The 56371-nt window shown below is 71.4% G+C and carries 51 protein-coding genes and 1 pseudogene (1 of these 52 only partly in view); 28 read left to right on the top strand and 24 right to left on the bottom strand.

The window, feature by feature from the left end; genetic code table 11:
• Positions 1-485: the 3' portion of an SDR family oxidoreductase gene (locus IE195_RS02530; RefSeq protein WP_191267711.1), read on the top strand. 331 nt of this gene lie to the left of the window's left edge; 485 of the gene's 816 nt are visible here — the last part of the coding sequence; the start codon falls outside the window, past its left edge; the stop codon is at positions 483-485.
• A gap of 64 nt (positions 486-549) precedes the next feature.
• Here IE195_RS02530 and IE195_RS02525 read toward each other — a convergent pair whose 3' ends face one another.
• The 3 genes from IE195_RS02525 to IE195_RS02515 all read right to left on the bottom strand — a co-directional run bounded on the left by IE195_RS02525 (position 550) and on the right by IE195_RS02515 (position 2550).
• Positions 550-792 carry a hypothetical protein gene (locus IE195_RS02525; RefSeq protein WP_191267710.1) on the bottom strand — a complete coding sequence of 81 codons (243 nt, stop codon included), beginning with the start codon at positions 790-792 and terminating at the stop codon, positions 550-552.
• A 348-nt stretch (positions 793-1140) separates the two neighbouring features.
• On the bottom strand, positions 1141-1728 hold the full coding sequence (gene ybiA, locus IE195_RS02520) for a riboflavin biosynthesis intermediates N-glycosidase (protein WP_191267709.1): 588 nt from the start codon (positions 1726-1728) through the stop codon (positions 1141-1143).
• 42 nt (positions 1729-1770) lie between these two features.
• Positions 1771-2550, bottom strand: a complete 780-nt coding sequence (locus IE195_RS02515) for a dioxygenase family protein (RefSeq protein ID WP_225942573.1) — start codon at positions 2548-2550, stop codon at positions 1771-1773.
• A gap of 83 nt (positions 2551-2633) precedes the next feature.
• Between IE195_RS02515 and IE195_RS02510 the strand changes: the two genes are divergently transcribed.
• The 6 genes from IE195_RS02510 (at position 2634) to fxsT (ending at position 12345) form a co-directional block, all read left to right on the top strand.
• A complete protein-coding gene (locus IE195_RS02510) occupies positions 2634-3140 on the top strand; it encodes a MarR family winged helix-turn-helix transcriptional regulator (protein WP_191267708.1) in 507 nt (168 codons plus the stop codon).
• A gap of 190 nt (positions 3141-3330) precedes the next feature.
• Entirely contained in the window at positions 3331-3774 is a 444-nt protein-coding gene (locus tag IE195_RS02505; protein WP_191267707.1) for a DoxX family protein, read from the top strand.
• A 261-nt stretch (positions 3775-4035) separates the two neighbouring features.
• Positions 4036-5013: a S1 family peptidase gene (locus tag IE195_RS02500; protein ID WP_229826051.1), complete on the top strand. Its 978-nt coding sequence runs from the start codon at positions 4036-4038 to the stop codon at positions 5011-5013.
• Positions 5010-6641: a VMAP-C domain-containing protein gene (locus tag IE195_RS02495; RefSeq protein ID WP_191267705.1), complete on the top strand. Its 1632-nt coding sequence runs from the start codon at positions 5010-5012 to the stop codon at positions 6639-6641. The genes IE195_RS02500 and IE195_RS02495 overlap by 4 nt, the downstream gene beginning before the upstream one ends.
• Positions 6638-7750 carry an AAA family ATPase gene (locus IE195_RS26430; RefSeq protein WP_191267704.1) on the top strand — a complete coding sequence of 371 codons (1113 nt, stop codon included), beginning with the start codon at positions 6638-6640 and terminating at the stop codon, positions 7748-7750. The genes IE195_RS02495 and IE195_RS26430 overlap by 4 nt, the downstream gene beginning before the upstream one ends.
• A complete protein-coding gene (fxsT, locus tag IE195_RS02485) occupies positions 7747-12345 on the top strand; it encodes an FxSxx-COOH system tetratricopeptide repeat protein (RefSeq protein WP_225942572.1) in 4599 nt (1532 codons plus the stop codon). Before IE195_RS26430 ends, fxsT begins: the two co-directional genes overlap by 4 nt.
• Before the next feature lie 3 nt (positions 12346-12348).
• Here fxsT and IE195_RS02480 read toward each other — a convergent pair whose 3' ends face one another.
• The gene (locus tag IE195_RS02480; protein ID WP_191267703.1) at positions 12349-12585 is read right to left on the bottom strand and encodes a DUF397 domain-containing protein; all 237 of its coding nucleotides are present in this window, start codon (positions 12583-12585) and stop codon (positions 12349-12351) included.
• 243 nt (positions 12586-12828) lie between these two features.
• On the opposite strand from IE195_RS02480, the gene IE195_RS02475 reads away from it, so the two are divergent.
• The 3 genes from IE195_RS02475 (at position 12829) to IE195_RS02465 (ending at position 15410) form a co-directional block, all read left to right on the top strand.
• The gene (locus IE195_RS02475) at positions 12829-13149 is read left to right on the top strand and encodes a CU044_2847 family protein (protein ID WP_229826050.1); all 321 of its coding nucleotides are present in this window, start codon (positions 12829-12831) and stop codon (positions 13147-13149) included.
• Between the two features lie 131 nt (positions 13150-13280).
• Positions 13281-13949: a response regulator transcription factor gene (locus IE195_RS02470; protein WP_191267702.1), complete on the top strand. Its 669-nt coding sequence runs from the start codon at positions 13281-13283 to the stop codon at positions 13947-13949.
• Between the two features lie 3 nt (positions 13950-13952).
• A complete protein-coding gene (locus IE195_RS02465) occupies positions 13953-15410 on the top strand; it encodes a sensor histidine kinase (RefSeq protein WP_191267701.1) in 1458 nt (485 codons plus the stop codon).
• A 3-nt stretch (positions 15411-15413) separates the two neighbouring features.
• Here IE195_RS02465 and IE195_RS02460 read toward each other — a convergent pair whose 3' ends face one another.
• The gene (locus tag IE195_RS02460; RefSeq protein ID WP_191267700.1) at positions 15414-16412 is read right to left on the bottom strand and encodes a TAXI family TRAP transporter solute-binding subunit; all 999 of its coding nucleotides are present in this window, start codon (positions 16410-16412) and stop codon (positions 15414-15416) included.
• A gap of 257 nt (positions 16413-16669) precedes the next feature.
• Here IE195_RS02460 and IE195_RS02455 point away from each other — a divergent pair, with 257 nt between their 5' ends.
• The 4 genes from IE195_RS02455 to atzF all read left to right on the top strand — a co-directional run bounded on the left by IE195_RS02455 (position 16670) and on the right by atzF (position 24641).
• A complete protein-coding gene (locus IE195_RS02455; protein WP_191267699.1) occupies positions 16670-18232 on the top strand; it encodes an SLC13 family permease in 1563 nt (520 codons plus the stop codon).
• A 252-nt stretch (positions 18233-18484) separates the two neighbouring features.
• On the top strand, positions 18485-19213 hold the full coding sequence (locus IE195_RS02450) for a GntR family transcriptional regulator (protein ID WP_191267698.1): 729 nt from the start codon (positions 18485-18487) through the stop codon (positions 19211-19213).
• A 65-nt stretch (positions 19214-19278) separates the two neighbouring features.
• The gene (gene uca, locus IE195_RS02445; protein WP_191267697.1) at positions 19279-22938 is read left to right on the top strand and encodes an urea carboxylase; all 3660 of its coding nucleotides are present in this window, start codon (positions 19279-19281) and stop codon (positions 22936-22938) included.
• On the top strand, positions 22938-24641 hold the full coding sequence (gene atzF, locus IE195_RS02440) for an allophanate hydrolase (RefSeq protein WP_191267693.1): 1704 nt from the start codon (positions 22938-22940) through the stop codon (positions 24639-24641). The genes uca and atzF overlap by 1 nt, the downstream gene beginning before the upstream one ends.
• A 152-nt stretch (positions 24642-24793) precedes the next feature.
• On the opposite strand, the gene IE195_RS02435 is transcribed toward atzF, so the two are convergent.
• The 9 genes from IE195_RS02435 to IE195_RS02395 all read right to left on the bottom strand — a co-directional run bounded on the left by IE195_RS02435 (position 24794) and on the right by IE195_RS02395 (position 33045).
• Positions 24794-26320 carry a DEAD/DEAH box helicase gene (locus tag IE195_RS02435; RefSeq protein ID WP_191267683.1) on the bottom strand — a complete coding sequence of 509 codons (1527 nt, stop codon included), beginning with the start codon at positions 26318-26320 and terminating at the stop codon, positions 24794-24796.
• A 253-nt stretch (positions 26321-26573) separates the two neighbouring features.
• The gene (locus IE195_RS02430) at positions 26574-26777 is read right to left on the bottom strand and encodes a cold-shock protein (RefSeq protein ID WP_191267677.1); all 204 of its coding nucleotides are present in this window, start codon (positions 26775-26777) and stop codon (positions 26574-26576) included.
• A gap of 310 nt (positions 26778-27087) precedes the next feature.
• Positions 27088-27426, bottom strand: coding sequence for a monovalent cation/H(+) antiporter subunit G (gene mnhG, locus IE195_RS02425; protein WP_191267672.1), 339 nt, complete (start codon positions 27424-27426; stop codon positions 27088-27090).
• Positions 27423-27680 carry an MrpF/PhaF family protein gene (locus IE195_RS02420; protein WP_191267663.1) on the bottom strand — a complete coding sequence of 86 codons (258 nt, stop codon included), beginning with the start codon at positions 27678-27680 and terminating at the stop codon, positions 27423-27425. Before IE195_RS02420 ends, mnhG begins: the two co-directional genes overlap by 4 nt.
• The gene (locus IE195_RS02415) at positions 27680-28057 is read right to left on the bottom strand and encodes a Na+/H+ antiporter subunit E (RefSeq protein WP_191267661.1); all 378 of its coding nucleotides are present in this window, start codon (positions 28055-28057) and stop codon (positions 27680-27682) included. Before IE195_RS02415 ends, IE195_RS02420 begins: the two co-directional genes overlap by 1 nt.
• Complete coding sequence (locus IE195_RS02410; RefSeq protein ID WP_191267659.1) at positions 28054-29574, bottom strand: monovalent cation/H+ antiporter subunit D family protein; 1521 nt, start codon at positions 29572-29574, stop codon at positions 28054-28056. The genes IE195_RS02415 and IE195_RS02410 overlap by 4 nt, the downstream gene beginning before the upstream one ends.
• Positions 29571-29879, bottom strand: a complete 309-nt coding sequence (locus IE195_RS02405) for a sodium:proton antiporter (protein WP_191267657.1) — start codon at positions 29877-29879, stop codon at positions 29571-29573. Before IE195_RS02405 ends, IE195_RS02410 begins: the two co-directional genes overlap by 4 nt.
• Positions 29876-32749 (bottom strand): DUF4040 family protein, encoded by a 2874-nt coding sequence (locus IE195_RS02400; RefSeq protein WP_191267653.1) that lies wholly within the window; start codon positions 32747-32749, stop codon positions 29876-29878. The genes IE195_RS02405 and IE195_RS02400 overlap by 4 nt, the downstream gene beginning before the upstream one ends.
• Before the next feature lie 125 nt (positions 32750-32874).
• On the bottom strand, positions 32875-33045 hold the full coding sequence (locus tag IE195_RS02395; RefSeq protein ID WP_191267645.1) for a hypothetical protein: 171 nt from the start codon (positions 33043-33045) through the stop codon (positions 32875-32877).
• Positions 33046-33420: 375 nt separating this feature from the next.
• On the opposite strand from IE195_RS02395, the gene IE195_RS02390 reads away from it, so the two are divergent.
• Entirely contained in the window at positions 33421-34299 is an 879-nt protein-coding gene (locus tag IE195_RS02390; protein ID WP_191267642.1) for an alpha/beta fold hydrolase, read from the top strand.
• 178 nt (positions 34300-34477) lie between these two features.
• Here IE195_RS02390 and IE195_RS02385 read toward each other — a convergent pair whose 3' ends face one another.
• Both IE195_RS02385 and IE195_RS02380 read right to left on the bottom strand, forming a co-directional pair.
• The gene (locus IE195_RS02385; protein WP_191267638.1) at positions 34478-34747 is read right to left on the bottom strand and encodes a DUF397 domain-containing protein; all 270 of its coding nucleotides are present in this window, start codon (positions 34745-34747) and stop codon (positions 34478-34480) included.
• A 201-nt stretch (positions 34748-34948) separates the two neighbouring features.
• Complete coding sequence (locus IE195_RS02380) at positions 34949-35848, bottom strand: aminoglycoside phosphotransferase family protein (RefSeq protein ID WP_191267633.1); 900 nt, start codon at positions 35846-35848, stop codon at positions 34949-34951.
• 232 nt (positions 35849-36080) lie between these two features.
• Here IE195_RS02380 and IE195_RS02375 point away from each other — a divergent pair, with 232 nt between their 5' ends.
• From IE195_RS02375 to IE195_RS02355, 5 genes are all read left to right on the top strand, one after another.
• The gene (locus tag IE195_RS02375) at positions 36081-37034 is read left to right on the top strand and encodes a siderophore ABC transporter substrate-binding protein (protein ID WP_191267628.1); all 954 of its coding nucleotides are present in this window, start codon (positions 36081-36083) and stop codon (positions 37032-37034) included.
• Between the two features lie 3 nt (positions 37035-37037).
• Positions 37038-38057, top strand: coding sequence for an ABC transporter permease (locus IE195_RS02370; protein WP_191267618.1), 1020 nt, complete (start codon positions 37038-37040; stop codon positions 38055-38057).
• Positions 38047-39072 (top strand): iron chelate uptake ABC transporter family permease subunit, encoded by a 1026-nt coding sequence (locus tag IE195_RS02365; protein ID WP_191267610.1) that lies wholly within the window; start codon positions 38047-38049, stop codon positions 39070-39072. The genes IE195_RS02370 and IE195_RS02365 overlap by 11 nt, the downstream gene beginning before the upstream one ends.
• Positions 39069-39827, top strand: a complete 759-nt coding sequence (locus IE195_RS02360; protein WP_191267608.1) for an iron ABC transporter ATP-binding protein — start codon at positions 39069-39071, stop codon at positions 39825-39827. Before IE195_RS02365 ends, IE195_RS02360 begins: the two co-directional genes overlap by 4 nt.
• Before the next feature lie 334 nt (positions 39828-40161).
• Positions 40162-41112, top strand: a complete 951-nt coding sequence (locus IE195_RS02355) for a fatty acid desaturase family protein (RefSeq protein ID WP_225943660.1) — start codon at positions 40162-40164, stop codon at positions 41110-41112.
• Positions 41113-41157: 45 nt separating this feature from the next.
• Here the strand turns inward: IE195_RS02355 and IE195_RS02350 are convergent, their stop codons facing one another.
• Positions 41158-41406 carry a DUF2795 domain-containing protein gene (locus IE195_RS02350; RefSeq protein ID WP_191267595.1) on the bottom strand — a complete coding sequence of 83 codons (249 nt, stop codon included), beginning with the start codon at positions 41404-41406 and terminating at the stop codon, positions 41158-41160.
• A gap of 195 nt (positions 41407-41601) precedes the next feature.
• Here IE195_RS02350 and IE195_RS02345 point away from each other — a divergent pair, with 195 nt between their 5' ends.
• The 5 genes from IE195_RS02345 (at position 41602) to IE195_RS02325 (ending at position 44384) form a co-directional block, all read left to right on the top strand.
• Positions 41602-41901: a hypothetical protein gene (locus IE195_RS02345; RefSeq protein WP_191267593.1), complete on the top strand. Its 300-nt coding sequence runs from the start codon at positions 41602-41604 to the stop codon at positions 41899-41901.
• A gap of 164 nt (positions 41902-42065) precedes the next feature.
• On the top strand, positions 42066-42368 hold the full coding sequence (locus IE195_RS02340; protein ID WP_225942570.1) for an ArsR/SmtB family transcription factor: 303 nt from the start codon (positions 42066-42068) through the stop codon (positions 42366-42368).
• 6 nt (positions 42369-42374) lie between these two features.
• Positions 42375-42905: an SRPBCC family protein gene (locus tag IE195_RS02335; protein WP_191267589.1), complete on the top strand. Its 531-nt coding sequence runs from the start codon at positions 42375-42377 to the stop codon at positions 42903-42905.
• Positions 42906-43066: 161 nt separating this feature from the next.
• Entirely contained in the window at positions 43067-43411 is a 345-nt protein-coding gene (locus tag IE195_RS02330; RefSeq protein ID WP_191267587.1) for a PadR family transcriptional regulator, read from the top strand.
• Positions 43404-44384 (top strand): permease prefix domain 1-containing protein, encoded by a 981-nt coding sequence (locus IE195_RS02325; RefSeq protein ID WP_191267585.1) that lies wholly within the window; start codon positions 43404-43406, stop codon positions 44382-44384. Before IE195_RS02330 ends, IE195_RS02325 begins: the two co-directional genes overlap by 8 nt.
• Before the next feature lie 77 nt (positions 44385-44461).
• Here the strand turns inward: IE195_RS02325 and IE195_RS02320 are convergent, their stop codons facing one another.
• The 4 genes from IE195_RS02320 to IE195_RS02305 form a co-directional block, all read right to left on the bottom strand.
• Positions 44462-45667 carry a glycerate kinase gene (locus IE195_RS02320; RefSeq protein ID WP_225942569.1) on the bottom strand — a complete coding sequence of 402 codons (1206 nt, stop codon included), beginning with the start codon at positions 45665-45667 and terminating at the stop codon, positions 44462-44464.
• 64 nt (positions 45668-45731) lie between these two features.
• Positions 45732-46835 (bottom strand): CdaR family transcriptional regulator, encoded by a 1104-nt coding sequence (locus IE195_RS02315; protein ID WP_191267581.1) that lies wholly within the window; start codon positions 46833-46835, stop codon positions 45732-45734.
• A 69-nt stretch (positions 46836-46904) separates the two neighbouring features.
• Positions 46905-47372 carry a hypothetical protein gene (locus IE195_RS02310; protein WP_191267577.1) on the bottom strand — a complete coding sequence of 156 codons (468 nt, stop codon included), beginning with the start codon at positions 47370-47372 and terminating at the stop codon, positions 46905-46907.
• Between the two features lie 98 nt (positions 47373-47470).
• Positions 47471-48886: an MFS transporter gene (locus tag IE195_RS02305; protein ID WP_191267573.1), complete on the bottom strand. Its 1416-nt coding sequence runs from the start codon at positions 48884-48886 to the stop codon at positions 47471-47473.
• Between the two features lie 70 nt (positions 48887-48956).
• On the opposite strand from IE195_RS02305, the gene IE195_RS02300 reads away from it, so the two are divergent.
• Both IE195_RS02300 and IE195_RS02295 read left to right on the top strand, forming a co-directional pair.
• Entirely contained in the window at positions 48957-49955 is a 999-nt protein-coding gene (locus IE195_RS02300; RefSeq protein WP_191267567.1) for a GlxA family transcriptional regulator, read from the top strand.
• A gap of 81 nt (positions 49956-50036) precedes the next feature.
• Positions 50037-51230 (top strand): AlbA family DNA-binding domain-containing protein, encoded by a 1194-nt coding sequence (locus tag IE195_RS02295; RefSeq protein WP_191267562.1) that lies wholly within the window; start codon positions 50037-50039, stop codon positions 51228-51230.
• A 58-nt stretch (positions 51231-51288) separates the two neighbouring features.
• Here the strand turns inward: IE195_RS02295 and IE195_RS02290 are convergent, their stop codons facing one another.
• A complete protein-coding gene (locus tag IE195_RS02290; protein ID WP_191267558.1) occupies positions 51289-52116 on the bottom strand; it encodes a class I SAM-dependent methyltransferase in 828 nt (275 codons plus the stop codon).
• Between the two features lie 135 nt (positions 52117-52251).
• Between IE195_RS02290 and IE195_RS02285 the strand changes: the two genes are divergently transcribed.
• The gene (locus IE195_RS02285; RefSeq protein ID WP_191267552.1) at positions 52252-53253 is read left to right on the top strand and encodes a DUF389 domain-containing protein; all 1002 of its coding nucleotides are present in this window, start codon (positions 52252-52254) and stop codon (positions 53251-53253) included.
• An 84-nt stretch (positions 53254-53337) separates the two neighbouring features.
• On the opposite strand, the pseudogene IE195_RS02280 reads toward IE195_RS02285, so the two are convergent.
• A pseudogene (locus IE195_RS02280) lies at positions 53338-55225 on the bottom strand (alkyl/aryl-sulfatase).
• Between the two features lie 196 nt (positions 55226-55421).
• A complete protein-coding gene (locus tag IE195_RS02275) occupies positions 55422-55712 on the bottom strand; it encodes a LapA family protein (RefSeq protein ID WP_225942568.1) in 291 nt (96 codons plus the stop codon).
• Positions 55713-56371: the final 659 nt, after the last annotated feature.

Below are 56371 nucleotides of genomic sequence, written 5' to 3'. Positions count from 1 at the left end.
CCCTGGGGTCGGGTTCGGGCCCGAGTACCGCCGATCCCGGGGAGTTGCGCGCACTCCTGGACGTGAACACGGTGTCCGTGGTGGCGGTGAGCAACACGTTCCTGCCGCTGTTGCGCCGGTCCCCGGCGGGGCGGGTGGTGAACGTGTCCAGCGAGGTCGGTTCGATCACCGCCATGACCGATCCGGACGGACCCTTCTTCGGGATGTCCGGATCGCCCGCCTACCCGGTGTCCAAGACGGCGGTCAACATGCTCACCGCCCTGTACGCCAAGGAGCTCGCGCACACGCCGGTGAAGGTCAACGCCGCCAACCCGGGGTTCTGCGCCACCGACCTGAACGGGCACAGCGGAGGTCGCACCGCCGAGCAGGGCGCCCGGGTGAGCCTGCACCTGGCGACCCTGCCCGACGACGGGCCCAGCGGTGTCCTGTGGGGCCATCTGGCCTCCGAGGACGATCCGGAGAGCTACGGTGTCCTGCCCTGGTGACCGGGCGGCACCGGGCGCGGCCCTCCGGTCGGCGCGGGGCCGCTGTGCTCCGCGCCGACCGCCCTCACCAGGCGCGGACCCCGCGGACCGGGGCGGGCAGCCGCTCCTGGAGCCAGGTCCAGGTGCCGTCGTTCTCGGTGAAGCGGCGCTGGACGCGTTCGACGTCGTCGATCGGGTTGCTGAACACCTCGCGCCAGTCGCCCGCCGCGCGCTCCTCCAGGTAGAGGCTGCGCGCGTCGGTTCGCATGCGCACCGCCTGGAGGGTGTGGGAGGAGCCGTCGTTCAACTGGATGCGGTAGTAGGCCATGGGAGTCCCCTGAGTGTCGTCCTGGAAAGCGAGGACGGTGGAGTCCGGAACACGCGCGTTCGACGAAGCTGGAAGGTCTGTCTCCCGGGCGCGGCAGGACCTCGGGGTCGGGCCGCGGGTTCGGTGGCGTGGAGTGCCTGAGGCCGAGTGCGGGAAACAGGCGCGGGTGCCGGGGCACCGTGCTGTCCGCGTGTTGGGACTCTACTCCCGCCGGTGTCGACACGGAGGGTGAACGGAAGAATCCGAAGTGAAATCGGGGAGAACGGCTGTGTACGCGGGGCCGGGCGGAACCCGACCGGGGTGTGCTCCGTTCGGGTCCCGTTCCGTCCGAGGTCGCCGGGGCGGCCCCTATGCGGTCTCCGCCGGCTCCGCGTCCTGTGCGGCGAGCCGGGCCCTGGCCTCCATCAGGGCGAAGCCGAGCAGGTTGCGCCCGCGCCAGAAGCGGGGGTGCTCGGCGTTCTCGTTCTCCCTGCCCATTCCGATCCCCCACACCCGGTCGCGGGGGCTGGCCTCCACCAGCACCCGCCGACCGGTGCCGAGCAGGAAGACGCGCAGGTCCTCGTTCTGGTCGAACTTGGCGACGTTGCCGCGGACGACGATCTCGAAACGCTCCCGCTCCCAGACCTGCTGGTCGAATCCGCGGACCTCGCGGCCGATCACCTTGGCGTCCCGGGGGTGGCCCGCCGCCACGATCCGTTCGACGGCCCCGGTGTCGCCGAACAGCCGTGCCTTCCCGGCCATCATGAAGTGTTCGGCGGTGGGGTAGGTGGTTCCGTCGACGGTGAAGTCGGCCGGCCACCACTGGGACAAACAGCTTGCCGACACCCCTTCGGGCGGTGGCTGGTGCCCCCAGAAGTGCAGGTACTTGATCCGCCCGTCGATCCGGAGCAGATCCTCCACGGTCCTCGCGTCGGCAGGGTTGCGTGTGCCTGTCATGCACGGGAGTTTTACAGACCCCGGGGACACTCCGGTAGCCCCTCAGTCGAACTGGAAGGACCGTTTGGCCAGGCCGTGCCAGAATCCGTCCACCGTGGAGGTGGAGCTCCGGTGGCCGTCCAGGCCCGCGCCGAGGGCGACGAACAGCGGGGCGAAGTGGTCGCTGCGCGGGTGGGCCAGTGCGGCCGCCGGCGCCTTGTGCGCGAAGTCCAGCAGCGTGTCGACGTCGTGGTCGAGTACGGTCCGGTGGGTCCAGTCGTCGAACTCGACCGACCAGGAGGGTGCCTCGCCGTGGGCCTGCCGGGACATCTCCCGCAGGTTGTGGGTGGTGAACCCGCTGCCCATGATGAGGACGCCCTCCTCGCGCAGCGGGGCGAGCCGTTGGCCGAGTTCGAGGAGCCTGGCCGGGTCGAGGGTCGGCATGGACACCTGGAGCACCGGGACGTCGGCCTCCGGGTACATCTCCCGGAGGGGGACGTAGGCGCCGTGGTCGAGTCCCCGGACGGGGTCCTGACGGATGCTCCCGCCTGGACCAGTAGCGAGCTCGCGGACGCGTTCGGCGAGTGCGGGAGCTCCCGGGGCGGGGTAGGCCACGTCGTAGTAGCGTTGCGGGAAACCCCAGAAGTCGTAGGTCAGCGGGGTGTCGTCCGCAGTGGCGCCGACGGTGAGCGGTGCGTCCTCCCAGTGCGCGGAGACGACCAGGATCGCCGTCGGGCGGTCGAGGTCACCAGACCAGTCGGCGAGCTGGCGGGTCCACACGGGGTCGTCGGCCAGTGGTGGGGCTCCGTGGCTCAGGTACAGCGTGGGCATGCGTGTCGCCATGGCGGCCTCCGGGGCGGGGATTCGGTTCCGTGTGCGGCAACAACACAATTGAACGCTCAAGTATTTCTGGGGGCACAGGTCCGATGGGCGAGACGCGCTGGCTCGACGACGGCGAGCAGCAGACTTGGCGTGCCTTCCTGACCGCCGTCAATCTGCTCGACGGCGCACTGGACCGCCAGCTCAGGCACGACTCCGGGCTGCCGCACGCGTACTACCAGATCCTGGCGATGCTCTCCGAGGCCCCGGGTCGGGAGCTGACGATGACCCGGCTGGCCCGACTGCTGCGCTCCTCCCCGAGTCGCCTCTCGCACGCGGCCGCACGGCTGGAGGGCGAGGGGATGATCCGTCGGTTCAAGAGGCCGGACGACCGGCGCACCACGATCGTCGAGATCACGCCCGAGGGGATGAAGGCCCTGGAATCCGCGGCCCCCGGCCACGTGCACGAGGTGCGGAGGGTCCTGTTCGACACGCTCAGCTCCGAGCAGGTGGGTCAGCTGCGGGAGATCTCCGAGTCGATGCTGTCCGCGCTCGACCCCCAGGGCGAGGAGCCCAGGTACCCCGACCCGGACGGGGCCCGGTACCAGGACTGAACCGTGTTCTGTTCTCCGTCCTGACCAGGGCGGCCACGTGACGTTCCCAACTCGTCCCCGCCCACGCTATGTGTTCGGGCGGATGCGTACTAGTATCTCTTTTCCAGGAAAAGGTTGTGGTCTCAAGTGTTGTAGTCGCGCGTTGGGGCCCACCGGTTCCGGGATACCCGCTCACAGAACAGGAACCACCATGACCGCAACGCTCAGATCCAGGCTCGGCGACGCCGCGGCCCTGCTGGCCAGGGTCGTCCTCGGGGTCGTCTTCATCGCCCACGGGCTGCCCAAGATGACGGACCCCGGCGGCACCGCCCAGGGCTTCGAGGCGATGGGCGTCCCCCTCCCGCAGTTCACCGCCCTCCTCGGTGCGGCCATCGAGGTAGGGGCCGGTGCGGCCCTCCTCGTCGGTTTCGCCCTGCCCGCCGCGGGCCTGCTCCTCGCCCTCATGATGGCCTCCGCGTACTTCTTCGCCCACGTCGGCGACCCCCTGGTCGGCGGCTTCGAGCTGCCCCTGGTGCTGGGTGCGGCGGCGCTGGCCCTCGGTTTCTCCGGCGGTCGCTACTCGGTCGACAGCCTGCTGCCCTGGGGTCGTGCCCGCGGCCGCACCGAGGCCGCGGAGTCCGTGCCCTCCGCCTGAGCAGACCCCCGATTCACCGGAACGGCCGTCCGCCGACGATGGTGGGCGGCCGTTCGCTTTGCCCCAGGCACAACTTCATTGACTCTTTTAACAAATTCGACAAAAAGCAACATACGGATCTTTCTGTCGATTTCTTCGCTGCCTGGTCATTTGAGAAGCGATCGGTAGAATCGATGCCGGAGAAAGTCGTGTTGACAGGGTAGGGGTGCATTGCCTGGGTCGACCCCCCGTTTTCGAACCCACATGCCGAACGGGAGAACTGTGTCCAACCGGACCCGCGAATCCGACTGGCAGTTCCGTGTCATCGATGACGACGGCACGAGAATGTGCGGGGCCGCCGTTCTCGTTTCCGCCGACCACCTGCTCACCTGCGCTCACGTGGTTCAGACGGCTCTGGCGCGTACCGGCCGCGAGGCAGGTCCGGGCTCGGTGGTCCACCTGGACGCCCCCCGCGGCGACGCCCGGTGGAGAGCAACCGCCACCGTGGTCCCTGACGGATGGTGGGAGGACACGAGCCCGTGGGACGCGGCGGTGCTCCGCCTGGACCATGCCGTGACGGTCCCCCCTGCCGTCCCGGCGCCGGACGGGGACGCCCGTACCCCGGGGCGGCCGGTGCGTTTCGTCGGAGGTCCGCGTGCCGAGGCCGGTTACTGGATCACGGGAAGGCTCATCGGCACCGGCGGCACACACAACGAGTACGTGCAGATCGACACCGACTCGGCCGCGGGGATCACCGTGTCCAAGGGGTACAGCGGTAGTGGTGTGCGGGACCTGAACAGCGGTGACCTTCTGGGCATCGTCACCGAGAAGGGCTCGTCGGGCCGGGCCGGCTGGATGATCCCCCTGGACATCGTCCCCCCGGTGCCGGGGATGCCCCGGTCCGCGCGCAGGAGCACCGCCCCCCGGGCCGGAACCGGCGGCGGAGCCGCCCGGGGCCGCCGGGAGGCCGGCGTCGGTGCCCTGACGACCCTGGCCCGGGAGGTCTCCCGTCTGCGGACCCTGCTGATCCCGGACCACAGGACGGAGTTCTACCTCGCTCTGCCCTCCCCGCTGCCGGGCCGTCTCCGGGCTGACCAGGACCCCTTCGTCTTCTCCTCGAACCTGGTCACCCTCGCCCACCGGGACTACGCCTGCCTCCGCGAGGTCCTCACCCGGCTGGACGACCGGGAGCAGGGCAGCGAGGGCATGCGGCGGGTGTGGGAGGCGGCGGGACCTCTCCTCGGGACAGAGGAGACGTGAGCAACCGGGCGGAGATGCTCCTGGTCACCGCTCTCCAGAACACCCTGACCTTCAAGGAGAGCGGGCTCAGGGGGGCCCTGGCGAGGTATCTGGACGCGTGGCCGGGGCTGGGCACGGACCACGGTTCCACCGAGTACGTGCTCCAGGTCTCCCAGTTCGCGCTCGCCGAGCAGCGCGTGGCCGAGCTGATGCGCATCGTGTACTTCCTGGACCAGGGCTCGGTGTCGGCGCGAAGAGCCTGGGGCAGAGTCGAGCCGCTCATCGTCCGGGAGGAGGAGGACAGGCTCCTGTCCGGGATCGGATCCGCGCGCAGGGAGGAGGCCCGGAGGATCCTCGGCAGACTCCGCGACTGTTTCGCCCGCGGCAGGGAGGGCGCCGAGCCGACGGAACGCGAACGGGAGGCCTACCTGGAAGCGATGGGACCCCGGGCCCTCAACATGTCGGTACCCGAACCGACCTGCCTCTGGGAGTGCTTCACCGACCTGGCCGAGGCCCCCCGGTACGACGGAGCCGCGCCGCTGAGCCTGTTCGCCGAACGGTTGGAGGACGAGGGAGACCACCGGGACCGTACGGGTGTGGGGGCTCTGCGCCAGTGGATCGCGCTGCGGTCGCTCGGTGAGGGAACCGCCCCGGCCGACCCCGGGGACGGGTCGACGGAGGACGCGGACGCCGGGGAGGCGGGGGAGGACGACAGCCCTCCCGCCCGGCTCCTGGTGTGGTTCACCCTCACCGGGCCGGAGGAGCCGGAGGAGGACGGACGGGGCAGGTACGAACGGCCGGACCCCGGGGACGAGCCGCGCTTCTGGGTGAAGTCCTGGAACGTACTCAGCCCCGAGCCCGGTAGGCCTCCGCAGATCGGTCCGGCGAACATCCTCAACACCCGGGTCGTCCCCGGGAAGTTCCCCGAAACGGTGTTCCAACTGCTCCACAGGCTCAAGGGGCACCCCTGGTGCCACCACCACGACCGCATCAGGGTCGAGTTGATCGCCCCCTTCGACGTGCTCATGGGGCTGGAGGCCAGGCACTGGGAACCACCGTCGTCCCTCCTCTCCCAACGGATACGTTTGGGGATCGACGCGGAGATCATTTACCGGGTTGAGGAATTCCTCCTGCTCGGGGATGTGGAACACGATTTCGCGCGGAGGAGTATGCGGCGCCGTTGGGGGCGTATCGACCGGGAACGGGAGGCCCGCATGGTCGACCGGCAGTGTGACGAAATTCCGGAATCGGTAAGGTTCGTTGAATATGCCACCAACGAACGCGTGATCTTGTTCGCCACGGGGCACCATGAACCGGAGGACGTCTACCGGGACATCCACAGCGCGATGATGGTGGGGGTGCCCGTCATCCTCTGGCGGACCCGGCAGCGTTCATCCCGAGAGACTTTTCGTGCGGTTCTGGCTGGAAAGGAGGAGAAAGTGCGGTTGGAGGCGGTCGCATCCCTGCCCGCGCTCCTGCGTGAGTCCGGCCGGGGCACGGTCGAACCCCTGGGCGGACGCATCACCGACAGCCTTGACGTGGGCATGATCTTCCACGACCTCCTTCCCCACCCCCTGGAACCCAGCCCCCTCTCCCTCGGTGACGGACCCCTCCTCCACACCCCCCAGGCCCGGAGGCCGACCGTATGAGTGCTCCTACCGACCGCGACCCCTCAGCACCGCCTCCACCGCCGGAGTGGTGGCTCTTCCGCGGCACCGGAACCCCCCGCCCCCAACTGGACCTCGGAGCACGGCTGCGGGCCGTGCCCCCATGGCGTGTCTACGGCGGCGGCCCGCACCTGCCCCCGCCGCCCGGCGACGAGAGGGGCGACCGGCTGCTGGGCACCGGGCACCGCACCGACGACGGTTCCAGGCCGGCGGATCCCGCCCGGCTGGACCTCCTGGACAAGGTGAACGCCGCCCTGTACCTGCGCAGGCCGCTCCTGCTGTCAGGGCCCCCCGGGGTCGGCAAGTCCAGCCTGGCGCACCAGATCGCCCGGGAACTGGGCCTGGGCCGGGTGCTCGTCTGGAGCGTGAACAGCACCGCCACCGTGCGCACCGCCTGCTATGTCTACGATCCGATCAGCCGGATCCACGACATCAACCTGGACATGGGCAGGGCCGACCCCGAGGCCCCCGGCGCGGACGGACCCAGGAGCGGCGCACAGCACATCGGCCGCTATCTCACCCTGGGGCCGGTCGGTACCGCCTTCCTCCCCCAGGAACTGCCGCGCGTCCTCCTGGTCGACGACTTCGACCTGGGTGACTTCGACCTGGCCGGGGACCTGCTCGACCTCTTCGAGAACGGAGAGTTCCCCATCCCCGAGCTGGAGCGCCTGTCCGGCGTGGCCGAGACGATCGAGGTCGGCACACACGATCCGGGTCGGACCGCGCCCGTCACCCGGGGCAGGGTCGTCTGCTCGGCCTTCCCCATCGTGATTCTGACCTGCAATTCCGAGCGCGAGCTGCCCCAGGCCTTCATGCGGCGGTGTATACCGGCCCAGGTGGGGCTGCCCTCGGAGGAGGAACTGCTCCGGATGGTGGCCAGGCACTTCCGGGGGGACCCGCCGCCGGTCGCCCGTCAGCTGGTGGAGGAGTTCCTGCAACGCAGCGCCACCGGCCGGCTTTCGGTCGACCAGCTGCTGAACGCGGTCCAGCTCGTGGCCACCACGTCGCCGGGCGTGAAGAGCCTGGACAGTAAGCAGATGGACCATCTCAAGAAGGTGGTCTGGCACTACCTCACGGAACCGGCGGGATGAGTGGGGCCGGAAGTGACGAGGGCGTCGGGGGGGAAGCGGATCCGCCCCGGACGTCCCCCTCGACCGCGCCCCTGGGCCTGCCCCCGAGGGAGCTGGCCGAAGCCCTCTTCCTGGCCGCGGTACGCGCCCGGTACACGAACGACTCCACCGCTGACCGGGCGAGCGGGGAAGGGGACCCCGGCTCGCCGCTCGGAGAGGAACCGCCCTCCCGTCCGGCGGAAACCGAGGCGCCTCAGGAGCCCCGGCCGGTCGACGAACCGGAGACACCCGGATTCGGGGAGGACCCGCCGGAGCCGCCCGCCCCGGACACGGCTCCCTCCCGGAACGCGGAGGAAGCCGCCGACCCCACGGGAGCCGCACCCGCTCCGCCCACCCGGATCGAGTCCGTCCCCTCGGGGCCGCGCGGCCGGAGCGGCCTCTGGGCCGCTCTGCCCTCCCTGGACCGGGGGGCGGGGGAGGGGGCCGTCGGGCCGGCCCTCCCGGGGCAGGAGATGGTGGCCGCCATGGGGCCGTTCCACCGGCGTGATCCCCGTGGTCCGCGGGAGGAGTTGGACGCGGAGAGGACCGCGAGCGACTACGCGAGGTCCGTGCTGGGTGCGACGGCATCGCCCGGGGCGGTGCGGATGCCGCTGCTGCCGGTTCTCCGGGCCCGGCCCCGCCGTTCGGTCGGCCTCACGGTCCTCCTCGACGCCGGGGCCTCGATGCACTACTTCCAGGACGAGGTCGTCCGGTCGCTGCTCGGACTGTTGCGCGGCAGTGGTGTCTTCCGGCACGTACGCGAGCTGAGTTTCGATTCCGGGCTCGCCGGGGCCCCCGTGTTGCGGGACACCCGGGGGTACGCGCGGGACCCCTGGAGAGACGGGGATCCGGGCCCGCACGTGGTGATGGTCCTGACGGACGGGATCGGCCACGCCTGGCGCGACCACGGATTCCGCGGCTGGCTGAACGGCCGGGCGAGGCGGGCGGCGGTCTCGATCGTCCACCTGCTCGATCCCCACCTGTGGCGGCGCAGCGGTGTCCAGGCGGTACCCGCGGAGCTCACGGCACCCCTGAGCGTCGCCCCGGCGTGCCCCAACAGCCATTACCGTGCGACCAGGCGGAGACTGGGCGCTCGTCCGGGGGCCGCCCCGGCCGCCGCCTCGCGAGACCGCTCCCTGGGTACCAGCGTGCCGGTCCTGTCGTTGTCCGCGGAGCAGCTGCACGCGTGGGCTCTCTTCGTGATGGGTCGGGGCAGCGGCACCCTGCGGTCGCACGTCCTACCGGTGCCGGGCAAGGTGCCCGAGGGGCCGGCGGCGCCGGACGAGACGTCGGCGCCGGAGGGGGAGCGCGAGGAGTCGGCGCGGGCCCTCGTGCGAAGGTTCGCGCAGCAGGCGGCACCGAGTACGTTCCGGTTCGCGGTGGCCCTGGCGGCGGTCCCGATGGACCTCCGTTCGATCCGAATGCTCGGGCGGCACGTGTTGCGCCGGGCGCCCCGCTCCGAACTGAGCGAGATCTTCTTCGGCGGAGCCGACCTGGTCGAGCTCTCCGAGGGGTTGTGGAACGCTCCCGGTGACGGGCCTCCGGTGTGGGACTTTCGCCCCGGGGTACGCGGGGAACTCCTGGCGCTGGGCGGCCGGGTCTCGGAGATCAGGTCCCTGCTGCTGTCGGCTTCCGGGGAACTCTGGAACGCGGACCCCTTCTTCCCCGTGCTGGGGGCGATGCTCAGGGGAGAGGAGGACGTCAGTCCGCAGGTCGGTCGGATGTCCTATCACTGGGTGAAACAGGTCCTTCCCGCTTTGGTGAGTATTTCCCTTGATGAGAGATTTCCGGAAGTCGTCGGTGCTTACATCAATCACAATGATGAACATGGTTCACAGGGGTCACATGACGAGGGGTCCGTGAATGCCGAAGATCCTGTAGTGTTGGCCTCTTCTGGGGGTTCCTCGGGCTCTGTCCGGAGTGCCCCGAAGTATGGCGGTGGAGGCCTCGAAGGCGAAGATCGGGACCATCGTCGCCGAATTCCTGGATCTTCTGCGGGTGGAGCCTCCTTGAACCGTTTTGACGAGAATCCGGAAGTGAGTCAGCCGGCGCCCCCGGTGAGTGTGGTGTCCGTCGTCGGCGGGAGGCCCTCCGGAGCCGCATGGATCCAGGTCCCCCGGCGTGCGCCGGTCTTCGTCGGCAGAACCGAGCTTCTCCAGGACCTCCGGTCCAACATAAGAAACCGTAACCGGCAGGTCATCACTGCTCTGAACGGTATGTCCGGAGTCGGGAAATCTGAGCTCGCAAAAGAGTATATATACCTCCATTCCGAAGAATACGATCTGATCTGTTGGATTCCGTCCCGACACGAGAACCAGATCCGGCAGGCCTTCACCGAAATCGCTGCTAAGATCGGCTTGGACGTCACCCGCGCCGACAGTGGCCACGTCATTCATGGTGTGCTGGAGTCGCTGAGACAGGGCGAAGTATTCCGGAAATGGCTTTTGGTGTTTGATAACGCGGGGGATCGTGAAACTCTGGACCGGTACATTCCCGTCGCGGGAGACGGGCACGTGATCATCACTTCCCAGGACAGGAGTTGGCAGCGGGCGGGCACCGAGGCGTCCTTGGAGATCACGGAGTTCTCGCGCCAGGAGAGTGTCGAGCTCCTGCGCCGTCGGGGGCCGCGTGGCCTGACCGAGGACGAGGCCGGACGGTTGGCCGAGGAGCTCGGGAACCTGCCGCTGGCCCTGAACCAGGCCGCGGTCTGGCTGCACGAGGTGGGCATGGACGTGCCGGAGTACCTCCGCCGCCTCGCCGAGAAGTCCTCCGAGATGATCCGGCTGCTCGAACCGGTGGACCCGGACTACCCGATCCCGGTCGCCGCGGCGTGGAACGTCTCCCTGGAACAGTTGGCCGTCGACAGCCCGGGCGCCATCCGACTCCTCCAGCTCTGTTCGTTCCTGGGCACGGTGCCCATCCCCCGTTCACTGTTCAGGTTCGGCCGGGACATCGACGGCCCCGAGGAACTGCGGACCATCCTGAGCGACCCGCCCCTGCTGGGGATGGCGATCCGGGACGTCGGCCGGTACAGCCTGGCCCATGTCGACCACCAGCAGGACACCATCTCACTGCACCGGCTGGTGAAGCCGGCCGTGCAGGCGTCGATGAGCGAGCGGGAGCAGGAGCGGCTCAAACACTGCGCGCATCAGCTGCTCTCCCGCAATGATCCGCAGAACGACTCCGCCGAGGCCATGCGCACCTACGCGCGACTGCTTCCCCACGTGCTGGCCTCCGAAGCGTGGGACTGTGAGGACGCCTGGGTGCGCAGCCTGGTCATCCAGCTGTGCGAGGTCGCCCTGCTCCAGCGAAACTACGGTGACGCCCTGCGTCTGGGCAGCCGGGCGCACGAGCGGTGGGCGGACCGTCTGGGCAGCGACCACCGGGACACCCTGCGCATGGCGCTGCAGATCTCCCGGGCGGTCCGTGACGGCGGTGAGCTGGACCGGGCCCGGGAGATGTGTGAGAGCACGATGCGTGAGATCGGCTCCGTGCTGGGAGAGAACTCCCCGGAGTACCTGAAGGCGGAGCAGGAACACGCACGCAACCTGCGCATGGCCGGCCTGTTCCAGGACTCCCTGGACTTCACCACCGAGAACTTCGACCGAAGGTTCCGGCTCTTCGGTCCGGACGACCCGGAGACCCTGACGGCGGCGCACTTCCTCGCCTACGACCTGCGCCTGGTGGGCAGGATCCAGGAGGCGCTGCAGCGGTACACCGACACCTGGGAACGCAGGCAGACGGTCCTGGGGCCGGACCACTTCTCCACGATGGCCAGTATCGACGGCTACTCCGACACCCTGATGGAGTCGGGCCGCTACCGGGAGGCCCGGGACGTCCAGCAGGCGCTCGTGGACCGTGCCCGGTCCCTGTTCGGTGCCGACCACTCCGGGGTGCTGGGTCTGCAGGGCACGCTCGCCACCATGATGCGTCGGTCGGGGAACCTGGAGGAGGCGTGCGAGCTGTCCGAACACGTCCTGCGGGAGTTCCGGACGAAACTGGGTGCGGACGACGCAGGCACCCTGCGCGCGGCCCTGCACCACTCGCTGGCGCTCTGCGCGGTGGAGCGTTTCGCCGAGGCCCTGGAACTGGCCGAGGAGGCGGGGGAGAAGTACGCCAAGCTGTTCGGGGAGGAACACACGCACGTCGTGTTCGCTCAGGTGAACCGCGCGATCATCCTCCGCCGCCTGGACCGGCTGGCCGAGGCGAGGGAACTGGACGAGGGGGCGATGCGCCTGCTTGAGGAGCGTCTGGGCCCGGACCATCCCAGTGCCCTGGCCTGCGCCATCAACCTCGCCAGCGACCACTTCCAGGCAGGGGACACCACGGGGGCCCGCGAGCGTGACGAGAACAGTCTGGAGCTGTCCTCGGCGTCCCTGGGGCGGGAGCATCCGCTCACACTTCTCGCCCGCCGCAACCTGATGCTGAACCAGACCGCCGCCGATTCCGACGCGGAATCCGGCTTCGATGCCCTGGAGTCCTCCTACCGCGAGGTCATGGGGGCGGACCACCCCGCGACCACCAGCCTTCGACAGCGTTCACGGGGCGACGCCGACATCTATATCGGAGGTCTGTGAGCATCAGGCGGGGATTTCACCGTCGCGGCGAGCTTCCCGGGACCGGGGTGTGAGAACACCGTGCAGTAATTCGGCCCAGGCCGAGAGGGAGAGGTCGAGGCAGGGGCCGGAAACGTTCTCGGAGTCCCGAAGGCCCACACGCCCCTCAACTGTGAGCACGGCTTCGACACAGCCGTTTTCTATCGCGCCGCTGTAACTCGACTTGCGCCACCGGCCCTGGTCCCTGCCCAACCCTTTCACGAACACTCCTGCCAGGGTGGCCTCCGCTGGACTGCTTTACACACGAAATGTCCTCTTTTCTCCCAGGTCCATCATTGGTCGCTTCCGTTTACCGGATCATCGTGAAAGACCAGGTCTGTTCGGAACCAGTTCTCCCGTGTATTCTGATGGACCGACATCCGCCTTGTACATGCCCGCTGGCAAACCGATCATGTTGGCCAGATGTTGACAGCGGGCCGGGGAGGTTATGAAGTGGCGCGTTTAGTGCGTTTCAGGATCGACGACACCGAAGACGTCCTGGTGGAGGTCGACGAGGACGAACTGGGGACCTCCCTGGTCAGCGCGGACGGCGCGATTGTCGAAGCCACCGAGACGTTCACCGAGAAACTCTCCTCGGTACGTAAAGCGGTTTCGGTTACGCTTACCGAACTGGGGAACACCCTCCAGCCCGAGACCATCAAAGTGACCTTCGGCGTCAAACTCGCGGCCGAGGCGGGGGCCGTCATCGCGAAGTCCTCCGTCGAGGGGAATATGCAGGTGGAGATGGAGTGGAAGCGCGGTTCCCGAGGAGACGCACCGGCCTGAGGAAGGGCGCGCCCGGCGTGTGCCGCTGCCCCTCTCCTGCCCGGCCCCCGCCCCGGAGACCGAGGCCCCGACCCCCGCTGACGTGTGCTGACGACTACGGGCGCTCCGAACTCTGCCTACTATGACTAGCCATGCGTATTCTCGTGGTCGAGGACGATGACCGGGTGGCTCGCGGGCTGGTGACCGCCCTGCGTGCGGCCTCCTTCGACGTGCAGCGGGTGGCCACCGCGGAGCGGGCGCTCTCGGCGCCCCCCGCCGACGTGGTCCTGCTCGACCTCGGACTGCCCGACGCGGACGGGATCGACCTCCTGCGCAGGCTCCGGGAACGGCCGCAGACGGCGATCATCGCGGTGACCGCCCGCAGCGAGGAGCGGGACCGGGTGCGCGGGCTGCGGGCGGGCGCCGACGACTACGTGGTCAAACCCTTCGGGGTCGCGGAACTGCTCGCGAGGATCGACGCCGTGCTCCGGCGGACCCGGACGGCGCGGGCCGAACCCGAACGGGAGGACCCGCCGCTGCGGGCCGGGCGGCTCACCCTCGACCTGAACGCCCGGGAGGCGCGGGCCGGGGACGAACCCCTCCCGTTGACGCGCAAGGAGTTCGACCTGCTGCGCCTGCTGGCCGAGCGCTCCCCGCGGGTGGTGGCGCGGGACCAGATCCTCGACCAGGTGTGGGGCGCGGCCTGGGAGGCCTCCTCGCGGACCCTGGACACCCACATCGCCTCTCTGCGCGCCAAGGTCGGGCCGACGCCGCGCATCCGCACGGTGCGCGGGGTCGGCTACGTGCTCGACGAGGACTGACCCGTGCTCCGCCGACTCCTGACCATCCTGCTCCCGGTCGCCTTCGTCCTGGTCGGAGCGGTCGTCACCCCCTTGGGCGCGGTCATCGCCCAACAGCGCACCCAGGAGGTCTACGTCGACCGGCTGGGGGACGCGGGCCGGTTCGCCGCGTTGGCCAGGACCGCCCTGGAGACCGACCGGCGCAACGCCCTCACCCAGGAGATGTCCCGGTACGAACAGCTCTACGGCATCCCCGTGGTCGTGGTGGCCCCCGACGGGCGGGTGGTCGCGGGCTCCGGCGACCCCCCGCGGATGCGGGCCGTCGCCGAGGAGGCCGCCACGGGCGGCGGGATCATCGCGGCCCTGGCGGGGGAGCGCCCGGCACCGCCGGTGACCGTGTGGCCGTGGGACCCGGACCCCCTGGTGGTCGCCGAACCCATCGGCCGGGACAGCGAGGTCGCCGGGGCGGTGGTGCTGGTCGCGCCCACCGAGGAGCTGGGGGAGGCCATCCTGGGGACGTGGGGGTGGATGGCCCTGTTCAGCACCCTCCCGCTGGCCCTGCTGGTGGCGGCGTCGATGCCGCTGTCCCGGTGGGTCCTGCGGCCCGTACGCCGACTGGACGCGGCCACCACCGCGGTGACCTCGGGCGACCTGGACGTGCGGGTGGACGCCGAACGCGGACCGCCGGAGCTGCGCCGACTCACGGAGTCCTTCAACACCATGGTGGACGTGGTGCGCCGGGCCCTGGAACGGCAGCGCTCCTTCGTCTCCGAGGCCTCGCACCAGCTCCGCAACCCCCTGGCCAGTCTGCGGCTGTCGGTGGAGAACCTCGCGCCCTACCTGCGGGGGGAGGAGGCGCGCCAGGCGCACGCGGTCGCGATCGAGGAGACCACGGTCATGCACCGCATGCTGAACTCGCTCCTGGCCGCGACCCGGCTGGAGAGCGTCACCGGCACCGAGGCGGTGGAGGTCGCCGGGCTGGTCGAGACCCGGGTGGCGCGCTGGAACGCCCTGGGCCGTGCCCGGGGCATCGAGGTGAGCACGGACCTGCCCGAGCGGGTGTGGGCGCACGCCCCCGCGGGCGGTCTGGGGAGCATCCTCGACGAACTGGTCAGCAACGCGTTGCGGCTGTCCGGAGGCACCCGGATCGAGGTGCGGGCCGAGGACGGGGAACAGGTGCGGATCGGGGTGCTCGACAACGGCACGGGGCTGCCGGAGGAGGAACGCGGGGCCGCGCTGGAACGGTTCTGGCGTTCACCCGGCCACCAGAACACGGAGGGCACCGGTCTGGGGCTGGCGATCGCCGCCGACCTGGTCCGTGAGGCGGGCGGGCGGCTCACCCTCGGCGAGGGCCTCGCGGACGGGGAACGGCGCGGGTTCGGTGTGGTGATCATCCTGCCCCCAGCCGAGCCGTCGGCCGAGCCACCCGACCCGCCGGCCGCCCCGTCGGACCCATCGGCTCCGTCGGACCCGCGGGACTGACCCTCAGTCCGCGTGCGCCGGAGCGGCCGGTTCGTCCTCCGTCGGCCCCGGCCCCTCCGAGGCGGGCTTGTTCTCCCGGTACCAGCGCTCCGCCCCCGGGTGCAGGGGCGTGACACCGGTGGAGATGCCGGTGCGCACGTTGATCTGGGCCGCCTCGGGGCGCTGCTCGGCCATCCGGGCCGCACCCGTGTACACCGTGTCGGCCACCAGGTGGACGAGGTCCTCCGGCAGGTCGTCCCGGCACAGCAGCAGGTTCGGGATGGACATCGTCGGGCAGGCCGGGACACCCGTGTAGGTGGTGGCCGGGATGGTGGCCGGGAAGTACGCCTCCGGGTGGACGGCCGCCATGAGGTCGGCGGCCTCGCCCAGGTCCACCAGTCTCAGGTCGTTCTCCCCGGCGAGGTCGGTGATGGCCGGGGTGGGCAGGCCGGTCAGGGAGAACATCGCGTCGATCCCGCCCGCCGCCAACGCCGCCGCGGAGTCGGCCTGGTTGAGCCGGACCACCTCCGGGGCCACCCCGGTCACGTCGAGGAGCTGCTCGGCGGTGAACTCGGTACCGGAGTTGACCGTGCCGACCGAGACCCGCAGCCCTTCGAGGTCGGTGAGCCGCCACACCGGGGAGTCCGCGGTGACGACCAGGTGGACGAAGCTGTCGTAGAGCCTGCCCACCGCGCTGATCAGCGACCCCTCGGCGCCGAACTCCAGCACCGAGTCCAGGTTGGCCAGCCCGAGGTGGGCCCGTCCCTCCTCCAGCAGGATCAGGTTGTCGTGTGAGGCCCCGGTTTCGACGGTGACCACCTCGCTCTCGGGGAGGCGGTCGTCGAGGAGGGCGGCGACGGCTCCGCCGATCTCCCGGTAGACGGCTCCCCGGGGGCCGGTCGCGATCACGATCCGGGGCAGGTCCGGGGCGGGGTTGCGGGTGCAACCGCCCACGGCGCCGATCACGAGCGCCCCCGCGGCCCCCAGGAGGGCGGCTCGTCTGGTCGGTCCCGTGGATTCCATACCCGCAGCTTAGACAGTGTGCGGCGTGGGGTGAGCGGACCATCCCGCCTCACCCGTCGTTTCCGGACGTGCACCGTATGTCGCTCTATGTCAGAGGAATCCCAAGAATGCGGGAGTTACTTTGCACACACACCCCTGTGAACTCACCATCTGTTGGGTCAGGACGTAATTCGCAGGTAACCCAGCGGCAACGCGCGGTTCAGGCCTGCGAAGACGGGCGCGGGGGCAGGCTCCGGCGCCCAGTGAAGGAGGACCCCATGGCGACCCAGAAGGGCGTCGATACCCCCGACAAGGCGCCGGTCAAGCGCGAGGAGAAGTCCTCGCAGGGGTTGACCCGCAGCCGCGTCATCGGCCTCGTTCTCGGGCCCCTGCTCGGCCTCGCGGTCTACCTCGCGATGCCGGAGATGGCACTGCCGCTCGGTGAGGGCGAGACCGAGGCGGTCATGTCCGTCAACGGAGCGGCCGTCGCCGCCATCACGGCCTGGATCGCCGTCTGGTGGGCGACCGAGGCCCTCCCGATCCCGGTGACCTCGCTCCTGCCGCTGGTGCTCTTCCCGCTGATGGTGGAGGGGACAGCCGTCGGTGACGTGGCCACCTCCTACGGTTCGGCCACGATCTTCCTGTTCATGGGCGGCTTCATGCTCGCCCTGGCCATGCAGAAGTGGAACCTGCACAAGCGCATCGCCCTGACGATCGTCTCCAGGGTCGGCTCCAACACCGCCGGGCTCATCGGCGGCTTCATGATCGCCACCGGTTTCATCTCCATGTGGGTGTCGAACACCGCCACCGCCGTGATGATGCTCCCGGTCGGCCTCTCGGTCGTCGCGCTGATCGCCCAGTTCCGCAACGGCAGGACCGACGCGAACTTCGCCACCGCGCTGATGCTCGGCATCGCCTACGCCGCCTCCATCGGCTCGGTCTCCACCCTGATCGGCACGCCGCCCAACGTCCTGATGGTCGCCTACCTCGCCGAGAACCACGACATCCACCTCGGCTTCGGCGAGTGGATGATGGTCGGCCTGCCGCTGGCCGCCGTCTTCCTCCTGCTGGCCTGGTTCGTGCTGATCAGGGTCTTCCCGCCGCAGATCAAGAAGGTCGAGGGCGCCCAGGAGCTCATTCGCACCGAGCTCACCGAGATGGGACCGATGTCCCGCGGCGAGAAGCTGGTGCTCGCCCTCTTCGCCTTCGCGGCGTTCTCCTGGATCTTCGTCCCGATCATCGCCGACATCGGCGCCGTGGCCGAGGCCGCCCCGTGGCTGGGCAGCGTCAGTGACGCCGGTATCGCGATGACCGTCGCGGTCCTGCTCTTCCTCATCCCGGTGGACCGCCGGACCCCGCTCATGGACTGGGACACCGCGGTCAAGCTCCCCTGGGGCATCCTGCTCCTCTTCGGCGGCGGCCTCGCCGTCTCCACGCAGTTCACCGGTTCCGGGCTGAGCGCCTGGATCGGCGGCCAGGTCTCCGGGCTGGCCGGGGTGCCGACCTGGATCCTGATCACGGCGGTCGCCGCGCTGGTGCTGATCCTGACCGAGCTCACGAGCAACACCGCCACCGCCGCCACCTTCCTGCCGATCCTCGGCGGCGTCGCCGTCGGCATGCAGGTCGACGTCCTCGTCCTCATCATCCCGGCGGTCCTGGCCGCCACCATGGCGTTCATGCTTCCGGTGGCCACCCCGCCGAACGCGATCGCCTTCGGTTCGGGCTACGTGAACATCACCCAGATGCTCAAGGGCGGGCTCTGGCTCAACCTGATCGCCCTGTTCCTCACCCTCGCCACCATGTACGGCCTGGTCACCTGGGCTCTCGGGGTCTCCCTCTGACCTTCGGGCCCCACCCCCGGGGGCGGCGCCTCCTCCTCGGACGCCGCCCCGGCACTCCCACGGGCGCCCCGCCCGGATTCCGCTCCCGTCCAGCGGAACCGGGCGGGGCGCCCCCTGCCGTGTTCCGGGTCCCGTCCGGGCCACCGGTACGGCCGGGCGCGAAACACACCGAGGAACGCCGAAACACGGGGAAACCCAGGCTTCACCCGGCGACAGGCCCGGTGAAACAAGCGCTTCCTAGCGTCTGGGCCCATGGACACACCGCTGTATACGCGGCCCGACCCGGCCGGAACCGGGAACACCGCGGTCTCCCGCCGAGACCGGGTCCACGCCCTCATGCGCGAGGAGGTGCTGAGCGGCCGCGTCACGCCCTACACCCGCCTGGGCGAGGTCCGGCTCGCCGAACGCTTCGGGGTCTCCCGCACCCCCGTCCGCGAGGCCCTGGCCCGGCTCCACTCCGACGGCCTGGTCGAACGCCGCGACAACGGCTTCTACGTCACCGTCCCCGACCTCGCCGAGCTGCGCGACCTCTACGAGCTCCGGGTCACCCTCGAACTCCGCGGTATCGCCCGCGCCGTGGAGGACCGCACCATCCGGCACGACCCGCGGATCCTCAACGACGAACTGGAGCGCTGGGAGAAGCTGCGCGCCGACCCGCCCGCGCCCGACCCCTCGTTCGTCCTCCTCGACGAGGAGTTCCACGCCGCTCTGTCCCGGGCCTCCGGAAACGCCGCCCTCACCGCGTCGCTGGTCTCCGTCAACCAGCGGATCCGCCGCGTGCGCATGTACGACTTCCTCACCGAGGACCGGATCACCTCGACCATCACCGAGCACGTCCGGATCGTCGAGCACCTGCGCGCCGACGAACTCGACTCCGCCTACCGGGCCCTGCACGAACACGTGGGCGCGTCCATGGCGGTCGTGCTCGAACGGGCCCGCCGGGCCCTGACCCGGATGGCTCTGCACACCGACCGCCTCTGACCCCTTCGCCGCACCTCCCGCGCTCCCGACCGCCAGCCCCAGCCTCCGACCCGAGGGAGAGCCCCGTGTTCGACTCCGTGCTCGTCGCCAACCGCGGCGAGATCGCCTGCCGCATCATCCGTTCCGCCCGGGAGACGGGCCTGCGCACCGTCGCCGTCTACTCCGACGCCGACGCGGGCGCGCCGCACACCCGGATGGCCGACGAGGCCGTCCGCCTCGGCCCGGCACCCGCCGCCCGGAGCTACCTCGACATCGAACGCGTCCTCGCCGCGGCCGCCGCGACCGGGGCCGGCGCCGTCCACCCGGGTTACGGGTTCCTGTCCGAGAGCGCGGAGTTCGCGCACGCCGTGGAGGCCGCCGGACTCGTGTTCGTCGGACCCGAGCCCCGTCACCTGGAGGAGTTCGGCGACAAGCACACCGCCCGCAAGGCCGCGGCCGCGGCCGGCCTGCCCATGGTCGCGGGCAGCGAGATCCTCCCCGACGCCGGGCAGGCGGTGCGGGCCGCCGAGCGCATCGGCTACCCGGTGATCCTCAAGTCCACCTCGGGCGGCGGCGGGATCGGTCTGCGCCCCTGCTTCGACGAGGACTCCCTGCGCTCCGCCTTCGACCAGGTCAGCCGGATGGCGCGGACGCACTTCGGTGACGGCGGCGTGTTCGTGGAACGCTTCGTGGCCGAGGCCCGGCACATCGAGGTGCAGGTCTTCGGTGACGGCCACGGCAACGTGGTGACCCTCGGGGACCGCGACTGCTCGCTCCAGCGCCGCAACCAGAAGGTCGTGGAGGAGGCCCCCGCCCCCGACCTGCCCGACGCCCTGCGCGCCGAACTCCACCGCACCGCCCGCGAACTGTGCGCCGGGGTGTCCTACCGCAGCGCCGGGACGGTGGAGTTCGTCTACGACGTCGAACGCGGGGAGGCCTCCTTCCTGGAGGTCAACACCCGGCTCCAGGTCGAACACCCGGTCACCGAGGAGATCGCCGGGATCGACCTGGTCGCCTGGATGCTGCGCCTGGCCCGCGGCGAGGACGTGCTCTCCGACGTCCCGCCCCGGGGACCGGCCCGCACCGGCCACGCCGTCGAGGCCCGCGTGTACGCCGAGGACCCCGCCCACGACTTCCGGCCCAGTTCCGGCCTGCTCACCCGGGTGGAGGTGCCCGCCGACGTCCGGGTGGACGGCTGGGTGGAGACCGGCCAGCGGGTGACCAGCGACTACGACCCCATGCTCGCCAAGGTGATCGTGCGCGGCGAGGACCGCGCGGACGCGCTGGACCGGCTCGGCCGCGCCCTGGCCCGGGTACGGATCGACGGGGTGCAGACCAACCTGGGCCTGCTGCGCGCCCTGACCGCCCACCCGCGGGTCCGCGCGGCCACCCACACCACCGCCACCTGCGCGACCGTCGGCGACCCCGAACCGCGCATCGAGGTGGAGCGCGCGGGTACCCTCACCACCGTCCAGGACTTCCCGGGCCGCACCGGATACTGGCAGGTCGGCGTGCCCCCGTCGGGAGCCGTGGACGACCTGTCACTGCGCCTGGGCAACACCGCCCTGGGCAACCCCGAGGGGACGGCGGGCCTGGAGTGCACCATGGAGGGTCCGGCGCTGCGCTTCACCCACGCCGCGACCGTGTGCGTGACCGGCGCCCCCGCCGACGTCACCGTGGACGGCGACCCGGTGCCGCAGTGGGAACCGGTGCGGGTGCCCGCGGGCGCGCTGCTCGACGTCGGCCCCGCCACCGGACCGGGCATGCGCACCTACGTGCTGTTCCGCGGCGGCCTGGACGTCCCCGAGTACCTGGGCAGCGCCTCCACGTTCACCGCGGGGGAGTACGGCGGGCACGCGGGCCGCGCCCTGCGCCCGGGCGACGTGCTCCGCCCCGCGGCGAACGGTGCCGGTACCGGCCGACCCGCCTCCGGTTCCCCGGAGGGTACCGCGGAACCGCGCCCGGTCCCGGAGGCCGACCGCCCCGCCTTCCCCGCGTCCGGCCGGGGCGGGGCCGGGACGGGTGACGGCGTCCACTGGGACATCGAGGTCTCCGAGGGCCCGCACGCGGCACCCGAGTTCCTCACCCGCGACGGCCTCGCCGACTTCTACGCCACCGCCTGGCGGGTCCATCCGCAGTCCGCCCGCAACGGCGTCCGCCTGTCCGGCCCCAAACAGACCTGGGCCCGCCCCGACGGCGGCCAGGCCGGGCTGCACCCCTCCAACGTGCACGACACCGCCTACTCCGTCGGCGCGGTCAACCTCTCCGGCGACACCCCCGTGCTCCTGGGCCCCGACGGCCCCAGCCTCGGCGGGTTCGTCTGCCCGGTCACCGCGGTCACCGGCGCCCGGTGGAAGATCGGCCAGCTCCGCCCCGGCGACACCGTCCGGTTCCACCCGGTCACCGAGGCCGCCGCCGAACGGCTGCACACCGAACCCGCGGCCGCCGCCCTGCTGCGCGGCAGCGGATCCGACGGCGACGACGGCGTGCTGGCCCGCGTCCCCGCGGGCGAGGGCACCCCGGAGGTCACCTACCGGCGCGGCGGACACGACAACCTCCTCGTCGAGTACGGGCCGATGGTCCTGGACCTGGGCCTGCGCATGCGAGTCCACGCGCTGATGGCGGCCCTGGACCGGGCCGCACCCCGAGGCATCGTGGACACCACCCCGGGTGTGCGCTCCCTGCACCTGCACACCGACCCCGAGGTCCTGCCGCTGCGCACGCTCCTGGGCCTGCTCCAGGAGATCGAGGCGCAGCTGCCGCCGACCTCCCGGCTGCGGGTGCCCAGCCGTACCCTGCACCTGCCGATGTCCTTCGACGACCCCTCCATCCACGAGGCCATCGCCCGCTACGGGACCGGGGTGCGCGACGACGCGCCCTGGAACCCCGACAACATCGAGTTCATCCGACGCATCAACGGCCTCGACAGCGTCGACCAGGTCCGCGACATCGTCTTCGACGCCTCCTACCTCGTGCTGGGCCTGGGCGACGTGTACCTGGGCGCGCCCGCCGCCACCCCGCTGGACCCCCGGCACCGGCTGGTCACCACCAAGTACAGCCCCGCGCGCACCTGGACCCCCGAGGCCGGTGTGGGTATCGGCGGCGCCTACCTGTGCGTGTACGGGATGGAGAGCCCGGGCGGCTACCAGCTCATCGGGCGTACCGTGCCGATCTGGTCCGGCCTGCGCCAGTACGGGCGGTTCGAGCCCGGCACCCCCTGGCTGCTGCGGTTCTTCGACCGGATCACCTGGTACCCGGTCGGGCATCAGGAACTGTTGGACATCCGCGCCGACCTGCTCGCCGGACGCCACGAACCGGAGGTCGCCGAGGGCGAGTTCGTCCTCGCCGACCACGAGCGCTTCCTGGCGGAGAACGCCGACTCCATCGCGGAGTTCGAGAGCCGTCAGGCCACCGCCTTCGAGGCCGAGCGGCGGCGCTGGGAGGAGGCGGGCGAGTTCGAGGACCGGCCCGAACCCGAGCCGGTCGCGCCCGCCGGGGGACCGGACCTGCCGCCGGGCGCGTCCCTGGTGGAGGCACCGCTGTCCGCGAGTGTCTGGAAGGTGGACGTGCAACCGGGCGAGACTGTCCGGGAGGGTCAGCCCGTCGTCCGGCTGGAGGCCATGAAGCTGGAGGTGGTGGTCCGGGCGCCCGGGGACGGGACCGTCGCCGAGGTCCTCGTCAGCCCGGGCCAGCACCTGGACCCGGGGCACCCCCTGGCCGTCATCACCGAAGGAGAGACCGCCTGATGCCCGCACCCACCGAAAGGGTCCGCGCCGCCTACCGCCGGATCACCGAGGCCGACCGGCCGGAGGTCTGGATCGCGCTGCGCCCCGAACAGGAGCTGTCGGCGGAGGCCGAGGCGCTGGAGGAGCGCCTGGCCTCGGGGGAGGAGCTGCCGCTGGCGGGCACCCTGGTGGCGGTCAAGGACAACATCGACGTCGCGGGCCTGCCCACCACCGCCGGGCATCCGGGTTTCGCGTACACCCCCGAGGTGAGCGCGACCGCCGTGCGACGCCTGACGGGCGCCGGGGCGCTGGTACTCGGCAAGACCAACCTGGACCAGTTCGCCACCGGGCTCGTGGGGACCCGCAGCCCCTACGGCGCGGTCCGCAACGCCCTCGACCCCACCCGGATCTCCGGGGGGTCCAGCTCGGGCTCGGCCGTGGCGGTGGCGCTGGGAATCGCCGACGTCGCCCTGGGCACCGACACCGCCGGATCCGGCCGGGTGCCCGCCGCCCTGCACGGCCTCGTCGGCCTCAAACCCACCCTGGGCCTGGTGCCCAACACCGGGGTCGTGCCCGCCGCCGAACCGTACGACTGTGTGACCGTGTTCGCCCGGGACCTGGCCGCCGGCCAGCGGGCCCTGAAGGTGATGACCGGCCCCGACCCCCGGGACCCGGCCAGCCGTGACTGGCCCGCCGACGTGCGCCTGGCCCCCCGGAACCCGGCACGGACGGCGGTCCCGGACGCGGACGGGCTGGCCCCGCTCAGCGACGGGGAACGGGAGGCCTTCCGGACGGCGGTGGCCGCCCTGACCGGCGCGGGGGTCCAGGTCGAGGAGGTGGACATCGCCCCGCTGCTGGAGGCGGCCCGGCTGCTCTACGACGGGGCCCTGGTCGCCGAGCGGTACGCGGCGGTGGGCGCGTTCCTGGCGGAGCACCGCGACTCCCCGTACACCGACCCCACCGTCGCCGGGATCATCCTGGCCGCCGCCGAGCTGCCCGCCACCCGGCTCGCCGCCGACCAGCACCGGCTGGCCGGGTACCGGTCCCTGGCCCGGGAGCTGTTGGACGGGTTCGACGGGCTGCTGGTGCCGACTACGGTGGGCCACCCGACGCTGGCCGAGGTGGCGGCCGACCCGGTGGGTGAGAACTCGCGCCTGGGCACCTACACCAACTTCGTCAACCTGCTCGACCTGGCGGCGGTCGCCGTCCCCGCCGGAACCGCCGACGGCCACACGTTCGGGGTCACCGTGGTCGCCCCCGCCTTCGAGGACCAGGCGGCCCTGGACCTGGCCGGGCTGATCACCGGCGGGGAGCCCGTTCAGGCGCTGCCCGGCACCGGGGTGGAGCTGGCGGTGTTCGGCGCGCACCTGCGCGGACAGCCGCTCAACCACCAGCTCACCGAGCTGGGCGCCAGGTTCGTGGAGGCGACCGCGACCAGCGGGGACTACCGGATGGTGGCTCTGGCGACGACGCCGCCCAAACCCGGGCTGCTGCGGGTGAACGGCGGGGGTTCGGCACTGCGCTGCGAGGTGTGGTCGATCTCCCCGGCCGGACTGGGCACGTTCCTGGCGGCGCTTCCCGCCCCGATGTCGCTCGGCGCCGTCACCCTCGCCGACGGGCGGACCGTGGTCGGTTTCGGCTGCGAACCGGCCGCGGCCGAGGGCGCCGAGGACATCACCCGCCACGGCGGTTGGCCGGCCTACCGGGAGTCCCTGCGGGACTGACTGCGGCAGGGCGGTTCCCGACCCAGCGCTTCGCTCGGGCTGCCCGGCCTGCGCGGGGCCGGACCCGCCGCGGTGTGAGACGCCCCGGGACACGACGGAGCCCCGCCACCCGCGAAGGGGTGACGGGGCTCCGTGACTGCTACTGCCGTTGGCTAGGCCTGCGCGGCCGGACGGGGACGGCGTCCGCGGGAGGACGAGCCCCCACGGGGACCGCCGCCGCCGTAGCCGCCGCGCGAGCCGCCGTAGCCGCCGCCGCGGGAGCCGCCGTAGCCGCCGCCGCGCGGGCCGCGCTGACGGTTCTCCCGGCGGGGCTCGCTCGGCAGGGACACCGGTACACCGGTCGGGGTGCGGGCCCCGGTCACGCGGGCCAGCTCCGGGTCGTCGGCGTTCACCTGGGCGGTCTGCGCCTCGATCCGGGCGCGGTGCATCAGGCGGGTCATCTCGCGGCGCTGGTTGGGCGTCACGAGGGTGACCACGTTGCCGGACTCACCGGCGCGGGCGGTGCGGCCGCCGCGGTGCAGGTAGTCCTTGTGGTCCGTGGGCGGGTCGATGTTCACGACCAGGTCCAGACCGTCCACGTGGATGCCGCGGGCGGCGACGTTCGTGGCGATCAGCGCGGTGACCGTGCCCTCCTTGAACTGCTTGAGGGTGCGGGTGCGCTGGGGCTGGGACCGGCCGCCGTGCAGCGGAGCCGCCCGGACGCCGCTGTTCAGCAGGTGCTGGGCCATCCGGTCCACCGCGTGCTTGGTGTCCAGGAACATCAGGACCTGGCCCTCGCGCGCCGCGATGTGGGTGGCGGTGGACATCTTGTCCGCGTGCGCCACGTGCAGGACGTGGTGCTCCATCGTGGAGACGGCGCCCTCGGACGGGTCGACCGAGTGGACCACCGGGTCGTTGAGGAAGCGGCGGACCAGCTGGTCCACGTTCCGGTCCAGGGTGGCCGAGAAGAGCATGCGCTGGCCGTCGGCCGGCACCTGCTCCAGGATCGCGGTGACCTGCGGCATGAAGCCCATGTCGGTCATCTGGTCGGCCTCGTCCAGGACGACGGCCTCGACCTCGTCCAGGACGCAGTCGCCGCGCTCCATCAGGTCGCGCAGGCGGCCCGGGGTGGCCACGAGCAGCTCGACGCCCTGGCGCAGGGCGCGGGCCTGGCGGTGGATGGGCATGCCGCCCACCACGGTGGCCATGCGCACCCGCACCGAACGGGCGTAGGGGGTGAGGGAGTCGGTGACCTGCTGGGCGAGCTCGCGGGTCGGCGCGAGGACCACGGCCATGGGGCGGTGCTCGTTCGCGCTGCGGCCGTCGAGCCGGGCCAGGAGGGCCAGGCCGAAGGCGAGCGTCTTGCCCGAACCGGTCTGGCTGCGGCCCAGGACGTCGCGTCCGGCCAGCGAGTTCGGCAGGGTGGCCGCCTGGATCGCGGACGGGGTGGTCAGGCCCTGGCGGGTCAGCGTCGACTTCAGCGGCGCGGGCATCTCCAGGTTCTGGAAGTCGTCCACCGGGTCGAGCCCGGGGTTGACGGTGACGGGGAGCGCGAACTCACCGCCGGAGCGGCCGCCGCCGGAACGGCCCTGATAGCCGCCGCGGGGGCCGTCGAAGGAACGGCGGGGGCGCTGACGGTTGAAACCGCCGGGACCGCCGGAGGGACGGCCGTGACGCGTGTTGGCGCGAGGATGGTTCATGTAAGACCTTTCGCCGACGGCGCTTGCCGGGCGGGAAACCCCTGGGGGCTTCGGCCTGTGGCACCGGGTGTGCGCCGGAGGAAATGCATAGAGATCCACGGCCCGCACGGAAATCCCGGGGTCGTGGCGGTTGAACCGGTGCCAGTCGGAGAACGACGGCCAGAAATCCGGTCCTGGAAACAGTAAAACGGACAGGGGCCCTGCGCCCTGAGGGCGGGCCCCTGCCGTCTGAACAGCCTTAGGGCGTGTTCGGTCAGATCAGGGTGATGTTGTCAGCCTGGAGACCCTTGGCGCCCTGGGTGACGTCGAACTCGACGGCCTGGCCTTCCGCGAGCTCGCGGTAGCCGTTGGCCTGAATCGCCGAGTAGTGGGCGAAGACGTCAGCGCCGCCGCCGTCCTGCTCGATGAAGCCGAAGCCCTTGTCGCCGTTGAACCACTTGACTTTGCCAGTAGCCATGGATGTACCTCTCGCTCGGGAGCATGTTAAGAAAACCGCGGTCTGACGATTTTCCCGTCACCGCGGTGATCACCCGAAAACGATGTAAATCCAAACGGGTATCACGACTGCAACTTCATTCAACCTAGCACAGGGTTTCCGATCCTGCGGATAATCGGGGTGTGTCACAAGGCACCGTCGAACGTGGTAACGATCGGGGCCCCGAAGGTGTTCACCCGGGTTTTCCCAGTTGGACGGGGTTCCCGGACGCGGATGGGCCCCGTCGCGTCCGCTCGGACACGAGGGGGCCCACCGCTGCCCGCCGGAGTGTCTAGCCGTCCTTCTCCGTGGCGGCGAGGTCGTCGAACTGCGTTTTCTCGGTGGGTTTCACCCCGACCAGGTAACCGGCGCGGGCGATGGCGTTGCCGCCCACCGCCGCCGTGGCCAACTGGATGAGCAGGGCCAGGCCGATCTTGATCGCGTTGTCCACGGTCGGGTAGTGCAGCAGCAGACCGAGCAGGAGCAGGGCCGTGCCCAGCGCGCCGGCGATGCTGACCCCGCTGAGCCGGGCGTAGAAGTCCTGGAGCCGGAGCAGGCCGATCGAGCCCACCAGGAACACCAGGGCCCCCGCGGTCATGCAGACGATCCCGGCGACGTCCAACGCGTTCATCGCTTACCTCCGGTGATCAGGCGGGCCAGGGACAGGGCGGCCAGGAAACCGACCAGTGCGCTCACCAGGACGATGTCCACGACCAGTTCGGTGTCCAGGCGGTAGCCGAGCATGGCGACCAGCCCCACGAAACCGAAGAAGACCACGTCGGAGGCGGCGCCCCGGTCCGCGGCCGAGGGGCCGGTCAGGATGCGGTACGTGGCGATGGCCATCGCCAGCACGATCGCGGCCAGGCCGATGTCGATGTAGTGCATCAGTTCCGTCCCCCCTCGGCCGGGGCGCTCTCCGGGGGCCCCGTCAGCCGGGTGGCCGCGAGGATGTGGTTCTCCATCTCGCGGATCCCCTCCAGGAAGGACGCCCGGTCCTTCACGTACAGCCCGTGCACCCACAGAGTGGCGGGTGCACGGCGCACGGCCACGGTCACCGTCCCCGGGGTCAGGGAGATCAGGTTGGCCAGCATGGTGGTTTCCAGGTCGCTTCCGCAGCGGATCGGTACCTCGACGAAGGCCGGGGTCGAGGCGCTCCCCGGGGTGACGATGTCCCACATCACCTCGAAGGAGGTCCTGATGATCTCCCAGCCCGCGTAGAAGGGGAACCGGAGCACTCGCAGCGCCCACATCAGATGGGTCATCGTCCCAGCACCGCCTCGACGTATCCGGAGGTGTCCATGAGCCCCGCGGCGGCCTGCGCGCTCAGGTCGAGCAGGACCTGGGCGCCGAGGCCGATGCACAGGGTCGTGGCTGTCAGGACCAGGCCCGGAGCGATCAGCGCGGGCCGGATCTTCACGGGCACGGTGGTCCGGGTGGCGACGGAGCCGTCGGCGCCGACGACCGCGGGCTCCGGCAGCTCGTGCGGTTTCGGTTCCCTGCCCCAGAACACGCCGCCCCAGATCTTCAGCATGGACATCAGCGTGATGAGGCTGACCGCGATCATCACGGCCACGGCTGTCCACTGCGCGTCGTCGACCGCTGCCGTGACCAGGGTCAGCTTGGCGACGAATCCGGAGAACGGCGGCAGCCCCGCCAGGGAGAGCGCCGCACCCATGAACACCAGGGCCAGCAGCGGCTCCCGCTGGGCGATACCGCCGAGCCGGTCCAGCGCCCCGGTCCCGTAGGTGTGCTCGATCGCCCCGGTCGACAGGAAGAGGGACGCCTTCACGATCATGTGGTGGATCAGGTAGAAGATGCCCGCCATGAGCCCCAGCTCGGTGAACAGGGCCACACCCAGCAGGATGTAACCGATCTGGCTGATCATGTGGAACACCAGGATCGAGCGGGTCGTGTTCTCGCCGACCGCGCCCAGCACACCGATGACCATGGTCAGGGTGAAGGCGACCACTCCGATCCAGAGGAACTTCGCGTCCCCGTCGAAGATCATCGCGTACAGGCGGTAGATCGCGTAGATCGCCACCTTGGTGTGCAGACCGGAGAACAGGGCGGTGACGGCGGGGGAGGCGGCCGGGTAGGTACGGGCCAGCCAGCCGTGCACCGGGACGACCGCGGCCTTGATCGACAGGGCGAGGATGACCACGCCCGCGCCGACCGCGACCGCCGGGTCCTCCTTGGCGGCTCCGGCGAGCTCGCCCAGGTGCACGGTCCCGGCGGAGGCGTAGACCAGCGCGACCCCCGCGAGGAAGATCGTGGACGTCAGCAGGTTGACGGTGACGTAGATCCGTCCGGCCCGCAGCCGTCCCAGGGCGCCGAGCATCGCCAGCAGTCCGTACGAGGGCAGCAGCATGACCTCGATGAACACGAACATGTTGAAGATGTCGCCGGTGAGCAGCGCACCGGACACACCCGCTGTCAGCACCAGGACCAGCGTGGCGAAGAAGGGTCGCCGGTCGTCCCCGGTGGCGATCGCGAAGGCCGAGCACACCAGGGCCAGGAGCGAGGTGGTCCACAGCATCAGGGCGCTGAGGACGTCCGCGACGAACGGGATCGCGATCCCGTCCTGCCACAGGCCCACGTTGTGGGCGAACACGGCCCCGTCCCGGGTGAGCCAGATCAACCCGGTACTGGCCAGCAGGGCCGCCGAGCTCGGTGCGAGCAGCAGCGTCCGGCGCAGCCACAGGGGGCCGCCCAGTACGATCAGCAGCCCCGCGGACACCAGTGGGACCGCGACGAAGAGAGGAAGCAACGAGGTGTTCATGAGGCGTCCTCGGTGTCGTCGTCGCTACCGGACGCGGCGAGCGTGAGCATGTAGATCGCGATCGAGAAGGCGATCACGATCGCGGTCAGCACGAACGCCTGCGGGAGCGGGTCGCCCGCGGTGAGCGCGGTACCGAACTGGAGCAGGGGAAGGTCCCGGCGGAACACGCCGCCCGCCGACATGATCAGCAGGTTGACGGAGTGTCCCAGCAGGACGAGGCCGAGCACGATGCGCACCATGCCGCGCTGGAGCATCAGGTAGACGCCCCCGGCGACCATGATGCCGATGGTGATGGCGAGGGTCATCGGTTACCTCCGGTGGTGGAGCCGTCCAGGGCGGGTGCGTCGTCGCCGGACGCCTGGGCCGAGGGACGGTCCGTCCGGAACCCCTCGGGTTCCCGGACCGAGCCCTCCCCCCGTTCGAGGCCGAGCTCGTTGAGCGCCGTGAGCAGTACGCCCACCACCGCCAGGTAGACGCCGACGTCGAAGACGAGCGCGGTGGTGAAGTGGAAGTATCCGCCCCAGGCCAGCGGGATCTCGGCGTGCAGCGGTTTGAGGAACGACCCGTCCGCGTAGCCGAGGAACCCGGAGAACGCGGCCACCAGGACGCCCGCCCCGATGATCGCGGGGTAGGCGAGCCGGATGCGTGCCCTGTCGTCGCTCGGGGCAGCCAGGTAAAGCAGGGCGAAGCCCGAACCGCCCACGAGTCCGGCGATGAAGCCGCCGCCCGGCTCGTTGTGTCCGCGGAACAGCAGGTACACGGACCACAGGACCAGGAGCGGCATCAGGAAGCGGCCGACCGTGCGCATCAGCACGGTGTTGTCCTCCGGCGGGTAGGCGGCGTTGGTCCCGCCCACCACCACCCGGCGGGAGCTGTGCACCGGCAGCAGGCCGCTGGAGTGCAGCACCGCGATGATGATCAGCCCGGCGACGCCCAGCACCACCAGTTCGCCGAAGGTGTCCAGCGCCCGGTAGTCCACAAGGATGGTGTTGACCACGTTGGTTCCGCCGGTGTCCTCCGGGGCGTTGCCCAGGAAGTACTCGCCCGCGGCGGATATCTCCCGGCGTCCGGTCAGGGCGTAGGCGCCCACGGCCGCGGTGAGCCCGGCGCCGATCGCGATGACGGCGGTCAGCGCGGTGCGGCTCCGCTTCACCCGGTGGAACTTCTTGGGCAGGCGCCGCAGCACCAGCACGGCGACGACCACGGTCAGGATCTCCACCAGGAGCTGGGTGAGGGCGACGTCGAAGGCGCCCAGGAAGAACAGCCACAGGGCGACGGTGAACCCGGCGACGCCGACCAGCGCCAGCCCCGCCATCCGGGAGCGGGTGACCACGGCCGCGCCGACGGCCACGGCCATCAGGCCCACCAGGAGCCAGTCCAGACCCATGGCGGTCTGCCCGGCCACCGGCGGGAGGTCCAGGCCGACCACCGCGACGACCGAGGCCAGCGCGATGATGAGGACGACCGGTACCCCCAGGTGGAACGCGGGGGAGTCGGTCCGGGTGAGGTCACCGGTCCGCCTGCCCACCCGGACGATCCCCTCGTGCAGGAACTCGAAGATCCACACCCCGGTGACCGGTACGAGGTCGCGTCCGGCCAGGGCGTCGCCGGAACGGCTCCGCCAGGCCAGCAGCGCACCGAGGCCGACGGCCGCGGCGGACATGCCCAGGGCGGCGTTGAGGCCGTGCCACAGCAGCAGGTGCGCGTCGGCGGCCTCGTGGGTGGCGTTCAGGGCGACCTCGTTGACCATCGTGTCCAGGATCGGCACGGTCAGGCCGAGCAGCACACCGCCGAGGGAGGCGGTCATGGCGGGGAGCCAGAAGCTGGGGCGCGCCTCCGAGGCGGTGCGTTCCTCCGCGTCGCCCCGGGGCTCGCCCCAGAACGCCCCGTACACGAACCGGAACGAGTAGGCGAAGGTGAAGGCCGCGGCACCGACCGCGGCGGCGCCCGCCACCGGACCGAACCAGGCCGGGCCGGGCGCGTGCAGGAACGCCTCGAACAGGTTCTCCTTGCTGATGAAGCCGAGCAGCGGCGGGATGCCCGCCATGGACAGCGCGGCCAGCGCGGCCAGGGCCGCGGTGACCGGCATCCGCCTGCGCAGGCCGCCGAGCTGGCGCAGGTCGCGGGTGCCGGCCTGGATGTCCACCAGGCCGACCGACATGAACAGCGCCGACTTGAACAGGGCGTGCGCGACGGTGTGCACGGCCGCGGCGACCAGGGCCTCGGGGGTTCCCACACCGATGACCGCGACGAGGAAGCCCAACTGGCTCACGGTGGAGAAGGCGGCGAGCCGCTTCAGGTCGTGCTGTTGCAGCGCGAAGACCGCCCCGACCACCGCCGTGGTCAGACCGAGGACGATGAGCAGGGTGTTCCACAGCAGCAGGTCGCCGAAGGCCGGGGTGAACCGCATGGCCAGGTAGATCCCGGCCTTGACCATCGCCGCGGCGTGCAGGTAGGCGCTGACCGGTGTGCTCGCCGCCATGGCGTCGGGCAGCCAGTAGTGGAACGGGAACTGGGCCGACTTGGTGAACACCGCGACGGCGACGAGCACCGCCACCAGCGACACGAACCCGGTGTCCTCGGTCCACGAGGTGTCCGCCAGGATCACGCTGAGCTGGGAGGTCCCGGTGCGCACGATGAGCAGCACGGCCGCCGCGAGCAGGGCGAGTCCGCCCATGGCGGTGAGCAGGAAGGTGCGGATCGCCGGGCGGCTGGCCGAGGGCCCCGACAGGCCGATCAGGTAGAACGACGCGATCGTCGTGAGCTCCCAGAACACGAAGAGCAGCACGACGTCGTCGGCCAGGACCAGACCCGACATCGCCGTGGCGAAGAGGGTCATCAGGAAGTAGAAGCCGAACCTGCGCCTCGGCGGGAAGTACCGGGTCGAGTACGCCATGATCAGCGCACCGATCCCGGTGACCAGCATGGTGAACAGCCAGCCGAGTCCGTCCATGCGCAGGTGGAGTTCGACCCCGATCTGCGGCATCCACGGTCGGGAGAACTCCAGGGGCTCCCCGGACCCCAGCACCTGGGGGGCCTGCGCGGCCACCAGCAGGGTCAGACCGAGGAACACCGCGGCGATCGGCCAGCCGGCGTTCCGGCCCAACAGCCTGTCCAGTAAGGGTGTGCTCGCGACGGTCACGGCGAGCACGATGAGGAGAATCAGCAGCACCACGCCACTGTCCTTTCACAGCCTGGCGCCGCGCGGACTGGTGTCACGGCGCCCGGGAGGGCGTCCGATGCGGTCCGCGCGGCGACACGGGTAGGAGCGGTTTCGGGACGGCGCCGACGGGGGCGCGGTCAACCGGGTCCCGGTGGACAGGAGCTGAGTTCGCCGTGGGCGTTGGTGCCCCAGGCGTTGGTGTAGCCGTTGGTGCCGAGCGGGCGGCGGTTTCCGGCCGGAAGCCTGTGCCGCTCTCCGAAGCGGCTTCGGCGCAGCGCGGTCGGGAGGGGTGTATGGTTCCGGGTCATGTGGTGGGCTCCGGGGTATGGGTCGTAGGGACGCCGACCAGTCTTCCCGGCACACCTTTTGGCGCGTGCAGCGCCGCGCCCATACTTGTCGATGTGGGCAGATGGCGCGCGCGGCGCCGCGCCCATATTCGTGTATAGGGGCAGTTCTGTCCAGTTTTCGGCCATCGGGCCCGATCGGGGAACGGACCGGCACCGACACGCGAAAGTCCTGTCCAATATAGTCCCTGAACAGCTACTATGACCTGTCGCCGACAGGCCGTGCGTGCGGGACGCCCGTAACCGGCCCGAAGCCGGTCCCGGACGCACATCCCCGACCGGTGGGCGGGGAAGACTGGTCGGCGAAGATGTCCGTCCCTACCCGAAACCAGGTGCCCCATGCCGGAGACCGCACTCCACGGTGCGCGTGTCTACCGATCCGAGTCCGCGGAGAGGATCGTCCGCGGCTGGTGTCGGGACCGGCTCGACGAGTACCCGGACCTGAGCTCCGTGGCCGAGATCTCCACCTCCCTCGGGCCGACCCGGGCCTTCCGGATGTCGGGTGGCTCCGGGGCCCCGGTGGTGGTGCTCAGCGGAACCAACTTCAACAGCGCGCTCAGCGCCTCGCCCGCCTCCGACATGACCGAGGACCGCGACGTCGTCCTGGTCGACCTCCCCGGGCAGCCGGGGCTCAGTTGCGGGCTGCGCCCGAAGGGGAGCCGTGCGCAGGCGTACGGGGCGTGGCTCGACGAGGTGCTGCCGGAGCTGGTGGACCGTCCGGCGATCGTCCTCGGCCACTCCCTCGGGGGCGCCGTCGCCCTCGCCTCGCAGCCGTGTGACCTGGTCAAGGGGTTGGTGCTGGTCAACCCGGCCGGTCTGACCGGCGTCGCGACCTCCCCCGAGCTGATGCGGGTCACCCTGCCGTGGATGATCAACCCGCGCGAGGACAAGAGCACCAGGCTGCTCAACTTCATGAGCGGCCCCGCCTTCCGGCACCCCGTCCACCCGTTCGCCGCCTGGATGACGATGGTCGGTCGGCACTGCCGGACCAGCCTCGCTCCGGGCCCGCTGGTCCTGGAGACCCTGCTGCGCTGGCAGGGCGGGAACGTCCTGGCGGCGACGGGTTCGGACGACGTCTTCTTCCCCCCGTCCCGGCTGAAGGCCCCGGTGCGCAGGTTCCTCGGTTCCGAACTGCGGGTCCTGGAGGGCGCCGGACACCTGTCCCTCTACGAGTCCGCGGAGAAGGTCCGGGCGCTGGTGACCGAAGCGGACGGCTGAGCGGACTCAGCTCCTGGTCGGATTGGTCGCCTTGCCGTCGGGCCGGAGCCCGGCGGTGCCCGCTGCTTCCGAAACCACCCCAACCACGGTGATCTTGCTACCAGGGGCAAGTTCGGCGCCGAAATCGCCCCTGGTAGCAAGATCACCGTGAATAGAGGGACCAAAACCGCCCGGGCGCTCAGCGGGCGAGGGTTCGCAGGAGGTGCTGCCAGGAGGAGGGGCCGAAGGCGAGGTGCCCGAGCGGGCGGTTGCGGGTGTCCCGAACAAGGACGCTCGGCTCCTCCGATACCTCGACGCAGTTGCCCCGGCCGCCGGTGTGGCCGGAGCCGTGCCAGCCGACCTCGACGCACTCGCCGCCGGTGCTGTTGGAGTAGCTGCTCTTACGCCAGGTCACTTCGGCGCAGTCGCCGCCGCCACTGCCGCCGTAGCTGGACTCGAACCACCGCACGCGCTGCCTCCTCGGGAAGGGAAGGGGGTACCCCGGGTATGGAACGGGGTACCCGCTCGCGTCAGCGCTTAAGAGTGCCCGGAAGCCCTGACCACTCGGTGTTCCGGAAGGCGGGGCGCCCGTGCTCGCGGTGCCGCGCCCGGTGGGGGGCACGCACCGTGGAGGCGGGAGCGGGCCGGACCGTCCCCACCCGCCCCGGAACTACCCCTCCGCCAGCAGTTGGCCGATGGTGTGCTCACCGGCGGCGGCGAGCACGGGGTGGTCGTCGGTGCTGGTGGCGAGTACCGAGGCGAAGCTGACCGCCCAGGCGCGGGCCCGCTTCCAGGTGTCCCCGTCGATCCCGGACAGCCGGTCGAGGCGGGCGCGCAGCCGGGCCCGGTCCCCGGCCTCGAACAGCAGCCAGGCGAGGGCGAGGTCGGTGGCCGGGTCACCCGAGGTCAGGTCGCCGAAGTCGATCACGGCGGCCAGGTCGGCCCGCCCGTTCGGCCCGTCGCCCACCAGGATGTTCGCGGGGTGCAGGTCGCCGTGCAGCCAGAGCGGCGGCCCGGACCAGCCGGGTGTGTCGACCAACGCCTCCCACTGGGCCAGGAGCGGGGCCGCGTGCGGGGAGTCGAGGCCGGTGAGCCGTTCGCGCACCCGCCCGTCGCGCTGGCGCAGGGGTACGCCCCGCACCGGGTTCTCGGGGGCGCCCCGGGGCGCGGGCACGTGCAGTCGGGACAGGAACAGGGCGAGCGGTTCCACCAGGGTTCCGCGCTCGGCGGGCGGGACCTCGGCGGCGGCACGGCCGCCGAACCAGGGGTTGACCGACCAGTGCCAGGGGTATCCGTGGCCGGGGCGTCCGGTGCGCAGCGGCACGGGAACGGGGACCCCCACTCGTTCGGCGATGTCGGGCAGCCACCGCTGTTCGTTCAGCACGAGCTGGGCGGCGGCCGCGCGCCGGGGCATCCGGACGCACAGGTGCTCGCCGAGGCCGAACAGCACGTTGTCCCACCCGTTGGCGAGGGGAGCGACGGGCAGTTCCGCGAGGTCGGGGTGCTGCTCGCGCAGGAGCCGTCGGACGAGTCCGGGGGTGGGGGTCACTTCGGCCGGGGGCGTGCGCATGATCCCAGTATCGGCGAGCCGAAGAGGTGATCCGGGTCACGTTCGCCGTTCCCCGGCGCGTGCCTGAATCCCCGTGGTGTGCGGGTTTCCGCTGCGGTTGTGGCCTGGGGTGATGGTGTGACCTTCGGGGGCGGCGTTGTGGCGTTCCGGGTGGGTGTGTAACTTTAGCCTTGCCTTACTTAGCCAAGCCTTACCGAAGTATCCCCCCACTTCCTGACCCCTGGAGTGCCCCGTGTCCCCACGTTCCGCCGCCCTGTTCTCGTTGCTGCCGGTCTCGGCTCTGGTCCTCGCGGGCTGCTCCGCAGAGGACGCGGACGGGGCGGGTACGGAGGCGGCCGCGGAGACCGTCACCGTCGAGGCCCTCAACGGCGACATCGAGGTCGCCACGAACCCCGAGACCGTGGTCGTCTTCGACAACACCCAGCTGGACATCCTGGACGCCCTCGGCGTCGAGGTCGCGGGCATCCCCTCCGCCGAGACCTACCCCTCCTTCTTCTCCGACTACGTCGAGGACCCCGACGTCGAGAACGTCGGCTCCCTCTTCGAACCGGACTTCGAGGCGGTCGCGGGCATGGACCCCGACCTCATCATCGCGGGCGGCCGCAGCTCCGAAGCGATCCCCGAACTGGAGGAGATCGCCCCCACCCTCGACATGACCGTCTTCGCCGGTGACACGGTGGGCGACATGAAGGACCGCGCCCTGGCCTACGGCGAGGTCTTCGACAAGCAGACCGAGGCCGAAGAGCTCGTCGCCGAGTTCGACTCCCGCATCGCCGAGGTCGGCGAGCAGGTAGCCGACTCCGGGGACGGCCTGGTCATCATCACCTCAGCGGGCGAGATCAGCGCCTACGGCCCCGGCTCCCGCTACGGCTTCTTCTACGACGCCCTCGGCCTGACGCCCGCCATCGACGTGACCAGCGAGGAGGCCAGCCACGGCGAGGTCCTGTCCTTCGAGGCCCTGGCCGACGCCGACCCCGACTGGCTGTACGTGATCGACCGCGACGGCGCCATCGGCGAGGAGGGCGCGGCCCCCGCCGAGCAGGTCCTGGACAACGACCTCGTCGACCGCACCACCGCGGCCCAGGAGGACCAGATCATCCACCTCAACTCCGAGGAGATCTACCTCGTCGGCGGCATCCAGGCGCACCTGAACACCCTGGACGTCATCGAAGACGCCCTGTCCTAGGCAGTGGCAGCGACAACCCCCGCCACGGCGCCCGGAACCCGGCAGCAGAACCGGGGGCCGGGCGCCCGCGGTTACCTCGCAGCGGCCGCCGCCGGGGCCGCCGTCCTGGCCCTGTCGGTGGTCAGCCTCTTCGTCGGGGCCAGCGACATCACCCCGGCGAGGCTGGTCGGGGACCCCGACGCCCGGGAGCTCTTCCTCCTCAGTCGGGTCCCCCGTACCCTCGCCCTCCTGCTCGCGGGCGCCGCCATGAGCGTCGCGGGCCTCATCATGCAGATGCTCACCCAGAACCGGTTCGTCGAACCGTCCACGGCGGGCACCGTGCAGTCGGCCTCGCTGGGCATCCTGCTGGTGACCATCCTCTTCCCCGGAGCGCCCCTGCCGGTGAAGATGACCGCCGCGTGCGTGGCCGCACTGCTGGGCACCCTCCTCTTCCTGGGGGTGCTGCGCCGGGTCGCCCTGAAGTCCTCGCTGATCGTCCCCCTGGTCGGCATCATGCTCGGCGCCGTCATCAGCGCCGTCACCACCTTCTTCGCACTGCGCTACGGCCTGCTCCAGACCCTCGGCACCTGGGAGTCGGGTGACTTCTCCGGGATCATGCGGGGCCGCTACGAACAACTGTGGCTGGTGGGAATCATGGCGCTGACCGCCTACCTCGTCGCCGACCGCCTCACCGTGGCCGGGCTGGGCCGCGACATCGCGGTCAGCATCGGCCTCAACTACCGGGCCGTGGTGGCGCTCGGGGTGGGCATCGTCGCGATGGTCAGCGGCGTGGTCGTGTCCGTGGTCGGCACGCTGCCCTTCCTCGGGCTGATCGTGCCGAACCTGGTGAGCATGGTCGTCGGCGACCACGTGCGCAAGGGCGTGCCCTGGGTCTGTCTGCTCGGCGGCGGCATCCTCGTGCTCTGCGACATCGTCTCCCGGGTCATCCGCCAGCCCTTCGAGATCCCCGTCGGTACCGTCCTCGGCGTCGTGGGCGCCGCCGTGTTCCTGGTGATGCTGCTTCGGAGGCGTAATGTCGGCTGAACAGGACGTACGCCCGGAACAGGGCGAGGAACAGGCCCGCGGACCGCGGCGTCTGGGGCCGCGGACGGTCCCCGCCTGGGCCCGGATCGCGGCCCTGGCCGCCCTCGCCGTGCTCTGCGCCGCCCTCTACCTGACCTACGGGGTCAGCGGGAACGTCGCCTACGTCGTGGAACGGCGGACCACCGTCGTCCTCACGATGCTCGTGGTGGCGTTCGCCGGCGCGGTCTCCACGGTCCTGTTCCACACGGTCACCGACAACCGCATCCTCACCCCGTCCATCATGGGGATGGAGGCGCTGTTCGTTCTGGTGCAGACCTGCCTGGTGTTCGTGTTCGGGATCGCTGGCCTGTCCGCGCTGCCGCCGGTGGCGGCGTTCCTGTCCCAGACCGCCCTGATGGTGGTGTTCGCGCTGCTGCTGTTCCAGCGCATGTTCACCGGCGGGATCGGCAGCCTCCACCTGACGCTGCTGGTCGGGATCGTCTTCGGAGTGCTGTTCAACAGCCTGTCGCGGCTCATGCAGCGGCTGCTGGACCCCAACGAGTACGACGCGCTCCAGGGCAGGCTCTTCGCCCGGCTGACCCGCGCCGACGCCGACCTGCTCCCGTGGGTGGCGGTCGCGGTGGTCCTCGTGGGGATCTACGTGTGGCGCAGGCACCGGCTCCTCGACGTCGTCTCCCTGGGCAGGGAGACCGCCGTCAACCTGGGCGTGGACCACCGGCGCGTGGCCGTGCGGATGCTGATGATCGTCGCGCTGCTCGTCTCGGTGTCCACCGCCCTGGTCGGCCCGATGACCTTCTTCGGTTTCATGGCCGCGACCCTCGCCTACCAGGTCGCCGGGCGGCACGAGCACCGCTACGTGCTGCCGACCGCCTTCCTGGTGGGTCTGTGCACCCTGGTGGGCGGCCAGTTCGTCCTGGAGCACGTCCTCGGGCACGCGGGCACGCTGAGCGTGGTCATCGAGTTCACCGGCGGCGCGCTCTTCCTGTACTTCCTGCTGCGAAAGGCCGCACGTTGATCGAACTGACCGAGCTCACCAAGACGTACGGGTCCTCGACGGTTCTGGACGGGGTGTCACTGCGCATCGAGCGCGGCGGGGTGACGTCGATCATCGGGCCCAACGGCGCGGGCAAGTCGACGATGCTGACCATCATCGGGCGACTGCTCGCCTCCGACGGCGGCCGGGTGACCGTCGACGGCATGGACGTGGACCGCGCCCCGGGCCGGGAGTTCGCCAAACGGCTGTCCATCCTGCGCCAGGAGAACCAGTTCACGACCCGGCTGACCGTCCGCGACCTGGTCCGGTTCGGCCGCTACCCGCACTCGCAGGGGCGGCTGACAGCGGAGGACCACGCCCAGGTGGAGGCGGCCCTGGGCTTCCTCGACCTGGTGCCGCTGGCCGGCCGGTTCCTCGACGAACTCTCCGGCGGCCAGCGCCAGCGGGCGTACGTGGCGATGGTGCTGTGCCAGGACACCGACTACGTGCTGCTCGACGAGCCGCTGAACAACCTGGACATGAAGCACGCGGTGTCGATGATGCGGCAGATCCGCCGGGCCGCGGACAGCCTCGGGAAGACGGTGGTGGTCGTCATCCACGACATCAACTTCGCCTCGGCCTACTCGGACCGGATCATCGCCATGCGCGAAGGCCGGGTCGCGTACTCGGGCACCCCGGCGGAGATCATGACCTCCGAGGTGCTCCTGGACGTGTTCGACCTGGAGGTGCGGGTCGAGGAGGTCGGCGGCGCCCGGATCGGCGTCTACTACCGCTGATCCGGCCGGTCCCGGGGACTCGGGCAGGCTGTGGGCGGCCCACGGGCTGCCCGAGGGGTGGCGTTTCGCGGTCGGCGGGGCGGGGTACTGGCAGGTAGCAAAGCAGGGGGGCGCCGAGAAGCACGGGTGCAGGCACCCCTATCCCACGGCGTGCGGACGCCATGGCCCCCGTCCCGGGACGGACCTAGCGTTGACATAGGTGCCACCGGATTCGGGGCCCCACCAACTTCGGGGAGGGGCAGCAGTTATGCCCGACAACACCACCGAGACCCTGGGAACCAGAAGGGGCAGCGACTTCGCCCGGCTGTCCCAGCGGATCCAGGCAGCAGGACTCATGGAACGCACCCCCATCTACTTCGCCGTACGCCTGAGCCTCATCGCCCTGGCCTTCGTCGGTTCGTGGGTGGCGTTCTTCCTCATCGGGAACTCGTGGTGGCAGATCGTCACCGCCGTCTTCATGGCCGCCGCCTTCGGCCAGGTGGGACTGGTCTCCCACGAGCTCGCACACCGGCAGATCTTCAACGGCCGCAGAATCAGCGAGGCCGTCGGCCGAGTGGTCGGCAACCTCGGTATCGGCCTGGGATACGGCTGGTGGCAGGACAAGCACACCCGCCACCACGCCAACCCCAACCACGAGGAGCACGACCCGGACGTCAACGCCGACCTGTTCGTGTGGTCCGAGGGCCAGGCCGGGGCCGCACGGGGGATCCCGGCGTTCTTCGGCAAGTACCAGGCCTTCCTCTTCTACCCGGTCCTCCTGCTGGAGGGGTTGAACCTGCACTACGGGAGCGTGCGGGCACTCTTCAAGCCCACCACCAAGCACCGGGTCCTGGAGGGCGCGCTCCTGGCCGCCCACTTCGTGCTCTACCTCGGGGCGGTCTTCACCGTCCTCGACCCGCTACCGGCCGTCGTGTTCATCGCGGTCCAACAGGGCCTGTTCGGGGTCTACCTGGGCTGCATCTTCGCGCCCAACCACAAGGGCATGCCGACGCTGAAGAAGGGCGAGAAGCTCGACTTCCTCCGCAAGCAGGTGCTGACCTCGCGCAACGTCCGGGGCGGCGGTTTCACCGACCTGGCACTCGGCGGGCTCAACTACCAGATCGAGCACCACCTGTTCCCGAGCATGCCCAGCCCCCACCTGGCCTTGGCCCAACCGATCGTGCGCGACTACTGCGCGGAGATCGGGGTGCCGTACCACGAGACGGGCTTCGTCCGCTCGCACGTCGAGGCCCTCACCCACATGCACCGGACGGGCGCCTCGCTGCGCGCGAGGAAGCCCGCCTGAGCCGGTCCGTGCCGACCCCGGCGCCCTGCCGGCCCTCTCCCGGGCCTACTGGTCCCGTTCCTGGGCCTGTGCCGACTCCGTGTGCGAACCCGGTTCGTACTCGGGCAGCGGCACCGAGCCCAGGATCTCGTTGGCCTCGTTGTACTCCGCGTCCGGGATGGACCGCAGGGCGCTCACGATCTCCTCGTCGGCGCCCGCCTCCAGGGCCGCGGTCACGACCGCGTCCCGGGGCTGGGGGAAATCCATCCCGGCCAGGACCTGTCGGAGCCCGCTACGGCCACGTTTGACGCCCATCGCTCGTCCTCCCGGTAGTGAGAGGCCCGGCCGCCGTCGGCCCCCGAGGGGCGAACACCCGCCCGGACCTGCGCGGACACACCTGGCACTACCCGGCCGGGGGCGGACTCAACCGCTGCCCGGGCAACGCCCCCGCCCCCGACCGGTTCCGCGCCCCTACTCCTCCACCGGGAGCCACGCCACCTCGCCGGCGAGGTGCACCGCTTCCAGGCAGGCCGGGTCGAAGTAGCCGAGCGCGTCGGCGGAGCGGTCGGGGTGGTCGGAGGGCTCCCCGCCGACCGGGGCGAGCAGCTTGTGGACGCCGCCTTCGCCGCCTTCACCACCGCGGTGCAGGCCGGGTACGGCTTCGCTGCGGCCGTGCTGGCCCCGGTGGACCTGGCCGTGATCTGGCTGCCGCGCCGTGTCCGCCCGGACGCCACGGAGGAGGACACCACCGAGGAGGGCCCCGCAGAAGAGGGGGCCACGGGGGCGGACGCGGCCCCGGCCCACTGCTGACCCACGCGGCGGTGTGCGCGCGGGTCGTCCCGGGCGTGCCCCGTGACGGCAGGGAGGCGAACCCGTCCAGGTCCCCCTTGGCCCGCGTCCCTGCGGCTACTCCGGCGCGGGGGCACCCCTTGACCTAATGTGTAAGTGAATGCTTACATATTTTCGTGGATGCCATGGAGGCGATCGGAGAACCGAACCGTCGGCGCGTGGTCGAGGTCCTCGCGGCGGGAGAGCTCTCCGCCGGCGGGATCGCGGCCGGGTTCGACATCAGCCGCCCCGCGGTCTCGCAGCACCTACGGGTCCTCGTCGAGGCCGGGGTGCTGCGGGTGCGCAGTGAGGGCCGTCAGCGGCTCTACTCGGTCGACCCGGCCGCGCTGGACGAGGTGGGCGACTGGCTCGAAGTCCAGCGCGGACGGTGGAACCGGGCGCTCGACGCACTGGAACAGGCGATGAACGAACCCCCGGAAGAAAGGTGAGGAGCCATGACGAACCCGAACCCCCTGCGCGGCACGCTCGGCGTCGGTCCGGACGGGGCGTTCCGGATCCGCTTCGAGCGTGTCCTCGCGCACGCCCCCGAACGCGTGTGGTCGTGGATCACGGAGCGCGAGAAGCTGGAGCGGTGGCTCCCCGGCTGCGCGATCGACCCCCGGGTCGGGGGCACGGTCAGCTTCGACTTCGGTGACGAGGGCACCGCCACCGGCGTGGTCAGCGAGGTCGTTCCGCCGGGGCAGGAAGGGGTCCTCGTGCACAGCTGGCGTTGGCCGGGCGTGCCCGATTCAGCCGTCCGCTGGACGCTGGAGGGGGTGCCCGGAGGAACCCGGCTCGTACTCGTGCACGGCGAACTCCTCCCCGAACCCGCCGCCGAGTTCGCCACCGGCTGGCACGTGATGCTCGACGCCCTGGCCCTGGCCGCGGACGGCGGGTCCCCCGAGGACGCCTGGAGCGCCGTGGGCGAGGTCGCGGAACTCTACGCACCCTCCGCGAACGCCGAAGGGGTTCCCTCCGGCGGCTGAGGGCGCTGACAGCAGCCGCTCCAGAGGGTTCCGGTCGGGGCTCCGGCTCGGTCGCTCCGGGCCGCGCCCCGCCTCCGGCCGCCCCGCCTCCGGCCCCGAGTGCGCGGCAGGCCAAGGTGTGTCATTGACTATGGTGTGTGAGGCACACTATCGTGTGAGGCATGAAGGAAGACGGGCTCCTGGCCGGACACCTCCAGGAACTGAGGCGCGGCACCGTCGTGCTGGCCTGTCTGGCCATCCTGCGGCGCCCCCACTACGGCTACGCGCTGCTCCAGACGCTGGACGGCGCCGGGTTCTCGGTCGACGGGAACACGCTCTACCCACTCCTGCGGCGCCTGGAGAAACAGGGCCTGCTGACCAGCGAGTGGAACACCGAGGAGGCGAGACCGCGCAAGTTCTACAGGGTCAGCGCCGCCGGTACGGAACTACTCGACGGACTCACGGGGGAGTGGCGCGCCCTCGACGGCTCGATCCGCGCCCTCACGGAAGGCGAAGCCGATGGTTGAGAGAAAAGATTCCACGCTGATCGACCGGTACGTCTGGTCCGTCACCCGACACCTGGGCGCGGACACGGGCCCCGACATCGCCCGTGAACTGCGCGGATCCCTCCAGGACACGGTCGACGCCAAGGTGGAGGCCGGGACGGACCCGGCCCGGGCCGAGGAGGAGGCGCTGACCGAGCTCGGCGACCCCGAGGTCCTCGCCCGCCAGTACGGGGAGCTCCCCGGCCACCTCGTCGGCCCGGCCCTGTACCCCGAGTACGTCCGCATGCTCAGGGCCCTCCTGGCGGTCCTGGTTCCGCTCGCCCTCGGCCTGGTGCTGGTGGAGGGCCTCGTGTCCGGCACCGGGGGCTTCGGTGACATCGCGCTGGAGGCGGTGGGCGCCCTGCTCGGGGTCACGGTGCACGTCGCCTTCTGGGTGACCCTGGTGTTCGCGACCGTCGAACGCACCCGGCCCGCCGCCGAGCGGGACCGGCCGCTGACCGCCTGGCGCACCGACCAACTGCCCGCCGAGGCCCCGTGGCGCCAGGTCCACCTGGCGGGGACCCTCGTCCAGGTGTTCCTCATCGCTCTGGTGATCGCCGTGCTGGTCTGGCAGTTCGCCGGGGTCTCCGACCCCGCCACCCAGGTCCAGGTCCTCGACCCCGGCCTCGCCCCGTCCTGGAAGGCACTCCTCGTCGGCGTGCTCGCGGCCGAGATCGCCGTACTGGTCGCGGTCTGGCGCACCGGCCACTGGACCCCGCGACTCGCGGCGGTCAACGTGCTCGCCAGCGCCACGTGGGCGACCGCGGCCGTGTGGCTGCTGCTCCGGGACGAACTGATCGCCCCCGACCTCCCCGAACGGCTCGGTGCGGTGTTCGGTGTCCCCGCCGACTGGTCGGCGCCCGCCGCCCCGCTCGCAGCGGTGGTGATCGCCGTCGCCGTGTGGGACGCCGTCGACTGCCTCCGCCGGACCCGCCAGGCCGCACGCAGGCCCTGACCCGGGGCCCGGGCCTCCGCCGGTGCCCTCCCCGTCCGCCGGGCACGGTACCGACGCCGGCCCCCGTCCGGGGTGCTTCAGCCCGCCGCGGTCCTCCCCGGTGCGAGGAGGCGGCAGCAGTTGGCTGCGGTCCAGGTGATGGCGGGGACGGCCTCCTCCTGCATCTGCTCCAGGGTCCGGGGGCCCCGGGCGATCGAGAACGCCGCGGTGACACCTGAGCGGCGGAGGTCCTCGGAGCCGACCGACACGCTTCCGGCGATCACGACGACGGGCACGTGCGCGGGGGTGAGGCGGCGTACCGCGTCGACGACCTTCCCGCCCAGGGACTGGCTGTCGAAGCTGCCCTCGCCGGTGAGGACGAGGTCGGCCCCGGCCAGGAGCTCCCCTGCGCCCAGGACGTCGGCCACCATGCGCGACCCGGGGAGCACCTCCGCACCGAGGAGGGCGGTCAGGGTGACGGGTATGCCGCCGGCCGCACCCATGCCGGGAACGTTCCGCAGGTCATCGCCGGTGGTTTCGGCCAGGACGTCGGCCAGCCTGTCCAGCCCCTCGTCCAGGACGCGCACGTCCTCGGGGTCCGCGCCCTTCTGCGGGCCGAAGACGGCGGCGGCGCCCTCGGGGCCGACCAGCGGATTGGTGACGTCGCAGGCCACCCGCCAGCGGACGGTGCGGGCGCGCGGGTCGAGGGCTCCGAGGTCGAGGGCGGCCAGTTCGCGCAGGCGCCCGCCCCCGTCGGGGAGTTCGGTGCCGTCGGCGCCGAGGAAGCGCGCACCGAGCGCGCTCAGCACGCCGGTGCCGCCGTCGGTGGAGGCGGACCCCCCGATGCACAGCAGGATCTCCTCGACCCCCGCGTCGAGGAGTTCGGTCACGAGAGGGCCCACGCCCCGACTGCTCGCGGTGCGCGGCTGGAGCGGGACGTCGGCGACGGCGGGCAGCCCGTTGGCCTCGGCGGCCTCGATGACACCGGTGCGGCCGTCGGGGGACACCCCGAACCGGGCACGGATCGGGCGGCCGAGGGCGTCGGTGGTCTCCACCGTGAGCGGCTCCGCCCCCCAGGCACCGAGCAGGGCGTCCAGGGTGCCCTCGCCGCCGTCGGCGAACGGCAGGGTGTGGACGGACACGGGGATCCCCCGCTCGCCGTAGGCCTCACGGACACCGCGGGCCATCGCCTCCGCGGCCTCGACCGCGGACGCGCTCCCCTTGAACGAGTCCGGGATCACCGCGACGCGGACGGGCGGTGGGCCGTCGGAGGCCCCGGTGTGTTCCTGCGAAACGTTGGACATGGGCGAGAGCATAGAACTCGACCCGGTGCGTTTCGACGGTGCGCTGCCCAGTCTTCCTGCGGTTTCACCCCGGGGATATGTGCGAAACGCCCAGGGCGGCTTCGGCGTACAGACACATGTGCACCGTGGTCAGGTGGTCCGGGCGCCGGATGTCCAGCCCGGTCACGGCCCGGATCCGGTCCACGCGCTGGAGCAGGGTGTTGCGGTGCACGAAGACGGTGTCGGCGGCCTCGCGCATGGAACCGGACGAGGCCATCGCGGTCACGGTCCGTCGCTGGGCCGTACTGAGCGGGGCGGTCCGGGCCGCCATCCGGTCGAGGGTCCGGCGCGGGAGGTGGGCCACGGCCACGGCGACCTCCCGGGACCACGGCCCCGGGTGCCCGGGACCGGGGAGCAGCCCCGGATAACGGCACAGGGCCCGCGACTCCTCCGCGTGGGCCATCAGTGTTTCCACGTCCTCGGTCCCCGGGGTGCTGGTGTGCCGGCATCCTGCGGGCAGGCCCAGGGCGTCCGTACCGGGGACCCGGCCGGAGCCGAGGAGCCAGAGGGCGCCGTGCAGGACCGCCGCCCGCCGCCCGCCGTCGCCGTTCACCCTGGCCGCGGCGGACTCCGCCGCAGGGGGAGGGGAGGCCGAGCCGCCGGGCCGGGGCGCCTGCGCCGTCCACAGGGCCAGGGACCACGGGGGCCGGAGCCCCGCGGCGGCCAGCCGGTCCCGCGCGTCCCCGGGCCGGGTCGTCCCCGCACCCAGCGCGGCGATCAGGTCCCGGGCCTCGGTGTGCCGCCTGCTGACCGCGTCCTGTTCGTGTTCCTGGGTGATGAGGAGCTGGACGGTCAGCGCGACGACCCTGGCGAGGTCCTCGACCTGCCGGGGCTCCCCGGTGACCCCGACGACCCCGCGCAGTTCACCGTCGATCAGCAGCGGTTCGTTGGCGCCGGGCCGGTCCGAGGTACCCGGCCCGGGCTCGGTCACGAGCACGGCGCGGCGTTCGGCGATCACCCGCTGGGCCCCGTGGTGCAGGGTGCCGACCCGGGCGGGGTCCAGGCAGGCGATGATCGTGCCGTGCTCGTCCATCACGTTGATGTTGTGGCTGATCGTCGGGGCGATGAGGTCGACCACCCGCTGGGCGGTCTCGCTGCTCAGCGGGGTCCGTCGACGGTCTTCGGGCATGCTGCCAGGATAGTGACGCTCGTCCCGACGCCCTGGCTGCTCCGTCTCCGTTTCCCCCACTGAGTTCCCTCACCGAGCCGACCTTCGACGCGGCCCGGACAGGGCCCACCGCGCCCACACCAGGGCGACGCCCACGGCGACGACCACTGGCCCCGCGACCAGGAACAGGGAGAACAGCCACTCCCGGGAGCCGTCCGGCCCGTAGACCCGGTTGGCCGCGCCCGCGTCGACCGCGGGGACCGTCCCGCCCTCCCGGCAGGTGTCCCGGCCTGCGGCGTGCAGGTAGACGCTCCGCGCCTGGCCGTCCTCCTCCGGCAGGCCCCCGGAGACCTCCGGGAGGAAGGTGCCGTTGCAGGTGCACGACTCGTGCCCGGGGTGCTGGACGCAGCTGAGGCTGACCGCGGTGAACACCCCCGGCACCCCCTCGCCCCGGGCCGCACGCAGGCTCTGGTCGAACCCGGACAGCCCCACGTGGGCCACGGCCGCGGCCAGGAGCAGCAGCACGACGGAGAAGGGGAGGGATGGACGACCGGGCACCCTCCCCTTCCTCGCACGGGCGCCTCCCCTTTCCCGGTGGACGGCGCTCTCGGCGGGCTCCCCAGTGGTGTGCCCGGTCCCGTTTCCGGCCACGGTGATCAGACCCCCGCCGTCCGGTCGTCCGCGGAATCCCCCTGCGCGTCCGGGCTCTCGGACTCCTCCGAGCCGTCCGGGACCTCGCCGGGACGGGCGATCCGCAGGGCCAGCGCCGCCGCGAACCCGCACAGCGCCGCCGCGGTCAGCCACACCGGGCCGTAACCCCCGGCCATGTCGCGGGTGAAACCGCCGAAGATCGCCATGGCGCCCGCGCCCACCTGGTGCAGGGCGTTGACCCATCCGAAGACGATGGCGCCGTCCGCGCCGAAGACCCGGCGGCACAGCAGCACCGTGGGCGGCACGGTCGCCACGTCCAGCAGGCCGAACACCACCACGAAGACCACGATCGCGACCCCGGCGTCCGGGCCGAGCAGGGCGGGCAGTGCGGCCAGCAGCAGCCCCCTGCCCACGTAGTAGGCGACCAGCAGGCGGCGCGGGTCGAAGCGGTCGGTGAGCCAGCCCGAAAGGACGGTCCCGGCCAGGGAGAACACCCCGATCACCGACACCAGCGCGGCGGCGGTGGTCACGGCCATCCCCTGGTCCTGGGCGGCGGGCACGAAGTGGGTCCAGATGATCCCGTTGGTGGTCGCCCCGCACACCGCGAAGCTCCCGCCGATCACCCAGAACCGGCGGTTGCGCACCGCGGCGACCAGCACCCGGACCGTGCGCCGCGCCGCGCCCGGCTCCACCCTCGGCCTGGGCACGTCCGTCCTCGCACCGTAGGGGCGCAGCCCCGCGTCTGCGGGGTGGTCGCGCAGCACCAGGGCGACCAGGACGGCCATCGTGGCGGCGGTCAGGGCCAGGGTCACGATGGCGGGACGCCACCCCTGGTGGTCGATGATCCACGCCAGGGCGGGCAGGAAGACCATCTGCCCGAAGGCGCTCGCCCCGGTCAGCGCGCCGATGACCAGCCCGCGGCGCTCCACGAACCAGTTGTTCGCGACGGTCGCGGCGAAGGTCATCGCCAGCGATCCGGTACCGGCGCCGATGAGCAGCCCCCAGTACAGGGTCAGCTGCCAGGAAGCGGTCATCACCGTGGTCAGGGCGGCCCCGACGACGATGGCCGTCAGCGCCGCCAGGGCGATCCGGCGGATGCCGAACCGGTCCATCAGTGCCGCCGCGAACGGGGCGACCAGGCCGTAGACGACCATGTTGACCGAGGCGGCCGCACCGATGGAGCCGCGTGTCCACCGGTACTCGGTGTGCAGGGGGTCGACGAGCAGCCCGGGCATCGCGGCGAAGGCCGCCGCGGCCACGATGGTCATGCCCGCGACCAGGGCGACGGCCCACGCGCGGTGTATCCCCGCGGCGGGGCGCCGACCTCCGGCCGGTGCCGGGGGAGCGGCCCCGGCAGCGTCCGGGGAGGCACCGTCGTCGGCGCCGGGGTCGGGGTTCTGGGGAACGGTCCTGGAAGACATGGGTCCAGACTCCCTTTCGGGACCCGCCGTCGACAGTGACCTGAAAGCCAACATGCGAAAGAATCCGGCCATGAGTGTCTTCACCAGGCCCGGACTCCACCGGGTGGCCGTGTTCGTCCGGCACGGCGTCCTGCCCATCGAGACCGGGATCGTCCACCGCATGTTCGGCCGGGTCCGCGACGCCGACGACCAACCGCTCTACGAGGTCCTCACCTGCGCCCTGGAACCGGGGGTGGTCACCACCGACACCGACCTCACCCTGAACGTCCGGCACGGCCCCGAGGCCCTGGCGGAGGCGCAGACGGTCGTCCTGCCCGCCGCCGAGGAGGACTACGTCGAACGCCCGCACGACCCGCTCGTCCCCGAACTGGCCGCCGCCCTCGCCCGGATCCCCGGACACGCACGGGTGGCCTCCATCTGCACGGGGGCGTTCGTGCTCGCCGCCGCCGGGTTCCTCGACGGCTGCCGCGTGACCACGCACTGGCTGTCCGCCGGGTACTTCCGTGCGATGTACCCGCACATCGACCTGGACCCGGACGTGCTCTACACCGACAACGGGCGGGTGCTGACCGCCGCCGGGGTCGCCTCCGGGATCGACCTCAGCCTGCACATGATCCGGACCGACCACGGCGCCTCCGTCGCCAACGAGGTGGCCCGCAACACCGTGGTGCCGCCGCACCGGGACGGCGGCCAGGCCCAGTACATCCGCCGCCCCGTGCCCGATCCGGAACGCTCCGCCACCGCCCGCGCCCGCTCCTGGGCGCTGGACCACCTCCACCTCCGCCCGAGCCTGGCCGACATGGCGGAGCGGGAGGCGATGAGCGTGCGCACCTTCACCCGCCGGTTCCGGGAGGAGACCGGGATGTCGCCGGGCCGGTGGATCAACGAGCAGAAACTGGACCGTGCCCGGCAGCTGCTGGAGGAGTCGGACCTGTCGGTGGACCGGATCGCGCACGAGGCGGGCTTCGGCACCGCGGTGTCGCTGCGCCAGCACGTGCACGCCGAACTCGGGGTGTCCCCCAGCGCCTACCGCCGCACCTTCCGGGGGACCCCGGATGCCGAGGTCTGAACCCCGACTCCCCGGAAACCCCGACCGCCCGGATTCGGACAGCCCTGCGGAGTTGAGGGCGAGAGTGGGCATGATGCGGACATGGATCGAGTCCTCCCTCCGACATGGCGTCCCTCCAGCGAAACCGAACTCGAAGCCGCCCTGAACGAGGGCGCGTTCACCGAAACCCCCAAACGCGAGGCCAAACAGCAGCTCCGCAGCTCGAAGGACCAGGCCAAGGACATGGCGTCGTTCGCGATCGACGGCGGCCTGATCGTGGTCGGGGTACGGGAGGTCAAGGCCGAGGGCCGGTTCGAGCTGGCCCCGGTCGAGTGGGCCGACCAGATCCTGGAGAGCCCCGCCAGGATCGCGGCCTCCTCCTGCGACCCGCCGCTCCAGGTCTCGGTGGACTGGCTCGACAGCGAGGTTCCGGGACACGGCTACCTGCTCATCGAGGTGCCCGCCTCACCGCTGGCCCCGCACATGGCGGGCGGCGCGTACTACGGGCGCGGCGACCGGGAGAAGCGGCGCCTGTCCGACGCCGAGGTGGAGCGGCTCATCCGGGCCAGGGACGCCTCGCTGGACGTGGTGCGCACCGCGCTGCGCGAACAGGTCGACAAGGACCCCTTCCCCGGCGGGGAGCTGGCGCACCTGCACCTGCTCGCGCTGCCCTCACGACGCATCCCCGGGATGTTCAAGGCCTGGACGGCCGCGGAGAACGCGCAACCGCTGCTGTTCGACCTGGTCCGCGACGGGGTCTCGCAGCGGACCCGGGAACTCGGAGGCGAGGCCGCCCGGGTGTCACCGGTCCTCGGCGACCTCGTGTCCGGGTTCCGCACCGCGGGCGGGGTGGGCATCGCCAGCCAGTCCTCGGCCGACGCGCGGGAGGAGGGGGACCTGCGCTTCGTCGTCCGGGAACGCGGGGAGGTGTCCCTGTACTGCGGCCGCGCCGCCGCACGGTACGCCGACCGCTACCTGTTCTTCGACGGAGCCCTGGCCTTCCGGGTGCGGGCCTTCCTCGACCTGCTCGCCGGCCTGTCCGAGGACGCCGGGTACGGGGGCAGCTGGGACGTGGGCGTGGCGGTCACCAACACACACGGGGTGTCCTCCTGGAGCGGGGACCGCCGGTCCGCTCCGGGCGCGGAGTACGACGCCGAACGCTACGAGCAGGCCACCCGCGTACCCCAGACTGAGCTGGAGAGGCCGGGCGGTGCCACAGACCGCCTCGTCGGCGAGCTGCTCCGCTCCCTGGGCAACGCCTCCGCCCACTCCGACCTGCTCACCGACCCCGAGTGAGCGGGGCGGGCCGTGCCAGGAAGGGAGCCCCCGCCCAGGCACGGCCGGGACCGACCGGTCATGTCCTGCTCGCGCGCAGGGAGTACATCAGGGGGATGCGGGGGTGGGAGGGCGGGAAGCGGTGGTAGCCGTCCTCGGAACGCTCGAAGGAATCGAAGCGGGGGAACAGCGAGACGTCGTGCTCGTGCAGGAACTCCAGGCGCAGCCCCGCCGCGGCCAGGGCCGAGACCACCTCGCCGATCGGGTGCTGCCAATCCACGCTGCGGTTGTGCTCGGTCTCGGCCCCCGGGTCCGCGTACGTGCCGGAAGCCTGTTCCACCCGCGCGTCCCGCGCGAAGTAGTCGCGCACGACCCGGGTGCCGGTTCCGTCGTCGAGGACGTCGGTGAACGGGTGGAACTCGGCGAGGTAGAGGAAGCCGCCAGGGGCCACGAGCGAGGCCGCGGTCCGCGCCCAGAGGTCGATGTCGGGCAGCCAGCACAGTGCCCCGGTGCCGGTGTAGACGATGTCGTAGGACCCCTCCGGCACGGCCGACGGCGCGTCGTACACGTCGGCCTCGACGAAGTCCGCCCGTTCGGGGGACAGGCCGATCTCGGCGGCGAGCCCGCGGGCCGCCGCCACGGCCGGGCCGGAGAAGTCCAACCCGACGACGCGCGAGGCGCCGTGCCGGGCCCAGGACAGGGTGTCCAGCCCGATGTGGCACTGCAGGTGCAGCAGTGACTTCCCGGTGACGTCACCGACCTCGGTGCGCTCGAAGTCACGCAGCGCCTCACCACCGGCCCGGAAGCCGTCCAGGTCGTAGAAGTCGCTCGCCACGTGCAGCGGGACCCGCTCGTCCCAGAGGGCCCGGTTTGCCTCACGCCAGTCCGGGGGCGTCGGTGTGCTCATGACCGCGGACAGTACCGGTCGCGGACGCCCGGGGGTACTCCTTTTCCCGGCCGGGCCCCGCGGCCTCCGGCCGGCCCCGCAGCGACCAGGTCGCGCCTTCGGCGTTCTCCGAGGCGACGTCGCGATACTCGACCCATGCTCAGCGGAATCCTCGAACGCGTCCTGCCCGCCTCACAACTGCGCACCCCGGACAACCTGGTACAGGACCTGGACCTGTCGGCGGGCGACAGCCGGGCCAAGAGATCGGCGTTCTGGAGCATGCTGACCCTGTCGGCGGTCATCGCGGCGGGCGGCGTGCTGACCGACTCGACGGCCACGGTGATCGGCGCGATGATCATCGCGCCGCTGTCCACGCCCATCATGGGGATCGCCCTCGGGATCGTCCGGCAGAACCAGACCGGGGCAGTCCGGACGGTCGTCCTGGGCTGCCTGCTGGTGATCGGTGTCGGCGTGGTGTTCTCGGTGGTCGTCCCGGCGGGGTACGACCTGATGAAGAACGACCAGGTCGCCGGGCGCACCTCACCGGGTCTGCTGGACCTGGTCGCCGCACTGGCGACCGGTGCGGCCGGAGCGGTCGGCCTCTCCCGCCGCGACGTCGCCGCCGTCCTGCCGGGCGTGGCCATCGCCATCTCCCTGGTCCCGCCCCTGGTGGTGGTGGGCGTGTGCCTGGGTAAGGGAGCGCTGTGGCTGGCGGCGGGGGCGGCGGTGCTGTTCCTGTCCAACCTGCTCGCACTGGTCTTCGCGGGCATGGTCGTCTTCGCGGCCTCCGGCCACGGCATCCCGCGCGAGGCCCGCGACACCCGGTCGGGGAGCCGGGCACGCCTGGTGCTGGGGCTGTTGTTCTCCTTCGTGTTCGTCCTCCTGGCCGCCAACACGACCGCCACCCTCCTGGTCGAGGTGTGGACGCACCGGGCCGGGCAGGCCGCCGACCGCTGGGTGTCGGAGCAGCCGAACGCCTCGGTGACGAGCGTGTACACGGCCTCGCGGACGCTGCACGTGGAGGTCCGCGTCGAGGAGGAGCCGCCACCGGTCGGCGCCCTGCTCACGGATCTGCGCGGTCGGGTGCCCGACCAGCTCAGGGTCGTGGTGGAGACGACCCGCGGCGAACGCGTCGAGGCCGGTTCCGTGGGCGGATGAGCGCCTCCGTGCCCGGGCGGTGTCGGCCGGGAGCGCACGCGCCGCTCCCGGCCGACGGTCCGACGGTTCGCGGACGGCCCCGGTTCAGGGGGTGACGATCGGGAAGTCGGGTCGGGGTTCGTCGAGGACGGACATCAGCCGCCGGAGCACCTCCGCGTCCCCCCGGTGCTCCACCCCGTCCAGGTCGCCCGTGCTCAGGAGCCCGAGCAACTGCTCCTTGGTCAGGGTCAGGGCCAGGTCCGCGTCCCCGTCCTTCGGTTCGGGGTAGTGGATGAGCACACCGTTGGAGAGCATCGCCCGGTACCGCTCACCGCTGTCGGTCATGCTCAGGTCCAGGGACAGCTCCTCCTGCCAGGCGCGCGGGCCGTCCACCCGGATGGCCACCGAGTCGAGGATCTGGGTGACGCTGAGCGCGGAGGCCAGGCTCTCGGCCAGGGCGATGGCCGTGGGCGGCACACCCTCCCGCAACTCCATGGCCCCGACCAGGAAGAAGTTCCGCCACGTGGCGCACTCCGCCCCGTGGCCGAGCCGGGTGAGGACGTCCGCCAGCAGCCCCTTGGCGTCGTCCCGGTCGGGGGCGGCGAAGACCGCGTGCGAGGCCAGTTCGGCGGCGAAGCGCAGGTCGCCCTCGTCGGCGAAGGAGCGGGCCCGGTCCATGAGGGCGTCGACGCCGCCCATGGCGCGGGCGTAACGCTCCCCCTGGGCCTGCGGCGGGTGCTGCCACAGGTGGGCGGGGTTGCCGTCGAACCAGCCCATGTAACGCTGGTAGACGGCCTTGATGTTGTGCGAGATCGAACCGTAGTAGCCCCGGGTGCTCCAGGCCGGGCGGCATTGGCAGCTCCTCGGCGATCTCGATACCGGTCGACCCCTTGTTCATCATCCGGAGCGTCTGGTCGTGCAGGTAGGCGTAGACGTCGCGCTGCTCGGAGAGGAACCCCCGGATCTCCTCGCGCCCCCAGACGGGCCAGTGGTGGGAGGCGAAGACGACGTCGGAGTCGTCGGCGAACAGTTCGATGGTCTCGTTGACGTAGCGCGACCACATACGGGCGTCACGGACCTGTGCGCCGCGCAGGGTGAGCAGGTTGTGCAGGGTGTGGCAGGCGTTCTCGGCCGTGCACAGCGCCCTGCTCTCGGGGAGGTGGAAGTTCATCTCCGCCGGGGCCTCGGTCCCGGGGGTCATCTGGAAGACGAACCGGACCCCGTCGAGCACCTCCTCCTGGCCGGTGCGGGTGATCTCCAGGGTCGGGGGGACGAGCCCCACCCTGCCCTGGGAGGTGCCGATGCCCAACCCCATGCCCACCCGGCCCTCCGGTCCGGCTCCGAGGCCGAAGGCGGCGAAGTACATGCCCCGGCGGATCATGGCGGTACCGGCGTAGACGTTCTCCGACACCGCGTGTTCCATGAAGTCCTCCGGCGCCACGACCGGGACCCTGCCGGAGGTGACGTCGGCCTCGTCCACGACCCCGAGCACTCCGCCGAAGTGGTCCAGGTGCGGGTGGGTGTAGATGACGGCGGTGACCGGCCGGTCGGAGCGGTGCTCGCGGTACAGCGCCAGGCCGGCTGCGGCGACCTCCTCGGACACCAGCGGGTCGACGACGATGACGCCCTCGCGCCCCTCGATGAGGGTCATGTTGGACAGGTCCATGCCGCGGATCTGGTAAATGCCCTCGACGACCTCGAACAGGCCGTTGATCGCGGTCAGCCTGCCCTGCCGCCACAGGTGGGGGTGGACGGTCCCGGGGGCGGTTTCGGTGCCGTCGAGGAGGAAGGAGAAGTCGCGCAGGTCCCAGACGGACTTGCCCTGTTCGTCGGTGACGCTCTGCGGGCCGGCGGAGATGAGGCCCCGGTTGGCGTTGTCGAAGTCGGTGGTGTCGTCCGGGGACGGCCCTCCCGCACCCGCGCGGGCGTCCCCCGGCCTGGTCGGCCGGGGGACGCCGGTGGTCCTGCTTCCGGTCTCGGCGGCACGCGCCATGAGCCCCTCCTGGGGTGTGTTGTCGGTCCGGACGCTGGAAGTCGCGGCCGGGGTCTACCCGGGGCGCGTCCGGGTTAGGGCCAAGGGGCGGTCAACCTCCCCTTTGCCGGGTGCACACCGCTTCTCCGGGGTCGGGCGGGCGGCCCGGGGAAGCGGTGCGGTCGGTTGCGCGGAACCCTGGTCGGAGCGCCTGCGGTCACCCCCTCCTCGCGGCCTTCCGTCTCCTGCGTTCGGAGGGGCGCAGGAGGAGACCGATGAGCACACCGACGCCGACGGCGACGGCCAGGGTGGCCCACAGCGGGGCCACCAGGGAGAAGAACAGGACCTGGATCTCGGTGGAGTCCCGGTTCTGCACCATGAAGACGATCGTGATGACGACCAGGACCAGGGCGACCCACACCCGGGGCGGGACCGAACCCGCGGAGAAGCCCCTCCCGGATGAGCCGTCCCCGCTCACCGCGCCGTCCGAGGGTGTAGAAGCGGTCATCGAATCGCCCCCTGTGTTCTGGAGCGGTCCCGTCGTCGCGGGGGCCGGGAGAGCCGGCCCGGGCCGAGGACACGGAACCGCCCGGTGGGAATGCCCGCTCCGGCGACGGACCCTCGTTCTCCACGGACCCGTGCCGGACCTCTTGCGTGTACGGCATTCCCGGGACACAGCCCGCGGAGGGCAGGGGAGCGCCAACTCTTCCCCCGGATTGGACAGGTGCCGCCCGCCGTGGCGGGGAGCCCGTCGTAGGGACCGCCCCGTGCGGCTGCCACCGCTCCTCTGCCGTGCCGTTCGGAGGGGGAGGCCTACGGAGGACCCCGGCGGCGTGCCGACGCGGGCCTCAGGAACCTGATTGCGTCACTCCCGGAAATCTGTAGTGGCTGGAGTAGACATTCGATGATCGTGCTGCTAAATTTCCTGTCGTAGCCACAGAGCTACACGGATGGGCCACCGGATACACCGGTGGAGAGCAGTACCGCAGTACCGCAGCAAGCGGCTTTCCGCCCGTACGGGGAAGGCCGTGCAACAAGGAAGAGAGCAGGACGGCTCGACGGCGCGCACGTGCTTCAAGGCGCCGGGAGCCGGTAGGACAGCAGTACTGAGGTAAAGCAGTAACGCAGTACCGGCGTTCCGCTCGGACAGGGGATGCCGCAGTAGGA

This window comes from Nocardiopsis terrae (genome assembly GCF_014651695.1).
Lineage (GTDB): Bacteria > Actinomycetota > Actinomycetes > Streptosporangiales > Streptosporangiaceae > Nocardiopsis > Nocardiopsis terrae.
The sequence above is the reverse complement of the archived record's forward strand: the minus strand, read 5'-3'. Positions and strand labels throughout refer to the sequence as shown.

Excerpts from the sequence above, each read along its gene's own strand:
- IE195_RS02470 (WP_191267702.1), top strand. The coding sequence starts at position 13,281 with ATGCGTATTCTCGTGGTCGAGGACGATGACCGGGTGGCTCGCGGGCTG.
- IE195_RS02330 (WP_191267587.1), top strand. The coding sequence starts at position 43,067 with ATGAAGGAAGACGGGCTCCTGGCCGGACACCTCCAGGAACTGAGGCGC.
- IE195_RS02410 (WP_191267659.1), bottom strand. The coding sequence starts at position 29,574 with ATGAACACCTCGTTGCTTCCTCTCTTCGTCGCGGTCCCACTGGTGTCC.
- IE195_RS02365 (WP_191267610.1), top strand. The coding sequence starts at position 38,047 with ATGTCGGCTGAACAGGACGTACGCCCGGAACAGGGCGAGGAACAGGCC.
- IE195_RS02325 (WP_191267585.1), top strand. The coding sequence starts at position 43,404 with ATGGTTGAGAGAAAAGATTCCACGCTGATCGACCGGTACGTCTGGTCC.
- IE195_RS02315 (WP_191267581.1), bottom strand. The coding sequence starts at position 46,835 with ATGCCCGAAGACCGTCGACGGACCCCGCTGAGCAGCGAGACCGCCCAG.
- IE195_RS02340 (WP_225942570.1), top strand. The coding sequence starts at position 42,066 with ATGGAGGCGATCGGAGAACCGAACCGTCGGCGCGTGGTCGAGGTCCTC.
- IE195_RS02515 (WP_225942573.1), bottom strand. The coding sequence starts at position 2,550 with ATGGCGACACGCATGCCCACGCTGTACCTGAGCCACGGAGCCCCACCA.
- IE195_RS02295 (WP_191267562.1), top strand. The coding sequence starts at position 50,037 with ATGGATCGAGTCCTCCCTCCGACATGGCGTCCCTCCAGCGAAACCGAA.
- IE195_RS02390 (WP_191267642.1), top strand. The coding sequence starts at position 33,421 with ATGCCGGAGACCGCACTCCACGGTGCGCGTGTCTACCGATCCGAGTCC.
- IE195_RS02275 (WP_225942568.1), bottom strand. The coding sequence starts at position 55,712 with ATGACCGCTTCTACACCCTCGGACGGCGCGGTGAGCGGGGACGGCTCA.
- IE195_RS02285 (WP_191267552.1), top strand. The coding sequence starts at position 52,252 with ATGCTCAGCGGAATCCTCGAACGCGTCCTGCCCGCCTCACAACTGCGC.
- IE195_RS02510 (WP_191267708.1), top strand. The coding sequence starts at position 2,634 with ATGGGCGAGACGCGCTGGCTCGACGACGGCGAGCAGCAGACTTGGCGT.
- IE195_RS02430 (WP_191267677.1), bottom strand. The coding sequence starts at position 26,777 with ATGGCTACTGGCAAAGTCAAGTGGTTCAACGGCGACAAGGGCTTCGGC.
- IE195_RS02405 (WP_191267657.1), bottom strand. The coding sequence starts at position 29,879 with ATGACCCTCGCCATCACCATCGGCATCATGGTCGCCGGGGGCGTCTAC.
- IE195_RS02395 (WP_191267645.1), bottom strand. The coding sequence starts at position 33,045 with ATGACCCGGAACCATACACCCCTCCCGACCGCGCTGCGCCGAAGCCGC.
- IE195_RS02290 (WP_191267558.1), bottom strand. The coding sequence starts at position 52,116 with ATGAGCACACCGACGCCCCCGGACTGGCGTGAGGCAAACCGGGCCCTC.
- IE195_RS02320 (WP_225942569.1), bottom strand. The coding sequence starts at position 45,667 with ATGTCCAACGTTTCGCAGGAACACACCGGGGCCTCCGACGGCCCACCG.
- IE195_RS02455 (WP_191267699.1), top strand. The coding sequence starts at position 16,670 with ATGGCGACCCAGAAGGGCGTCGATACCCCCGACAAGGCGCCGGTCAAG.
- IE195_RS02435 (WP_191267683.1), bottom strand. The coding sequence starts at position 26,320 with ATGAACCATCCTCGCGCCAACACGCGTCACGGCCGTCCCTCCGGCGGT.
- IE195_RS02415 (WP_191267661.1), bottom strand. The coding sequence starts at position 28,057 with ATGACCCATCTGATGTGGGCGCTGCGAGTGCTCCGGTTCCCCTTCTAC.
- IE195_RS02335 (WP_191267589.1), top strand. The coding sequence starts at position 42,375 with ATGACGAACCCGAACCCCCTGCGCGGCACGCTCGGCGTCGGTCCGGAC.
- ybiA (WP_191267709.1), bottom strand. The coding sequence starts at position 1,728 with ATGACAGGCACACGCAACCCTGCCGACGCGAGGACCGTGGAGGATCTG.
- mnhG (WP_191267672.1), bottom strand. The coding sequence starts at position 27,426 with ATGAACGCGTTGGACGTCGCCGGGATCGTCTGCATGACCGCGGGGGCC.
- fxsT (WP_225942572.1), top strand. The coding sequence starts at position 7,747 with ATGAGTGGGGCCGGAAGTGACGAGGGCGTCGGGGGGGAAGCGGATCCG.
- IE195_RS02350 (WP_191267595.1), bottom strand. The coding sequence starts at position 41,406 with ATGGGCGTCAAACGTGGCCGTAGCGGGCTCCGACAGGTCCTGGCCGGG.
- atzF (WP_191267693.1), top strand. The coding sequence starts at position 22,938 with ATGCCCGCACCCACCGAAAGGGTCCGCGCCGCCTACCGCCGGATCACC.
- IE195_RS02355 (WP_225943660.1), top strand. The coding sequence starts at position 40,162 with ATGGAACGCACCCCCATCTACTTCGCCGTACGCCTGAGCCTCATCGCC.
- IE195_RS26430 (WP_191267704.1), top strand. The coding sequence starts at position 6,638 with ATGAGTGCTCCTACCGACCGCGACCCCTCAGCACCGCCTCCACCGCCG.
- IE195_RS02305 (WP_191267573.1), bottom strand. The coding sequence starts at position 48,886 with ATGTCTTCCAGGACCGTTCCCCAGAACCCCGACCCCGGCGCCGACGAC.
- IE195_RS02300 (WP_191267567.1), top strand. The coding sequence starts at position 48,957 with ATGAGTGTCTTCACCAGGCCCGGACTCCACCGGGTGGCCGTGTTCGTC.
- IE195_RS02460 (WP_191267700.1), bottom strand. The coding sequence starts at position 16,412 with ATGGAATCCACGGGACCGACCAGACGAGCCGCCCTCCTGGGGGCCGCG.
- IE195_RS02525 (WP_191267710.1), bottom strand. The coding sequence starts at position 792 with ATGGCCTACTACCGCATCCAGTTGAACGACGGCTCCTCCCACACCCTC.
- IE195_RS02450 (WP_191267698.1), top strand. The coding sequence starts at position 18,485 with ATGGACACACCGCTGTATACGCGGCCCGACCCGGCCGGAACCGGGAAC.
- IE195_RS02380 (WP_191267633.1), bottom strand. The coding sequence starts at position 35,848 with ATGCGCACGCCCCCGGCCGAAGTGACCCCCACCCCCGGACTCGTCCGA.
- IE195_RS02420 (WP_191267663.1), bottom strand. The coding sequence starts at position 27,680 with ATGCACTACATCGACATCGGCCTGGCCGCGATCGTGCTGGCGATGGCC.
- IE195_RS02505 (WP_191267707.1), top strand. The coding sequence starts at position 3,331 with ATGACCGCAACGCTCAGATCCAGGCTCGGCGACGCCGCGGCCCTGCTG.